This window comes from Labedella phragmitis (assembly GCF_004078635.1).
In the GTDB taxonomy this organism is placed as follows: Bacteria; Actinomycetota; Actinomycetes; order Actinomycetales; family Microbacteriaceae; genus Labedella; species Labedella phragmitis.
In genome coordinates this window covers 165851-219896 of sequence record NZ_RZNB01000001.1, presented here as the reverse complement: position 1 = coordinate 219896, position 54046 = coordinate 165851, and the positions used below count along the sequence as shown (strand labels likewise).

The following is a 54046-nucleotide window of genomic DNA, read 5'->3' as shown; positions in this document are numbered from 1 at the left end:
TTCCCTGCCGCACGCTTTCGCGGCATGCGGATCATTCATCAGGAGAAGAGTCATGAGCAAGAGAACGTTCCAGCCGAACAACCGCCGCCGCGCCAAGGTGCACGGCTTCCGCCTGCGCATGCGCACCCGCGCGGGTCGCTCGATCCTCGCGGCCCGTCGCCGCAAGGGTCGCACCGAACTCTCCGCGTAATCGCGCCTCGGCGCTCCGGACTCGGTGATCGACGGTGCTCGCGAAGGTCAATCGCATCGCGAAGGCCGACGACTACCGTGCGGTCGTGCGTCGTGGACGCCGCGTCGTGTCGGAGAACACGGTGAGCTATGTCTCAATGAACCCGAATGGTGGTCCGCCACGATTCGGGTTCATTGTTGCAAAGACGGTCGGAAACGCCGTCGTGCGCAATACTGTGCGCCGACGGCTCAAAGCCGCGTCGTTTTCAGCTTTGGCCAGGACTAATGAGGGGACTGACATCGTGATCCGTGCGCTGCCGCCGGCTGCAGGTGCCCCCTACGCGGCGCTCGTCGACGACGTCGAGCGTGCGATCACGACGCGGGCGAAGGCACGATGACCACGACGCACATGCTCGGCGCGGGCCGTCACCCTCTCCTCATCGCTATCGATGCGCTCCTTCTCCTCCCCCGCAATGTCGCGGTCGCGATCCTCGTGGTCTACCGTCGGCTCATCTCGCCCCTCTACGGCGATGTCTGCCGCTACTACCCCTCATGTTCGTCGTATACGTTGCAAGCGATACAGCGTCATGGGCTCGCGATCGGCGTGTTCTTCGGTGCCCGTCGGTTGCTGCGCTGCCACCCCTGGGCCGAGGGCGGTTTCGATGAGATCCCCGAGAAGCGCTCCTTCCGACACGTCGTGACGCGATCCGGATTCGTTCTTCCTTCCAGCCAGAGAAAGGGCTGATCACCACATGGACCCGTTGTCCCTCATTCTCTGGCCACTCAAATGGGTGGTCGAGCTCCTCCTCGTCGGTTGGCACGCGCTCTTCTCGGCGATCGGCCTCGAGGCCGCGGCCGGTATCACGTGGGTGTTGTCGATCGTCGGGCTCGTGCTCGTGGTCCGCGCGCTGCTGATTCCCCTCTTCGTCAGGCAGATCAAGAACCAGCGCAAGATGCTGGAGGTCGCTCCACAGCTGAAGAAGATCCAGGACAAGTACCGCGGCAAGCGGGACCAGTTGTCCCGTGAGGCGATGAGTCGCGAGACGATGGCGGTCTACAAGAACGCCGGCACCAATCCGCTCGGGTCGTGCCTGCCGCTCCTCGTGCAGATGCCGATCTTCTTCGCGCTCTTCTCCGTGCTCAACGACGCTCAGCACTCGAAGACCGGTGTCGGCCCCCTCAACGAGCAGCTCGCGCAGCAGTTCGGCAGCGCGAGCCTCTTCGGAGCGCCGCTGCACATGAGCTTCTCCACCGCGATGGGCGAGGGCGAGGTCGGCGTCATGGTGATCGCCGCGGTCATGGTCGTGCTCATGACCGCATCGCAGTTCGTCACGCAGCTGCAGATCGTCTCGAAGAACATCTCTGAGGAGACCAAGGCCTCCCCCATGTTCCGTCAGCAGCGGATTCTCCTCTACCTGCTCCCCTTCGTGTTCCTCTTCTCGGGCTTCGCCTTCCCGCTCGGCGTCATGTTCTACTGGCTCACCAGCAATATCTGGACGATGGTTCAGCAGTTCATCATCATCCGCAACATGCCGATGCCCGGCACGGAAGCGGCGAAGGAGCGCGAGGAGCGCCTCGCTCGCAAGGGCAAGCTGCAGGTCAGCGACTCCTCCGACAACGGCGGAACCGTCGTGGTCCAGGAGAAGAAGCCGACGCAGCGCCAGCAGCCCGTCGGCAAGAATCGTGCCAAGAAGGCCGCCCAGAACAAGCGACCGGGAACGCCGGATTCCGGCCCCGCCACGAGTGGAAAGTAGAAGAATGTCGGACGTCATCGCCCGGGAAACCGCTGAAAAACCTCGTCGTGACGAGCCGACGATCGAGCAGCTCGAAGAAGAGGGCGAGATCGCAGCGGACTACATCGAGGAGTTCCTCGATATCTGCGATCTCGACGGCGACCTGGAGATCGACGTGCGCAACGGGCGCGCGTACATCTCCGTCACCTCGGCGGGCGAGTCGAACCTGCGGGTCCTCGCGAAGCCGGAGGTCGTCGGGGCTCTTCAGGAGCTCGTCCGTCTCGTCGTGCAGAACACGAACGGGTCCTTCTCGCGGTTGATCCTCGACATCGGCGGTTCTCGTGATGCCCGACAGGCCGAGCTCGGTCGCCTCGTGGATGCTGCGATCGCCCGCATCGAGGAGGGTGCGCAGGATGCGGCCCTCCCCCCGATGTCGAGCTACGAGCGCAAGCTCGTTCACGATCTGGTGTCCGAGCGCGGTTTCGTGTCCGAGTCGCAGGGCGAAGGGCACGATCGCCACACGGTGATCACGCGGTCGTGAGCGACGTTTCACGTGAAACGGGCGCGGCGGCCGACGTGCGCGACATCACGATCGAAGCTGAACCGGCGGCGGCCGCAGTTCTCGCCGGCGACCGAGCCGACGTGCTGCGTCGCTTCGCCGACAACCTGGGCCGGTTCGGGGAGGAGCGCGGGCTGATCGGCCCGCTCGAACCGCCGCGGCTGTGGAGTCGCCACATTCTGAACAGCGCCATCATCGCGCCGCTTCTTCGACCTGGGCGCGTCGGGGACATTGGAACGGGCGCCGGTCTTCCCGGGCTCGTGCTCGCGATCATCCGGCCAGACGTGGACTTCGTCCTGATCGAGCCTATGGAGCGTCGAGTGGCGTGGCTCGAGGAGCAATCCGAGGAGCTCGGGCTGGAGAACGTGACCATCGTTCGGTCGCGCGCTGAAGACGTGCGACTCGACCTCCCGCTCGACCAGGTGACCGCACGGGCAGTCAGTGCCCTGCGCACGCTGCTTCCGCTGACCGCTCCGTTGCTCCGGAACGGCGGCGAGCTTGTCCTGATGAAGGGTGCGTCGGTCGACGCTGAGATCGCCGCCGCGGAGAAGCAGCTTCGGAAGTTCAAGGTCTCCGGCGTCCGGGTTGATGTCCTCGGGGAAGGGCTCCTCGATGACGTCACCCGCGTCGTTCGCGGGATCGTCAGGGCCACCGACGGCTGACTTGGTCACGTAGCGCGGTCATCGCCGGTTGTTTCACGTGAAACACGTGCCGCATTGGTAGCGGCATGCGCCTTGAACGGCCTTAAGGACACGGGCGAGGGGTCACGCGCGCTCCGGTCATCTGAGCGTTGACCGCGGTTCTCCAGTTGTCGCTCCGTAACCTTCAGGTTGCGCACAAGGGGGGGCTACGTTCCGTGGCGCATGTTTCACGTGAAACGCCCCATGCTCACTGGAGCTGGAATCCTCGTCGATTCCGAGGACTGAGATGGCGGCGTGCAGTGCTACGGCTAGTCGGTGCCGGTTTACAGGTGCGGCCACCGCATCGGTCGATCATCCACGCGGGGTGCTCCCGCCGCGTCGCGCGTCGGATGGGCGCGGCAATGTGTCGTTCCACGTGAAACGCTCCCCGACGTGGCGCCACCATCCGCCATGTCGGGGTGGCCCCGTCGCGACCTCGATGATTCGGCGGCCGGTGGTCTTCGTGTTCGAGCCGCGAGCACGTATAGGGCTCGGGCGGACTCAGCTCTTACCGGATCATGGGCGGTCAGAGCGTGCTATTCGGCGACGAAGCGAGGGCCGCTACGACTCACGCTAAGCGCTCGTGCATCCCGTCCGCTGTGCGTCCGGCTAGTTTGAGCGCACCAGTGGTCAGCGAGTAGTCAGCCCCGCGTCGTGTGGTGCGGTTGTCCTTGAGGGCGATGCGGATGGACTGTGGCGTTCGCCGCTCGGGATCAGAAGTCCACGTCCCGCGGACGCCATCTCAGGCGGGGCCGTTTCACGTGGAACGTGCCCTGAATCCCGTCAACATCGCCATCTCGGACGGGAAGCGGGGAACGAATGTGAGCGTAGCCGGTGGATAACGAGAGATATCCACAGCGCCATTAACAATGTGGAATGAGCGCAGAATCCGCGGAATCACGCGGATCTGTAAGAGTGGCGGCCCGAAGTGATCGGAATTTGTCCACCGCCCGTGCTCGTGATTGTGGATAACTCCGGGCTCGCCGATCTCGACTTTCCTCGGTGCCATCGAGCCCATAGACTTGCTTCCTCGCCCGTTCCCCCGGCGGCGGCGAACAGCAGAGGCCCGCGATCCCGATCGCGATCCCCGACCGCCGAACAGGGGTGCCGTCTCTCCATTCCGCGAGGAATCGACGTGCGGTTGACAGGCCCGGAACGCGTAGAGTTGACGAATGCCCTCGGCGGGTGTTCCACGTGAAACATTCGTAGTGAGGAGAGCGGTATGGAGACGGAGCGCTTCGATGTATCGACTCCTCTGGCTCGTGAACTCGCGAGTCTGCGATTGCGTCGGAAGGCGCTCGACTCGAATGACGTTCCACTGCCGGACCATACTCGCGTCTTCACCGTCTCGAACCAGAAGGGCGGTGTAGGAAAGACGACCACGACGGTGAACATGGCGGCGGCCTTCGCCAAGGCGGGCGCACGCGTCCTCGTCATCGATCTCGACCCGCAGGGAAACGCGTCGACGGCCCTCGGCGTGCCGCATTCCGCCGACGTGCCGAGCGTCTACGACGTGCTCATCGATGACTTCCCACTGTCGGATGTGATTCAGCAGAGCCCCGAGAACGAGATGCTGTTCTGCGCACCGTCCACGATCCATCTCGCGGGGGCCGAGATCGAACTGGTCTCCCAGGTCGCACGCGAGCACCGGCTGCGTACCGCGCTCGAGGCCTTCCTCGAGTCGGCGGACGAGACGTGGCACTACGTCTTCATCGATTGTCCGCCGTCGCTCGGGCTTCTCACGATCAACGCATTCGTGGCGGCTCGCGAGGTCTTCATCCCGATTCAGTGCGAGTACTACGCCCTCGAGGGCCTCAGCCAACTCCTCGGGAGCATCGAGCTCATCCAGAAGCATCTGAATCCCTCGCTTGCGCTCACGACGATCCTCCTCACGATGTTCGACGGGCGGACCAACCTCGCGAACCAGGTCGCCGACGATGTGCGTGCTCACTTCACTGATCGAGTCCTCCAGACGGTGATCCCTCGCGCCGTCCGGATCTCCGAGGCGCCGAGCTTCGGACAGACCGTGATCACCTACGATCCCGCGGGCGTCGGCGCGGTGTCGTACCTCGAAGCGGCCGCGGAGATCGCGCGGCGTGAATCGACCAGCCACCAGGACAAGGAAGCACGCGCGTAATGGCAACCAAGCGAACAGGCCTCGGTCGGGGCATCGGAGCCCTCATCCCGACACAGAACCCGGATCAGACCGAACGCCCCGTCGACGTCTTCTTTCCGGGCGCCGCCTCGGCTGCCGCGAAGGCGGCGTCCGCGGCAGCGGCGGAGTCCACCGCGGGGGAGAGCGGACCGGTCACCGCTGGGGGCGGCGAGAGCGCCTCGGCCGCTGACCTCGTGGCGGTCCCCGGTGCTCGATTCGCGGCGCTCGACCCCCAGAAGATCGTGCCGAACGCCCTGCAGCCGCGCACGGTCTTCGACGAGGACGCACTCGCGGAGCTCGTTCATTCGGTCCGTGAGTTCGGTGTGCTGCAGCCCATCGTGGTGCGCGCGATCCCCGACTCCGACACCTACGAACTCATCATGGGCGAGCGTCGGCTCCGCGCCTCGAAGGAGGCCGGGCTGGAGACGATCCCGGCGATCGTGCGGGAGACGGCCGATGAGGACATGCTGCGTGATGCCCTCCTCGAGAACCTCCACCGAGCGCAACTCAATCCGCTCGAAGAGGCGTCCGCCTATCAGCAGCTCCTCGCCGACTTCGGCATCACGCAGGAGGAGCTCGCGACCCGCATCGGCCGCTCGCGTCCGCAGATCTCGAACACGCTGAGACTCCTGAAGCTCCCGGCCGCGGTGCAGCTCCGCGTCGCCGCCGGCGTCTTGTCGGCCGGTCACGCCCGCGCGATCCTCTCGACCGGGGACCCGGAGTCGATGCAACGACTCGCGGACAAGATCGTGAACGAGGACCTCTCCGTGCGAGCGGCGGAGGCCGCCGCCGCGCAGTTCTCCGCGCCCCCCAAGCGCGCCAAGCCGTTGCCCGGGAGTCGCCGCGGCCACCTCGACGAGGTGGGGGAGCACCTCGGCGACCGCCTGAATACTCGCGTGCGAATCAATCTCGGAGCGAAGAAGGGCCAGATCAGTATCGAATTCGCTACGATTGCGGACCTCAACCGCATTCTCGCCGAGATCGGCGAGCCGGGCTACGGCGGCTGACCTGGATCCCCATACGGGCGGTCTCCACCACGTCGAACTCTGGGTGCCGGACCTCGACCGAGCGAGCGTCTCGTGGGGATGGCTCCTGAGGCAACTCGGGTGGAGCGAACACGAGCGCTGGTCGGTCGGGCGATCATGGATCCTCGGCGCGACCTATCTGGTCGTCGAGCAATCACCGGCGATGACCGACTCCGCTCACGAGCGGACGCGGCCAGGTCTCAACCACCTGGCATTCCAGGTCGGTTCGCGTACCCGGGTCGACGAGTTGTCGGACGCCGCGCCCGACTTCGGTTGGCATCCGTTGTTCGCCGACCGCTACCCCTGGGCGGGCGGATCCCCGGGCGACGGGGGCTCCGGCCACTACGCGGCCTACCTGGAGGACGCCGACGGCTACGAGGTCGAGCTGGTCGCGGCGGCCACCGCGAGCTCCGAATAGACGCTCGAGAGCTCCAGCCCCGCCGCCTCGATCGCCTGCGGAGCGAGAGAGGTCTCCGTGAGACCGGGCAGCATGTTCGCCTCGAGGAACCACGGAGTGCCATCGGCGGCCACGATGAGGTCGACGCGGGAGATGTGGCGGAGTCCGAGCAGCTGGTGCACCGCGACGGCGGTCCGGGCCGCCGCGTCAGCGATCTCATCACCGACGCGAGCGGGGGCGTAGAAGATCGTCTCGCCCGCGTTGTAGCGCGCCTCGAAGCTGTAGACGCCCGACAGCGGTTCGATCTCGACGGCGGGAAGGGCGCGCGGTCCATCGCCAGCATCGATGACGGTGACGGCGAGCTCCGTGCCGTCCACCTTGCGCTCGATGAGGGCGACGTCGGAGTACGTGTACGCGTCCACCATGGCGCGAGGAAGCTGCGAGGCGTCGTCGACGATCGTCACTCCCTGTGCCGAACCGCCCTGGGACGGCTTCACGACAGCCGGAGTGCCGATCGCTCGCGCCACTTCACCGAGGACGGCTCCGGCGCCGAGCTCCGTGAACGTCTCACGCGGGAGCGCGAGCCACTCCGGCGTCGCGATTCCCTCGCGCGCGACGAGGGCCTTCGCCGTGGGTTTCGACCAGGCGAGCCCGGCGGCTTCGGGGTGAGAGCCGACGTAGGCGATGCCGCGCCCGCGCAAGAGCGCCTGCAGGGCGCCATCCTCCCCGCTCGCTCCGTGCAGGGCTGGCCAGACGACATCGGGAGCGGTCTCGGCGATCCAGTCGAGGATTCCGGCTCCCGGGTCGCGCAGGATGGCTCGGTGGCCGGCTTCCGTCAGTTCGTCGGCGACGCGACGGCCCGACCGCAGCGAGACGTCGCGTTCGTGGGAGATGCCGCCAGCGAGGACCGCGATGGTGAGCTTCCGGGTGTCGGTCATGGATCGTTCTCTCTCGAGGTGGGGACGGTCGCGGTGGGGGTGGATGCTCGGGTCAGCCGAGATCGGGCGGCGGGGCGGAGACGTGCAGGTCGCGCGACGCGATCCGTAGCGGCCCCGTGCCCTCGAAGGTGTCGAGGAGGTCGAGCTCGCCGTTGATGACGGTCGCGAGTCGACGGATCCCCACGCGGATGTTCTCCGGCGTGGGATAGCAGAAGGACAGACGCATCGCGTGCCGCCCCCGACCGTCGGCGAAGAAGGCCGTTCCCGGAGTGTAGGCGACGAGTTCCTTCACGGCGCGCGGCAGCATCTGCTTCGAATCGAGGCGATCGGGAAGGGTCAGCCAGATGTAGAAGCCGCCGTTGGGATCCGTCCAGGACAGATCGGGCAGGTACTCCTCGAGAGCCGCGACCATCGCCTCCTTGCGCGCCTTGTAGACGCCGCGGAAGGTGTCGATCTGCTCCTTCCAGTCGGTCGATCGCAGGTACTCCGAGACCGTGAGCTGGCTGAACGCGCTCGGGGACAGCACCGCGGACTCGGCGGCGAGGATGAGCTTCTCGCGGATCGCGTGCGGAGCGAGCGCCCAGCCCACGCGGAAACCCGGTGCGAGCGTCTTCGAGAACGACCCCAGGTAGATGACACCGTTCTCGTCGATGGAGCGGAGCGCATCCGGCGCCTTCTCCTCGAAGTGGAGCAGCCCGTAGGGGTTGTCCTCGAGGACGAGGATCTCGTTCTGCCGGCAGATCTCGAGGATCTCCGGTCGGCGGGCGGCGGAGAGCGTCACACCGGCCGGGTTGTGGAAGTTGGGGATCGTGTAGAGGAACTTGATCCGTCGCCCCTGCCCCCGCAAGTGCGCGATCGTCTCGCGGAGAGCGTCGGGATTCAAACCGTCGTCGTCCATCGCGACGTGGACGACGCTCGCCTGGTACGAGCGGAAGACGCCGATGGCGCCCACGTAGCTCGGTGCTTCGGCGAGGATGACGTCGCCCGGGTCGATGAAGAGTTTCGTGACGAGGTCGAGCGCCTGCTGGGATCCCGTCGTCGTGACGACGTTGTCGACCGTGCCGCGGATGCCCTCGAGCGCCATGACCTCGAGGATCTGCTCGCGGAGGGCCGGCTGTCCGGCGCCCGAGCCGTACTGCAGGGCCACACCGCCCTGCTCACGCATGACCTTCTCGAGCGATCCCGTGATGAGCTCCGCCGGGAGGGCCGACACGAACGGCATCCCGCCGGCGAGCGAGACGACCTCGGGGCGGCTGGCGACGGCGAACAGCGCTCGGACCTCGCTGGCCGACAGGCCGGCGGTGCGTTCGGCGTAGTTCGAATACCAGGGGTCGAGGTTGTTGCCCGGTGAGCGGGGGATGCTCTGGTCTGACACGTTGCGTTCCGTTCTCGTCTATACGAATGCTATCGGGGAGAGCCGAGGGGGTCAGGGAACGCGGGTACGGAAAAGGCCCGTCCGGCGTAACCGGACGGGCCTCTCGAGGTGTCGGGTTACGCCAGGACGGCGGCCAGGTCGGCCTCGAGGGCGGCCTTCGGCTTCGCACCGATGACCGTCTGCACGACCTCACCGTTCTGGAAGACCTTCATCGCCGGGATGGAGACGATCTGGTACTCCATCGCGAGCTGAGGGTTCTCGTCGACGTTCACCTTGACGATGTCGAGCTTGTCGGGGTTCTCCGCCGCGATCTGGTCGAGGATGGGCGAGACCATGCGACACGGGCCGCACCACTCGGCCCAGAAGTCGACGAGGACGGGCTTGTCGCTGTTGAGGACCTCGGCCTGGAACGAGGCCTGGTCCACTGCACGTGCAGTCATTGTTTTCTCCTATCCGGTCACTGCGCTTCGCGGAGTGACGCTGGTCTTGGTCTTGGTCGGCGGACGATCTGCCGGGTCAGGCGGAGGCGATGAGTGCTTCGGCCTCGGTCGTCTCGCCCTCGGCCTCGAGTTTCTCGGCGTCGTCGAGGGCCGAGAGGTAGTGCTCGGCGTCGAGCGCCGCGACCGTTCCGGAACCGGCGGCCGTGATGGCCTGGCGGTAGTGCGGGTCGATGACGTCGCCGGCGGCGAAGACGCCGGGCAGGTTGGTCCGCGACGAGCGGCCCTCGACCGCGATCGTTCCCTCTTCCGTGAGGTCGAGCTGACCGTGGATGAGGTGCGTGCGCGGGTCGTTGCCGATCGCGACGAAGAGACCACCGATCGCGAGGTGGCGCTCGGAGCCGTCCACCGTGTCACGGAGGGTGACACCGTCGACGGCGCCCTCACCCGTGATGCCGGTGACCTCGGAGTTCCACACGAACTCGATCTTCTCGTTCGCGAACGCGCGGTCCTGCATGATCTTGGACGCCTTGAGGGAGTCGCGGCGGTGGATCACGTAGACCTTCGATGCGAAGCGCGTGAGGAAGGTCGCCTCCTCCATGGCGGAGTCGCCGCCGCCGACGACCGCGATCTCCTTGCCCTTGAAGAAGAAGCCGTCGCACGTGGCGCACCAGGAGACACCGCGACCGGAGAGGCGGTCCTCGTCGCCGAGGCCGAGCTTCCGATACGCGGATCCGGTGGCGAAGATGACCGTGCGGCCCTCGAATTCGCCGGAGTAACCGGTCTTGACGGTTTTGATCTCTCCGCGCAGGTCGAGTTCCGTGACGTCGTCGAGGATGACCTCGGTGCCGAAACGCTCGGCCTGCTCCTGGAACTTGGCCATGAGGTCGGGGCCCATGATGCCGTCGGGGAATCCGGGGAAGTTCTCGATCTCGGTGGTGTTCATGAGTTCACCGCCCGCCTCGACGGAACTGGCCAGGAGCACGGGCTCGAGCCCGGCGCGCGCCGCGTAGATGGCGGCCGTGTAACCGGCGGGGCCGGAACCGATGATGATGACGTTGCGCACTCGAAACTCCTCGTTTGACGTGTCGCCTGGTGGAACCCATTGTAGGTCCGCACTATTCCCCGACGGCGGCCGTGGCGAGGACCCGCGGCGGACCGGTCGAGACCGTCGCGATGCGGCTCCTGACGCTAGGCGCGGAGGTCGAGGTCATCCACGAGGCGTGCGACGAGAGTCCGCGCCTCCCTCGTCAGGCCGTGGACGGGTCGCGGGAGGGAGTCCGGCGCCACGAGCCCGAGGATTTCCCCGATCGCCGCCGTGACGCGATAGCTGCCGTACGCACGGAACACGGCCCAGAGCGGCTCGAGGCGCTCGGACTCGGCCGTCGCGAGGGCGTGATCGCCGGACAGGGCGGCTCGCGAGATCCGGAGCGCCGTCTCGGGCAGCGTCCCTCCGATCACCGAGTACCAGACGTCGCAACCCGCGTTCAGTCCCGTCGCTGCCGCACTGTCGCCGGAGACGCCGACGCCCACCGACGTCGGGATACGGTCGCGGATGGCGCGGACGCGCGCCGCGGCTTCCGCCGGATCGACCGGGACGCCTGGGATCTTGATGGAGGCCACGTTGGGCAGCGCCGCGATGCGCGCGTACAACTCGTCGGAGAAGGTCACGTGCGTCGTGCCCGGGTTGTCGTAGACGACCAGGGGAACCGAGAGGCCGGCGGTGACGTCCTCGAAGAGGCCGAAGACCTCGTCGTCGCCGAGCGCCTGATACGTCACGGGCGCGAGCAGCACGGCGCTCGCACCCGCCTCTTGCGCGTCGTCCGCCAGGCGCAGGACCTGCGACGTGCGCAGCGCGCCGATTCCCACCATGACGGGGATGGAGCCAGCGTGACGCACGGCCGCCGTCGCCACCCGGCGACGCTCGGCGCGATCGAGGTACATGTAGGCGCCCGTGGAGCCGAGCGCCGTGATCGAGTCGACGCCGGCGGCGACGAGCCGCTCGATGAGGACGCCGTAGGCCGACTCGTCGACGACGTCGTCGCGGAGCGGCGAGTGGGGGAAGGCACTCAAGCCCGTGAACATCGGATCTCCCTTCGGTGGGACCGGTGATGAGGATGCCCGTGGAGCCTCCCCGTCGGCGGTCAGCGGCGTCGGAACCGACGCAGGATCGGAGCGAGTGCCGCGCGCAGGTCGGGCGAGCGCATGACGACGAGGAGGGCGAAGTAGATCGCGGCCATGACCGTTCCGATGACGATCATCGAGAGAAGGGCCCCGACGACCGTCGTGGTGGCGAACCCGCCGTCGGAGAAGGCTCCGAGCAGCCAGGCCGTGAGGATGCCGGCGGCGAGGGAGGGGATTGCTGCCACGACGTAGACGACGAGTGCGCGGATGACGGGCGCCGTGTCGAGGCCGCCGAGCTTGCGGCGCAGCAGGACGAAGGCGAGGAGCATCTGGACGGTGCCGGCGATCGAGATCGACGCGGCGACGCCGATGCCGATGAGGCCCTCGGGAAGGAGCACGGCGCACCCGAGAGCGAGTGCCGAGAAGAGCACGACCTGCGCTGCCGTGAAGAAGAAGGGCGTGCGGGTGTCGCCGAGCGCGTAGAAGGTGCGCTGCAGGACGAAGAGGATCGTGAACGGAACGAGCCCCGCGATGTACGCGACGAGCGGACCCGCGAGCGCACCGGCGTCGACGAACGTCCCCGTGAAGAGACTCGCGAACGGCATCGCACACGCACCGATGACGGCGGCGGCGAGCACGATCAGGAGACTGATCTGGCGGGTCGCCGAGGCGACGTCCGCCTTGAGTTCCGTGATGCGCTCGGCGTGCGCGTGCTCCGCCATCCGCGTGAAGTAGACGGTCGCGACGGAGACGGCGATCACCGAGTGCGGGAGCATGAAGATGAGCCACGCATACTGCAGCGCCGCCGTCGCCGCGTTGTCTCCGGACGCGATCATCGTGACGTTCGTCTGCACGATGCCCGCGACGAGGGTCGCCCCGATCATCGCGAGCGTCCAGCCGGCCATCCGGCCGGTCTCCGCGAGACCGATCCCGCGCCACCCGAAGTCGGGCCGGAACCGGAGGCCCGCTCGCTTCCAGAACAGGAACAGGACGAGGGCCTGTGCCGCGATGCCGAGGGTCGCCGAGCCGGCGAGGACCGCGACCATGGCTCCGGTCCACGTCGTGACCACGCGTTCACCCGTCGGGTCCGCGCCGAAGATCGCACCGAACACGAGCAGGCCCGAGATCGCGACGACGTTGTTGAAGACGGGGGCCCACGTGAACGGTCCGAAGAGCTTGTGGGCGTTGAGGACCTCGCCGAGGAGCGCGTAGAGCCCATAGAAGAACACCTGTGGGAGGCACCAGTAGGCGAAGGTGACCGCGAGCTGGAACTGTTGCTCCGGCATCGTGCCGCCGTAGAGCCGGACGAGCAGCGGAGCGAGGAGGACGGCGGCGATCGTGGCGCCGAACAGGATCGCCATACCGAGTGTGAGGAGCTTGTTGACGTAGGCGCGACCGCGGTCCTCGCCGACGATCGCCTTGACGATCGACGGGACCAGGACGGCGCTCACGACGCCGCCCGCGATGAGCGCGTAGAGGTTGTTCGGGAGCCGGTTGGCGAGCGCGAAGGCGTCACCGCTCCGACCGACCGCGCCGACCGTCTGCGCGAGGAGGATCGCCATGACGAATCCGAGGATGCGCGACACCATCGTGCCCGAGGCGAGGAAGGCGCTCGCGCGCCCGATCGACGGTCCATCTCCCGAGGTCACTCGTTCTCCTTCGTCCGGCTGCCCGGGGTGTGGTCCGTCTGCCGGGCCTCCGGCGACGAGGGGGTCTTCGCGCTCGCCGCGGCGTCCGCCGCTGCCGTGGCCCTAGCGGACCGGTGATCGCGGCGACGGAGGACCGTGCGCACGATGCCGGCGACGAGCATCGCGACGACGAACAGGACCGCGATGACGGATCCGATCCCCTCCCAGTCGGCGCGCACGGCCACCGTGGCCGTGACGGGCTGGCCGACGCGCTCGCCCGTGAGCGATGACAACGTCACGGTCAGGCTGACGTCGCCGTTGCCCAGCTGCGCCTTCACGGGAACCCTGACGGTCTGGCGCGACTCGGCGGCAACCTCGATCGTCTGGGGTGCTCCCACGTCCAGGCGGATGTTCGACGGCACGGCCGTCACTTCCACGGCGATGTCGTACGGGGAGTCGTTGCGGACGCCGAAGGGGATGGCGCTCTCGTTCCCCACGAGCAGGACGTCGCTCGGGTTGAGGATCGAGACGGACCCGAGGAGATCGGTCGTCTGCTGGTTGTGCTCGACGAGAGCGGCGGTCCATTCGTCGGGCGTATCGCGCCAGTCGACCGCCAGGAGGGCGAGGATCTGGGCCCGCTCGCGACCGATGAGGAGCTCGGGAACCGCGAGCACCGAGGAGAAGGTGCCGAGTTGCTTCTCCCGCTCGATGAGGAGCTTCGCGGCACCGATCCGCCCGCTGTCGGGCTCGAAACCTGCCATGGTGGTGTCGGTCCGTTCCTCCTCACGAACTTGCGTGAGCGGGACCGCGTTGACCGTCGGAAGTGCGAACGCCGCGTCGAGCGCGTTTCCGAGCCCCGCAGCGGTGGGCGGCCAGCCCCGGTCGAGGGTCGCGAGCATCGTGCGGCCCGTGGCCCCCGCTTCGCGGGCCGTCACGGCCGCTTCCGCCGTGAGCTCGGCGATGGCGTCGGCGAAGTCACTCGAGGTGACGGCTGCGGTGGCCTCGCGAAGAGGCGTCGAGAGCGCGTCGTCTGAGACGAGGACCTGGGAGTCGCCGATCGTCGAGGCTGCGCCGACAGCGGGTCCGTCGAGGTTCCCGGAGGTCAGGATCGTCTCGGCTATACCGCTCGCGCCGAACATCTCGAGGTCATCGGCCGCGACGGCGCCTTCGGCGGGCCACAGGACGTCGTCGGACGTCCACTCCCACGACAGGAGCTCATCGAGGGTCGGCCGTTGCTGCTCGAGGTCCTCGGGCGCTTCGCCCTCCGGCGGCGGCGTCGCCTCGGGATCGGCCGTGTCGGCGGGTGTCGGTGCGACGCCGGCGTAGTCCCCCGGGATGCCGAACTCGAGCGAGGTGGGATCGAGGAGCGCGTCGAGCCCTGCTGCGGCCTGCAGGGCGCCGTCCGCGTCCGCATACTGCAGCGGGAACATGTCGTTGGGGATGGTCGCGAGGCGATCGAGCCAGTCCGTGGCCGTCCCGGGTGCCGCCTGACCCAGAGCACGGATCGACGCGATGATCATCGGATCGACCGCGAGGGTCACGTCGCGTCCGATCACACCGTCGAGCTGACGTGTGAGGATGCCGCCGGGTGCCGTGTAGGTCGCGAGGGATTCGGCTCCGATGAGACCGCTCTGCTCCGTCGGGGTCGTCACCGGCATGACGATCGAGAGCCCGATCGTGCTCGTCGGGCTCGTCGCCGCCGCGACGTACGTGCTGCGCGTCTGAGCGGTGATCTCACCGGCGGAGAAGACGGCCGACAAGGGGACGGCGCCGTAATCGGCCGGCATCGAGAGTCGATCGTGCTCCACGACGATGGGGTCCGAGGTGAAGCTCGTCCCGGCCGCGACGGTCGGGATCGGGATCTCGACGAGTCCCGTGGGAGTCGGGAGGGGATCGCTGCCGTCGAGATGCGCGTGCAGGCTCGCCCGCGATCCGATCGTGACGGTTCCCGCCGAGAGGACGACGGAGCCGCCGGGGAGTTCGGTGAGGGTCGTGTTGTCGATCGTGATGGTGAGTCGGAGCGGATCGTCGCCTCCGACCGATGCCGACTCGCTGTCGATGTCGAGGGAGACCGTCGGTTCCGTCGACTCGTCGACGGCCGAGCGGGTGGTCGTCCCGGCACCGGTGTGGACCGGTTCCGGTGATGAGAGGAGCGCGGAGGCTGGAGCCGAGGGGACCGAGAACACCATCGCGAGAGCCGTCGCGGCGAACGAGCGCAGGAGGCTCTTGTGAAGGCGTCTGGTCATAAGGGGGCTGCAGTGCCGTTTTCTGCGGCCTGACTCGTGCGATTCTACGGGTTCGACTCGGAAGCAACCGTGAGGGACTCGGAGGGATGGGGCGGGGGGAAGTCCCGCGAGGTGCGCGGTGATGCGTGCGAGGACCTTCTCGAGCACGGCGCCCTCTTCGCGAGACCGCGGGGATGCGGGTGACGTCTCCGACGCTCAGACGCCGCCGGCGTCCGCCGCGTCATCGCGCACGTGCTGCATGCGACCGAGCATCGTCCACGCCGTGCGCGTGAGGGCCGGGTGCTCGATGCCGATGGCACGGAAGATCTCCGCGTCGATGCGCTCGAGGGCACGGCGGTGGTCATCGGCGTCGTTGCGGGTCGAGCGGGCGGCGAGGCGCGCCATGAGGTACTCGGCCGTCTGACCGCGCTCGTCGAGCGCGTCGTCGCGCAGGGACAGGACGACGAGTTCGTCGACCGTCGGCATGTCGGGGAGGAACTCCCACGGGTCCTCGCCCTGACGGCTGCGGTGTTCGATGAGGACGTCGAGCTCGTCGCGCGCGAACTCGCGCAAGCGCGCGATATCGACGTCGACCATGCCGCCCCTCCGTCCCTCGGAACGGCCCGATCCGCCGTTCGAGTCATCAACGATACTCCGGGATCGGGGACGGGGTCCCGGATCGTGGAGACGCGTCCGCGACGGGCGAACGGCGGTGGGCGAGGCGCACGGACCACAGGATGACCGCACCCATGAGCGCTCCAGCCACCGCTCCACCCGAGTTGGCGAGGAGGTCGTCGACGTCGCAGCGTCGCCCCAGCTCGGGGAACGCGTACTGGGCGAGCTCGACCGCCGCGGAGCCGACCGGGCCGAGGACCGCGACGAGAGCGGCGCTGCGCGTCGCGACGACGAGGAAGATCGCGGGGAGCAGGAAGAGCGCGACGTTCGGAGTGTCGCCGAACCAGTTGTAGGGCTCCACGTTGCACGCCGGTTGCCGCGGGCCGCCCGATCCCACGGGGCTGAGGGTGAGCACCCCGACGACGCCGATCCCGCCGAGCGAGAGTCCCACGGCGAGGAGGCGACCGCTCCGCCCGCCCGCCGCGAGCGAGGCGGCGACCACGACGGCGACGACGGTCGCGAAAACGAGGAGGGAACGGACGAGCGGAGGGTTCTCCGCCAGCACGGTCGAGATCATGGGGGCGCCTTTCGGGTGGCCGGTCATCCATCATGCGGGCGACGCCTGGGTCCGGTCTTCATCCGTGCGATTGAATGAGGGGGTGAATCCCGAGCTTCTGGCACTCCTCCGAACCGACCTCGTCGCGGGCGCCTACACGAACGACGCCGTCGCCTCTCGGCTGGGTCCCGAAGCGGAAGCGGCGCTCGGTCGTGAGCACATCGTCCCGGCGGCGCGCGTCGTCGACGCCCGACGGCGGCAGGGATCGCGGGACGCTCTCGACGTCCTGCTCGACCTCTTCCTGCTGTCCCGTCCGATCGATGACGCCGACGTCGACCTCGCCTTCCCCGCGCTCGGATCGGCCGAAGCGGTTCGGCTCGGGCTGCTGCGGGTCGACGACCGATCGGGAGAACGGTCGTGGACGGCCGCCCTCGATGTGCATCCGTACGCCTTCACCGACGAGCGTGGTGACGGCCATTGGTGGATCCTCTCCGACCTCGGCGAGCGTGCCGTCGGCGGTGCCCTCCCCGAGGACCACGTGCTCGGAGTCGGCGGCGCGTCCCTCACGCTCGCGGGCATCACGATCCCGACACCGGTCGACTCGGTCCTCGACCTCGGCACGGGGTGCGGTATCCAGGCGATGCACGCCTCCCGTGCGGCGACGCGTGTCGTCGCGACCGACGTCTCGGAGCGCGCCGTCGAGATTGCGCGGGCGAACGCCGTGCTCAACGGGATCACGAACATCGAGGTCCGCCTGGGCAGCCTCTTCGAGCCCGTGAGCGGTGAGACGTTCGACCGCATCGTCACGAACCCGCCGTTCGTCATCACGCCTCGCGTCGAGGGCGTGCCGCTCTACGACTACCGCGACGGCGGCCTCGTCGGCGACGCCCTCGTTGAGGCGGTCGTGCGCGGGACCGCCGAGCATCTCGCTCCCGGCGGCACGGCCCAGATGCTCGGCAATTGGGAGTACACGACGAGGTCCGACGGCTTGTCTCGGGTGGACGGCTGGCTCGCGGGCCTCCGGCTCGACGCGTGGGTCGTGGAGCGGGAGCACCTCGATCCGGCCTTCTACGCCGAGACGTGGATCCGCGACGGCGGCACCCGGGAGGGTTCGGACGACTTCGCACGGCTGTCGACGGCGTGGCTCGACGACTTCGAGCACCGCGGGGTCACGGGCGTGGGATTCGGCTTCGTGACGCTCCATCGTCCGAGCGACGCGGACCGTGAACCCGTCGTGCGGCTCGAGCGGGCGACCGGGTCGCTCGAGACGGCGGGACTCGGCGAGCACATCGGGCGCTGCGTCGCCGCGGTGGACTGGGCGGCCGGACTCGACGACGCCGCGCTCGGGCGCGAGTCGCTCGCCGTCGCCCCCGACGTGACCATCGAGCATCACTTCGAGCCCGGAAACGACGAGCCGACGGCGATCCTCCTCCGCCAGGGCGGAGGATTCCGCCGCGCCATCTCCGCGGGGACGGGACTCGCCGCGCTCGTCGGTGCGAGCGACGGAACGTTGGACGTCGGTTCCATCCTGGGAGCGATCGCCCATCTCCTCGAGGTCGACGAGTCCGCGCTCGTCGCGGAGACGATCCCCGACGTGCGGCGCCTCATCGCCGACGGCATCCTGCTGATGGCCTGAACGGCTGCCCGTACCCTCCCTCGGCCGAGGGCCACCGTGAGAGGGACTGACCGCCGATCCTCCGAGTTGTCAAGATGTTCAGGCGGTGTTACCCCGCCTGCTTACGTTGCGGGGTAACGTAACTCCCCAACGGAGCCCTCGACGAAACGGATTTCTCGTGAATTCCCGCGTGGCCGAATACCCCCGGCCGGATCACTTCATCCTCCACATCAGCGATACTCACCTGCTCGCCGGCTCGCGCGGCCTCTACGACACGGTCGACAGCGCGAAGCACTTGCGGACCCTCTTCGAGGAGTTCGAGGCGTCCGGAGGGCGACCCGAGGCCATCGTCTTCACGGGCGATCTCGCCGACAAGGGCGAGCCCGAGGCGTACGAGGCCCTCCGCGCCATCGTGGAGCCCGTCGCCGAGCGGCTCGGGTGCGAGGTCATCTGGGTGATGGGGAACCACGACGACCGCGCCGCGTTCCGCTCCAAGCTCTTCGGCGAGGTGCCGACCATGCGTCCCGTCGACCGCGTCTACGACGTGGGCGGCCTGCGCATCATCACGCTCGACTCGAGCGTGCCCGGATTCCACCACGGCGAGGTGTCGCCGGAGCAGCTCGACTGGCTCGCCGAGGAGCTCTCCGAGGCCGCCCCCCACGGCACCATCCTCGCGATGCACCACCCGCCCGTGCCGAGCGTGCTCGACCTCGCCGTCAGCGTCGAGCTCCGCGACCAGTCGGCGCTCGCCGAGGTGCTCGAGGGGTCGGACGTGCGATCGATCATCGCCGGTCACCTGCACTACTCGTCGACCGCCACGTTCGCGGGCATCCCCGTCTCCGTCGCGTCGGCGACCTGCTACACGCAGAACCTCAACGTGCCCGTGGGGGGAACGCGCCCGCAGGACGGGGCTCGTGCCTTCAACCTCGTGCACGTGTATGAGAACACGGTGCTGCACTCGGTCGTCCCGCTCGGGTCGTTCGTGGCCCTCGAGGACGTCTCGGCCGAGGAGAGCGCTCGCCGCCTCGCCGCGTCGAACATCGAGATCCGCGAGGCCGCACGCCGCCTCGAGGCCCGTTCGGAGGAGCCGCTGCGCCTCCCCGAGCCCATCGTCGCGTCGGCCGGAGCCGCCTGAGTCGGTGAGTGCCCTGGCCGCCTAGCCTCCTAGTCGCTCAGTCACCTGAGGATCGCGCTGTTTCTCCTCGTTCTCGGGCGTTCGTGACGTTGGTGGTCTGCGCGTCGGTCAAGCCGCGACGCGGGCGTGCGCGTCGGCGAGCAGTTCGACGGAGCGCACTCGGGCCTCGGTCCCGAACGATGCGTGCGCGACGATGAGTTCGTCCGCGTCCGCCGTCCGGGCGAAGTCCTCGACGTAGCGTGCGACCTCCACGCCCGTGCCGACGCCCGTGTACGTCGTCATGCTGGCCACCTGCGTCCCGGCCGGAGCCGTCAGCAGGTAGTCGAGCTCCTCGTCGCTGAACTCGCGTTCGATCGGGATCCGACCGCTTTGACGCAGCATCATGAGGAGACGTGCGCGCCTCATCTCCACGAACTGCCGTTGCGCGTCGTCGGCGTCGTCCGCCGCGATCGCGTTGACGCCCGCGATGACGTACGGCTGTTCGAGCTGCGCAGACGGCTGGAAGTCGCGGCGATACACGGCGACGGCCTCATGCAGAGCGTCGGGGGCGAAGTGCGAGGCGAAGGCGTACGGCAGGCCGAGGGCGGCGGCGAGCCGCGCCCCGAAGAGGGACGATCCCAGGATGTAGAGAGGCACGTTCGTGCCGGCTCCCGGCGTCGCACTGACGCCGCGGACGCGGGACTGACCGGCGAGGAACGCCTGGAGTTCGACGACGTCCTGCGGGAAGTCCTCCGACGCGGCGGGATCGCGACGCAGGGCCGCGAACGTCGCACGGTCGCCGCCCGGAGCGCGGCCGAGCCCGAGATCGATGCGGCCCGGGTGCAGCGCCGCGAGAGTGCCGAACTGCTCGGCGATCGTGAGCGGCGAGTGGTTGGGCAGCATCACTCCGCCGGCACCGAGGCGGATGGACGACGTCTGACTCGCGATGTGAGCGATGAGCACGGCCGTCGCGCTCGACGCGATCGACGGCATGTTGTGGTGCTCGGCGTACCAGACCCGGCGGTAACCACTGCGCTCGGCCTGCTGCGCGAGCGCGACGGAGGCGGCGAAGCTGTCACTCACCGTCTCTCCGGGGGCGATCGGGGCGAGGTCGAGGATCGAGAGGGGAACGGTCATGACAATGGCAACGACGAGAACGCCCGCCATGTTCCCGCCCGCGCTGTGCTCGACAGTCCGCTCGCGCTAACGTCGAGGCGGAGTCCGCCGCGCTCACCCGGAGCCGGCGCACACGAGCAAAGGTGACGTGATGACCGACCGTGAGACCTCGACGCGACCGCTGTCGGGCACCCAGCACACCCTCTCCGCGGCGGGTTACGTCGCCGAGATCGCGAGTGTCGGAGCCACCTTGCGCTCGCTGACCCTCGACGGGCGCGACCTCGTGGTGCCGTTCTCGGCCGACGAGGTGCGGCCGGCGTACCGCGGCGCGACGCTCGCGCCGTGGCCGAATCGGGTGACGGACGGCGAGTACTCGTTCGACGGCGAGGACTACGTCCTATCGCTCACCGAACCGGAGCGCGGACACGCGCTGCACGGCCTTGCGAGTTGGCTCGACTTCGACGTGGTGGAGTCCGACGCCTCGAGCGTCACTCTCTCGGCGGTCATCGAGGCGCAATCCGGCTATCCCTTCCGAATTCGTGTCGATGTCGCCTACTCCGTCGACGACGCCGGCCTCTCGACGACCGTGACCGCGACGAACGTCGGGCCGACGCGTGCTCCCGTCGGTGTCGGGCCGCACCCCTACCTCGTCGCCGGCCCCGGGCTCGTCGACGAGTGGGATCTCGAGCTCCCGGCGGACCGCGTGCTCACGGTGCACGGCGAGCGGATGCTGCCCGGGCCGGTCGTGGCCGTGGGGGAGGAGTCGTTCGACTTCCGCTCCCCCCGCGCGATCGCCGCGACGGAGATCGACCACGCCTTCACCGGACTGGCGCGCGAGGACGGCGACGCCACCGTCCGCGTCACGATCACCGACGGCTCGGGCGTCGGTATCCGCTGGGGCGACGAGTGCCCGTGGGTGCAGGTGCACACGGCGGACAAGCCCGGCCTCCCGGTTCACCGCATCGGTCTCGCGGTCGAGCCGATGACGTGTCCGCCGGACGCCTTCAACTCCGGAGTCGACCTCGACGTCGTGGAGCCCGGCGACTCGCTCGCCGCGTCGTGGGTGATCTTCGGGATCACCGCGGACTGACGCGTCGGCTCGTGCCGTCCGGCGCCCGGTGCCGGGGTCCTCAGCCGCCGGAGCGGAGGGCGGCGGACCCCGGGAGATAGCGCGCGATCGCGGCGAACTGGGTGTCGAGGGCGCGCTCGTGGCGGTCGGTCGGTTGGAACACGCCGTCGACGAGGTGTTCGGCGACCCACGCGATCTCGACGTTCGCCTGCACCGTGAGGAGCGCGAGGTTCGAGAGCACGGGCTCGAGCGCCGTGACCGCGCGCGATCCACCCGACAGCCCGCCGTAGCTCACGAGGCCGACGGGCGCTGTCTTGCGGCACTTCGGGTGGTCGTAGCGACTCTGGCACCGACACCCGACCCCGCGCCAGAAACGATCAATTTCGGGCGATTGAGGATGTCTACAATCCAACGCAGTTGCGTCGAGAGTTGGCTGCGTAACGATCACCTGCAAACTTGGTCGCGCTTCCGGTTCAACGCGCTACGAGATTTGGCATGTCGGAGGGTCGCTCTCGTCTCAAGTCATGAGGGAGAAGGTCGATCCTGGCATCGCCGCGCGGCGGCTCCGATTCGATCGGGTCCGCCTTCTCAACGAGGAACTCGACCGCCTCACCGCAGACGCCGGGCGCCTCAGGGTAACGGACCCACGCGCGCACGGGAATTGGCTCGGGCGCCGTCGTGACGCGCGTGTTCTCTTTGTCGAGCTTGGCGTCGCTGAGGCTCACTGGACGCGGCCGCGAGACCGCCTGCGGGACGCGTGCGGCGATATCGTCCGCGACGCGGCTGGGGTATCGCTTGTTGGTTCCCACCCCCCAAGAGTATTCGAACATGCGTTCGAATATGAGAATGGTCTCGCCGAGGTCGATGGAGTGTGGGTGGCAACAATTCGGGGCAGCTTTGCCACGGGCAATCGCTACTCCGGAGGACTGATCTCGTGACAGCCCGCCTGTCCGATCGTACGAGTGGATCGAATCAGCCCGGGCCACTATCGCTCCGGCATCTGCATCTGCATCTGCATCTGCGACAACCTCGCCAGAAGAGCCGCCGTCGAACGCGTCAAATGACGCCGATGCACGTTACACATTTGGCTACCCACGTACCCAGAGCCAGGGATATCTCTGTAACGCCTGACGTCGGCGGATGTTGACTGTCCCATGGACGGGGGCTCAGCATTACGCGCTGTACGCCAGAGCACAAAGGAGAATCTTCGGCTATCGCGCGACCTCATCGAACGCGTCGACGTTTCACTCCATAGCGCCTTGATTGCGCCCCGCCCGTACCATCGCCGCCGCGTTCGAGGTACAGCGAAGCGTTTCTGGCCCGTCGTGAAACTAAGCCGCACCGCAACCAGGTCCCCGCTAGGCGTGCACCTGGAGATGATGGGCGATGTTGACCGAGTGATAAACGTGACGGTTTGAGAGGTGCAGCGCCTGAGCGTGTACACGAGTAGAGAGCTTCGATCGCTGACCCGATTCCCCAACACCGCCGCACCGCAGCTCGGAATCTCTGCGAGATGGGCTATCGCAAATGCTTGCTGCTAGGACGTGTTGCTAAACGTTGTCCCTGCGTGCGTGTGGCTCGAGGGGTGCGTCACATTGGCGTCCTATCGCATCGCAATACGTGTTTGGGTCTGGGCGGCACCGCAGTCTTCTTTCAGAGAGCGAAGGAGGTGGTCGAGCGCGGACGTGTCGCGAGCGTAAGCGTGGAGGAGATAGTCGGAGGGGCCTGTCATGTGTATCGCTTCGACGATCTCGCCGATCGACGAGACGCGACCGACGAAGAAGTCGTAGTCGGTCTCAGGGCGGAGACGGACGTCGATGAACACCTCCAGCCCGCCGCGACGACTGGGGGTGTCCGTCCCAGTCACGACGGTGTACCCGAGGATGACTCCTTCTTCTTCGAGTCTTCGCACCCGCGCTGCCGTGGCATTCGCGCTCAAGCCGATCTCGTGTCCGAGATCGGTGAAGGAACGCCGCGCATTCGACTGCAACATGCTAAGAATTCTCTCGTCAGTCTTATCCACGCTGAGAATCTATCTCCGTGGCAGAGATTTCCGCGGGAGCCGTGACACCGCCGCTCGACAATGATCCTCATGACCGAATCACTCTGGCCGGCTGTGCTCGCGGGGATGGCCGCGGGGCTGGGGGTGGCGATGCCGCTCGGAGCGATCGGCGCGCTCCTTCTTCGGATGGGCCTCACCAACGGATTCTGGGTTGCGGGGGCCGGAGCTGCAGGGGTCGCTACGACCGACGTGGTGTACTGCGCCGTCGCGACTCTCACTGGTGGACTGTTCGCCGATTTCGTTCAGGCATATCAGGGGGTCTTCCTCGTCGCTTCCGGTGCTCTGGTTCTCGTCATCGGAGTCTGGCAACTCGCTCGCACGCTACGCCGTAGTCAGGCGACGGTGATCGGAGTTAGGCGCGCCTCGGCTATCGTCACGTTTGCGCGGTTCGTCGCTCTCACGGCGATCAACCCCCTCACGTTGATGTACTTCATCGCCCTTGGGGCCGCCGTCTCGACCGCCACATCGTCGCCGGCAGGACCGATCGCCTTCGTCCTCGCCGTTGGGTTGTCCTCGTTCGCATGGCAACTTCTTCTCGCCGGTATCGGCGCATTCTGCGGACGCTTGATGAGCGCGACCGCGACTCGGGTAATCGGCATCGCGGCGTCGGTGGTTATCGCGACCCTGGGGATCATGGTGATCGTGAGCGGGCTCGCGCGCCCCGCTGGGAAATGACGTCACTCGGCGGTGACGAGCGAGTGGAGGGTTGCGGCGAGGCAGAGGCCGGCGTGGTAGTTACGGGCGGTCTTGTCTGAGCGCATCGCGATGCCGCGCCACTGTTTGAGCTTGTTGAAGCACCGCTCGACGACATTGCGGCCGCGGTAGCGGAGCCGCTGCTGGTCGCCGAAGTCGATCGGGCGGCCGCGGCGCTTGCGGCGGTGAGCGATCTGATCGTCACGTTCAGGGATCGTCGCGGCGATCCCACGTTCACGCAGCCAGGCCCGGTTCGCCTTCGACGGGTAGCCCTTGTCCGCGAGCACTCGGTCCGGCCGTGACCGTGGCCTGCCGCTCGCGCCCGGGACGCGGATCTCGCTCAGCGTCGCGGTCAGCATGCTGGTGTCCGCCGCCTGTCCGGGGGTGAGGATGAACGCGAGGGCACGTCCCTTCCCGTCGCAGATCAGGTGGTTCTTCGTCGTCAGCCCGCCGCGGGAGCGGCCGATCGCATGATCGGGCGGCTCCTCAGCGAACTTCTTGTAGTTCGACAGGGCCCCCTGTGGCGCGGGGAAGGGTCGCGCCGTGCTGGTGAACGCGCACGATGGTGGAGTCGAGAGATGCGACCCAGTCCAGGTCGCCGGACTGCTGCGCAAGGGACTGCGTCTTCTCCAGCACTCGCGCCCACACGCCTTGCTCGGACCACCGGTTGAAGTTCTTGTAGATCGTGTTCCAGTTCCCGAATCGCTCTGGCACGTCCCTCCACGGAGCCCCAGTCCGGAACCGCCACGCCGTTGCCTCGACCACCGTGCGCCGATCCACTGGAGGCCGCCCGGTCGCCTTGGCAGTCGGGAACAGCGGACCGATGACAGCCCACGCTTCATCCGAAATCACGTCACGAGACACGCATCTAAGACTCGCCCACGACACATCGGAACGTGTTTAGCAACACGGCCTAGATGAAGGAATCGAACTTCGAACCAGGCAAATCGTTTGGGACCCTCGTCTATTTGGCGTGATCGCGCGTTCCGGCTTTCTTTTTCAGCACAATCGCCTGCCACAAAGTTGAAAAAATCAGAAGGCCCGACAGCGCTGCGTAGCGGCTCTGCGCGTGGCCGGCCTCCGTGCCGGTCGCGCCGCGCTCCCCACATGAAGTGTCGCTCTGCAACTCGCGCTTAGGATCCCGGCGGCCGTCCGCGCCGGAATGCTCCGTCGTGCTCGGGGAAGGGTTCATCGTCGTTGAAGATCGACTCGAGGCGCTTTAGTTCAGCTTCGATCGCGCCTTCGATGAAGGCGGCGAAGGAGCTGTAGCCGTCGTTGTAGGAGCCCGTGCGAAGGACAGCCGTTTGAGCTCGTGCCTTGAGGGACCGGTTACCGGCGACCGTCCGCCCCGGGGCCCTCCCTCCCGCAAGCCCGTACGCCGATGCGACGAGTGGAGCAGTCACGGCCCGGGGCGGACGTGTCGGGGCGGATGGTGTCTAGGCGGCGCGGTGGGTAGCGTCGGAGCATGACCGCTGCTCCCCCCGCTCCCGTCCGCGTCGCCGCCTACGATTGCGGCACCAACTCCCTGCGCCTCCTCATCGCCGACGTCGCGGGCGGCCGCCTCGTCGACGTCGTGCGTGAACTCGATGTCGTGCGGCTCGGTCAGGGCGTCGACGAGACCGGACGCTTCGCGGACGACGCACTCGAGCGCACCTTCGCCTCGGCGGAGCGGTTCGCCGCGCTGTGCCGGGAGCACGGCGTGGAACGGGTCCGCTTCGCCGCGACGTCCGCCACCCGCGACGCGACGAATCGGGAGGAGTTCATCCGCCGCATCACGGAGATCGTGGGAGTCGCGCCCGAGGTGATCTCCGGCGACGAGGAAGCGGCCCTGTCGTTCCGCGGCGCCGCGAGCACGGCACCGACGCGCGACGGACTCACGCTCGTCGTCGACCTCGGGGGCGGATCGACGGAACTCGTCCTCGGAGCGGACGAGCCGGTCGCCGCCTTCTCCATGGACATCGGCTCGGTCCGGATGACGGAGCGGCACGTGCGCACGGATCCGCCGACGTTCGACGAGATCGAGGCCGTCCGCACCGACGTGCGGTCCGCGCTCGACGAGGCGCTCCGCACGATGGACGTCGCGCAAGCGGCCACGGTCGTCGGCGTCGCCGGCACGATCACGACGGTCACGGCGCACGCCCTCGGCCTCGACCGCTACGACTCGACGGTGATCGACGGTGCCGAGCTCCCGCTCGAGGCGGTGCTCACGGCGTGCGACGAGCTCTCGATCATGCCGCGGGACGAGCGCACGTCGCGCGCCTACATCCATCCGGGGCGTGTGGACGTCATCCCCGCCGGTGCGATGGTGTGGGCCGAGGTGCTCCGCCGCGTGCGCACCGAGGGCGCCCGACTCGACGGCGGCATCTCGACGGTCGTCACGAGCGAGCACGACATCCTCGACGGCATCGCGCTCTCCCTCGGCTGACAGCGGGGCCGCTCGCCGGCGGCTGGTCTCATCCCGGTCCTCGGGGGATCGTGCTGCTCGTCTTCCTCGTGCAGGCACCCGTGCCGGAGGGCGACGGTACGACGCTGTCGCGCGCTGAGGGGTCGAACGCCGCTCGACGCTGGCCTGAGGCCTGATCAGTCGGCCGGCTCCTGCCGCCAGTCCGAGCGGAGGACGTCGACGCCGTCGAGGATGAGATCGAGACCCACGACGAACTCCTCGTCGTAGTCGTAACCGGAGCGCGCGAGCTCCGAGACGACCTCGAGCAGGTGCGGGTAGAGCATCGCCGCTTCCGGCGGGATGTCGCGTTGCGTGGCTGCGGCGGCTTCTGCAGATTCCTCCGGCGTCTCGAACGACAACGTCTTCTGCTGCAGGGCGAAACCGTAGACGTACGCGTCGAGCGTCGAGGTGACGTGCACGGTCGTGCGGAAGGAGAAGCCGCTCTTCCTCAGACAGCCCATCATCGCGTTGTGCTGGCGGAGGTTCTCCGGCCCGGGACGCCCGTGGGCCTCCATGAGCCCGACGGCCCAACGGTGCCGCTCGAGCGCATCACGCAGAGAGACGGAGCGTTCCCGCATCGCGCGCCTCCAGCCGCGCTCCGCACGGGGTTCGATCACCTCGCTCCACACGAGATCCACCATGCCGTCGAGGAGTTCCTGCTTGTTCGCGACGTGCTTGTAGAGCGCCATCGGGACGACACCGAGTTCGGTCGCGAGGGTGCGCATCGTGAACCCGTCGATACCGACGTCGTCGGCCAGAGCGACCCCGGCTCGCAACACGGCGTCACGATTGAGGCGCGCGCGCCGCGGTTCGTCGACGCCTCGCTCGTCCTCGACCATCGGTCCTCCTCGGCCGCTCCTTGACAAAGTGTACGCCATACACCTAACGTCGCCATCAGCAGTGTACGACGTACACCTCGAAGACAGGAGTGTCATGCAAACCCCGGCCCGACCCGACGACCGTTCCGCCCGCATCACGGGGGCGCTCTTCCTCGTCACGTTCATCTCCGCGATCACCGGAGTGATCCTCTACGGACCCGTCCTGTCCGACCCCGGCTACGTGGCCGGCGCGGGCGACGACGTCCGTGTGCTCCTCGGCGTCGTGTGCGAGATCGTCCTCGTGATCTCCAACCTGGGGACGGCGATCGTGCTCTACCCCGTGCTCCGTCGCTACCACGAGGCCGCCGCGATCGGTTTCGTCGTCGCTCGAGTCATCGAGTGCGTGTTCATCGTCGTCGGGATGCTCAGCGTCCTCACCGTCGTGGGCCTCCGGCGCGACGGCGGCGCCGGCGGCAGCGCCGAGTACGGTGAGATCGCTCGCGCGCTCGTCGTGCTCCACGAGTGGACGTTCCTGCTCGGCCCCGGCTTCGTCGTGGGGATCGGGAACGGCCTGCTCCTCGGCTTCCTGATGTACCGATCCCGACTGGTGCCGCGCCCTCTCGCCACGATCGCCCTCGTGGGCGGTCCGCTCATGTCCCTCTCGGGCATCGCGGTGCTCTTCGGTGCCTACGGTCAGACCTCGGTGATATCCGGAGTGCTCACGCTCCCCGAGATCGTGTGGGAAGCGTCACTCGGTCTCTACCTGTTGGTCAGGGGCTTCCGGAGCGCGGAGCGGCCGATCCGCGCTGGGGAGAACGCCCGGCGGGGGACGGTCCGCCGGCCGTGACGGCGGAGTCCTCCTGAGTCCGATCGCCCCTTCGGTCGTCACGAATCAGCGGTGTTCGGGCCGTCCGACCGCTGATTCGTGACAACCCAGGGGCTGCGCGAGCGGTCCCGTGAAGTGTTCCGCGTCTAGGCGGAGGTCGTCGTCGAGTCGCTGACCGTGGCCGCGTACTCCTTCTCCCACGGCGCGACGACCGGGAAGTAGCGCTCGAGGAACTCGGTGACGGCCTTCGTGCGCTTCTCGACGGAGATCTCCGGCTTGCTGCCGTCGTTGAGGCAGAACATGTCCTGGTTGCGACGCTTGAGCAGCTTCTTCATCTGGCGCAGCGCACTCTTGAGCGTCGTCTCGACGTACAGCACCTTCGCGTTCGTCTGTACGACCGCGTGACCCCGCAGAAGACCGTAGTAGTGGTAGAGCGAGTTGGTGACCGAGATGTCGGTGGCCGAGCGGAACTGGCTGTGCGACGTGCGGCGGAAGTCGTCGGGGAACTCCGCCTCGAGCTCCTGCATCACGCTGCGACGCAAGGGCGCGGCGCAGTGCTCGAGGTGGCGCGTCGTCACCTTGCCGAAGCGCTCGCGCAGCAGTCGGCGGTTGACTCGTGCCGCGTTCTCGAAGCCGCTGCGGGCGGGATTCGAGTCGCCGAGACCGATACGGGTCTTCGCCTCGACGAACTTCGTGATGCCGCCCGGCGAGAAGAAGAGGTTCGGCTGCACGGGACGACCGAAGAACATGTCGTCGTTCGAGTAGAGGAAGTGCTCGGCCAGACCGGGGATCTTGTGGAGCTGGCTCTCGACGGCATGCGAGTTGTGCGTCGGCAGGGCATCGGCGTCCTCGAAGAACGCCTCGCTCGGCATGATCGTCACGCGAGGGTGATCGTCGAGCCACTCGGGCTTCGGCGAATCTGTCGCGATGTAGATGTTCCGGATCCACGGCGCGAACATGTAGACGCTCCGGAGGGCGTACTTGAGCTCGTCGATCTGGCGGAACCGCGCCTCGGAGTCGTCGCCGTCGCCGACGACGTAACTCTTCATCCGCTTCGCGCGCTGGCGCTGGAACTCGACGGACGAGCCGTCGACCCACGAGAACACGAGGTCGATGTCGAACGTGACGTCGCTCGCGAGGTCGGCGAACATGCTCTCGAGAGTCGGCCACGAGCGTCCGTAGACGACGACCTCCTCCTCGACGGCCTCCGCGCGCGGCAGGGTGCGGCGCATGAGCGCGTTCTCCGTCGGCGCCGTGATGACGTCGTCGCCGAACCGCCACAGCTCCAGTTGGAAGGCCGTCTCCGGCCCGTAGCGCAAGCGGCCGATGGGCTCGATGCGCGGGCGGTACAGACGGAAGATCGCGTGCTTCGATTCGGGAGTGAGCGAGCCGTCCGCGACGAGCACGGGGCGACCGGCGGCCTCGAGAGCGTCGTCGGGGTCGCCGGCGGGCACGAAGGGGGCCGAGTAGAAGGGCTCCTCTGCGAACGCCTCGGCGAGCGCTTTCTCGAGGGCCTTCCGGCGCTTCGCGTCGACCGCGATGACCGGGCGGTCGTTGTCGCCGCGGACGAGGAGGAAATCGATGTCGGCGCGGTCCAGGACCTCGCGCACAGCGATGAGGTCCTCGACCATCGACTCGTGAGGGGTGAGGTGCCCGGCGACGAGGGCGTACTCGCCCTTGCGCCGGACGATGCCGTCCCGCTCGAAGCGGGGACGCCGACTGCCGGTGGACACGAGGACGAGTTCGGGGGCCTCGGCGATCTGCAGTCCAGGGGCATCGTCGCCCTGGCTCGCATGGAAGCTCGTCGCCGCGGTGCCGTTCTCGTCCGTCGTGTCTCTCGTCATACGTGTCGCCTTCTGTCGGGGTGTCGCGCTGGTATCCGGACGTCCTCTCGCGGCCGTGTGGCACCGGCCGAGGGGCTGCGGTGCGGCGCCTCCGTCGTCCGGGCGAGTGCGCCGCCGGGGGACGTGGAACGAACATCCATTGTCAGTATGCGCCCACAGGGCGGTTTCGACGTAGTCAGTCGGGGTCGGGGGCCATCCAGAGCACTTCCCACAAGTGACCGTCGAGGTCGTGGAAACCGCGTGCGTACATGAAGCCGTGGTCCTCGGCGAGGCGAGCGGAGGACGCTCCGGCGGAGAGGGCGCGCTCGACCACGAGATCGACCTCCTCGCGCGAGGGCACCGTGACGGCGAGGATCGTCTCGATCGTGGTGCTCGCGTCCGCCAGCGTCTTGTGCGAGTAACCCGCGAAGCGCTCGCGCGCATGGAGCATGGCGTACACAGTATCGCTGATGACGAGGCAGACCGACTGCTCGTCCGTGAACTGCTCGTTAACGCGCCATCCGATGGCCTCGAAGAAGGAGCGCGAGCGGGCGACGTCGCCGACGGCCATGTTGACGAAGATGTTCGGTGACATGGCGGTTCTCCCGGTCGGTGCGCGGCGGCGGGTTCCCCCCCAACCTCCCGTGCCGATGGTGCCCTGTCAAGAGCGGACACGACCCTGCGGAGCGATCACCAGAACGGGGGACGGTGATCCTCCCGTACTGGGGGCAGGCCGGGACTGCCGGGTCGCGCGGCCCGTCCGTAGGCTCGGGGAAGCTTCACAGTGGAGGATCCGGAGGACGCATGGCGGAGATGAGCCTCGCGCGGCACGGCGTCGCGGCGCCGGTGTCGCTCGCGGAGCCGACCGTCTCCGTCGAGCCCGCGGTTTCCGGCGCCTCGTCCGTGCCCGCCGAATCGGTCCCGGTCGTCGCGTCTGTGGCGGGCGTCGCACCAAAGGTCGCCGCGAACCTGGCCCTGCCGTTTCGCGCCGACCTCGAATCCCTCCACCGGGTGGGTCGTCGCCGTGCCGGCCAGATGTGGACGGAACGCGCGACGGCGATGGCACGAGCGGCGGCGCGTCCGACGCTCCTCCGGCGTGTCTTCGGCGCCGTCCCCGTGAAGGCCGCGGAGAAGGAGGCCTTCGACGCGGCCGTGGGCGAACGGATCGTCGGCGCCGAACTCGAGCGGCTGCCCGGGTCCTGGATCGTGCTGCACTCGCTGCCGGCGCCCGGTGCGAGCGGTGACGTCGACCACGTCGTCGTCGGTCCCGGCGGTCTCTTCGCGATCACGACCCGCTACGTCGACGGCGATCGGGTCTTCGTCGCGGACGACTACCTTCTCGCGCGCGGCGACAGGATCCCGTTCGCGAGGGCCGCCATGGCGGCGGCCCGGCGGACCGCCCAGCTCGCCGGCCGCACGTTGCCGCCGAGCCTCACCCCCCGGCCCGTGCTCGTGATCGCCGGAGCTCGCTCCGTGCGTGTCGGTGCCCGCGCCCGCGCCGTCGAGGTGCGGGACCACACCATCGTCCGGTCGTGGCTGCAGACTCAGCCGATGGTGCTCGATCCCGCGACGGTGCAGCGTGTCGCGGCGCGTGTCGCCGGAGCGTTCGAGGAGTCGGGCTCGTCGGTAGACGAGGCCCATCACTGCGTCGAGTCGGAGACGGAAGGCCGATTTCAGCGACTCGAGCGCGCGGTCACCGCGGCTCGACGGATCCGGTCGCTGTGGCGAATCGTGGCCGGCCTCGCGGTGGCGACCGGCGTCTGGATCGCCTTCGCTCAGCTGCCGTCGTGGCTCGCGCTCCAGCTCGGCTGATCGCGTCGGGCGGACTCGGACCGCTGTCAGCCGCTCTCGGCTATCGTCTGTAGGTGACCGCGCCACGGTGCGCCGAGTGAAGGGAAGCAGCGGATGACCGATTCGCCGGCGTCCGCGTCTCCCTACGAGGTGCTCGGAGTGAGCCCCTCCGCCTCGGCCGACGAGTTGCGGAAGGCGTACCGCCGCCGCCTTCGCGAGACACACCCGGACACGGGCGGCGACGCCGTCGAGTTCACGGCCGTCCAGCGCGCGTGGGAGCGAGTGGGCGAAGCCCGCTCGCGAGCCGCGTACGACCGGGGCGAGAGCAACGACACGGAGTCGACGGCCGAGGGCGCAGGCTGGTCGGCGCCGACGCATCGCACTCGCGCCGACAACTCGCGCCCCCGCGCACGGTCGTACGGGCACCCGGGCGGAGCCGCTCGGGAGGCGTACCTCCGACTCATCCGCGAATGGGCGGGACGCGGTGCCGAGCCCGAGGACCCCTACGATCCCGCCCTCGTGCGACGAGCTCCCGTCGAGATCCGACGAGCGCTCGCCGAAGCCCTCGCCGAGGAGGCCACGGCCCGCCAGGTCTCCGCTCTCGGCATGGCGTTCACGGTGTGGCACGACGTCGCCGTCCCGGGCGAGCGGAAGATCGACCACGTCGTGCTCGGGCCGACCGGCCTGTACGCGATCTGCTCCGAGGACTTCGGCGTGCCCGTCCGCGTGGCTCGCGGTGAGGTCGTGCCCGTCGGTGGCTCTGCGGTCGAGCAGCCCGTGCGGTCGCTCGTGCGCGCGTCGCGCGAGCTCGGTCGATCCGCTCGCGTGAAGGTGACCGGTGTCGTGGTCGTGGTTCCGGACGAGGCCTTCGAGGACGGAGCGGCGGAACTCGACCGGATGCGCAAGCCCGCCGCCTTCGTGGTGACGCGATCGAGGCTGCCCCACCTCTTGCGCTCCGGTCCGTCCGGAGTGGAACCGATCGGCGGAAACGAGCTCTTCGACGTGCGGACGCGATTGCAGGCGGCCGTGCGCCACGTGGTCTGAGCCACGGGCTCGGCTTCGCCCCTCCGCGATGGTTCGCCGCGACGAGACGGGCGGCTTCACGTCGACCACTCGAGGCGCCGGAGTCGCGGGTCGGGGATGCGCCCGGCCAGGATCTCGCGCTGGTATACCTGCACGACGGCGAGAGGCACGTCGAGGTGTCGTGCGATGCCGAGCGCGGAGAGCCCGTTGCGTTCCGCCTCGGCGTAACGATGCTCGTCGACGAGCATGACGGCGCTCTCCCGTTCCGCACGGCGTTCCGCTCGGGGCGTCGACGCGCGATCGCGGTAGAGCGCGTGCACGTACTCGTGGTGGAGGGTCTCACGCTCGAGGGGCGTGGTGAGGCCTGTGCGGATGATGATGCGGCGCTCGTCGTCGAGGTAGGCGCCGAGGCGGCCAGGGGGGAGGTCGGGGCTGTACTCGATGCTGACCCCGAGATCGGCGATGAGCTCGTGGATCGAGCGCTCGTGGCCGTCGTTCCTCTGCCGCATGCGTCCTCCGTCCGGTTGCCGGACGCGCTGGGCCCGGGTCAGTCGTGCTGTTCGGACTCCTGCTGCGACTCGAACCCCGGACGGTCGAGAGCGGCGAGTGGGAGCCCGTCGGCATCAGTATCGGCCGTACCCCTGACATCCGAGAGCCCGCGACCCGAGGCCTTCACGGCGCGTTCCGCCCGCGTGAGCACGGCGGACGGGGTGGTGCCGAGCGCCGTGGCGATCTCGGCGACGTCGTTGAGGTTGAGGGGCAGTTCGCCGCGGAGCCGCTTGTAGTAGTAGTTGCGCGAGATGCTCAAGTGCTCGAGGAGGGCGGCGTGCGTCATTCCGCGTCTGCTGCGCACCGTGTCGAGTTCGCGCACGACCTGGTACGCGAAGGCCGCAGCGACGCCGATCTCAGCTCTCCCCATCGACCCAGAGTACCCGTGTCACGGGGGCGTCCACAGGCTCTGGAGGACCGGTTCGGGAAGAAGTACTCGTTTGGGTACTCTGGACGGATGACGCAGGGCGGACAGACGTGGTCGGAGGCAGTGGCGGCCACGGTGCGCGCCGAATTGGCGCGCCGGAAGATGCGCGCGGGTAGCCTCGCGGCCGTCCTCGGACTCGGTAGGACGGCCACCTACGACCGCGTCAACGGCACCGTGCCGTTCGACACCCGCGAACTCCTCCTGGTCGCCTCCCACCTCGGCGTGAGCGTCGAGGAGCTCGTGCGCGCCGCCGACTCCCGACGCGACTGAGCGCCGCTAGCCCGCGCGGTCGCGGCGCGCAACCATGCCCGGTCCGCAGGGCGGCGACGTAGCGTCGCACCATGGATAACCCCGATACACGCGGACTCGTGCTCGTCACCGGAGCGACCGGTTACATCGGCGGCCGCCTCGCACCGCGTCTCCTCGAGGCGGGTTTCCGTGTGCGCGTCCTCGCCCGCAACCCCGAACGTCTCCGCGATGTGCCGTGGGCCGGCGACGTCGAGATCGTGCAGGGGGACCTCCTCGAGGCCGAGACGCTCGCCGAGGCGTTCGCGGGAGTCGACGTCGCCTACTACCTCGTGCACTCCATGACGGGATCGCACGGCAAGACCTCCTTCGAGGACTCGGAACGCCGCTCCGCCGAGAACGTCGCGAAAGCGGCTCGGGGCGCGGGCGTCGGACGCATCGTCTACCTCGGCGGTCTCCACCCGGAGGGGGTCGAACTGTCCCGCCACCTCCGGTCGCGAACCGAGGTCGGCGAGATCCTCATGGCCTCCGGCGTACCGACCGCGGTACTGCAGGCCGGTGTCGTCATCGGTTCCGGATCGGCGTCGTTCGAGATGGTGCGTCACCTCACCGAGGTGCTCCCCTACATGCCGGCCCCGCGCTGGGTCCGCAACTTCATCCAGCCCATCGCCGTCCGCGACGTCCTGCATTATCTGATCGGCGCGGCGGATCTCCCGAACGACGTGAACCGGACGTTCGACATCGGCGGACCCGACGTCCTGCGCTACGGCCAGATGATGAACGGCTACGCCGTGGAGGCCGGTCTGCCGCAGCGTCCCATCACTCCGCTGCCCGTGCTGACGCCACGACTCGCGGCCCACTGGGTCAATCTCGTGACCCCGATCCCGCGGAGCCTCGCGATGCCGCTCGTGGAGTCGCTCCAGCACGAGTGCGTCGTGCGTGAGCACGACATCGACGACTACATCGCCGCCCCCGACGGCGGCCTCACAGGCTATCGTCGGGCGGTGCGGCTCGCACTCGCGAAGATGAACGACGGCGAGGTCGAGACGAGCTGGCAGGACGCGTCCGTCGCGGACGCCGCGAGCGACCCGTTGCCGAGCGACCCCGACTGGGCGGGCCACACGGTCTTCACCGACGACCGCACGCGCGAGACGGCGGCGCCGCCCGAGAAGGTGTGGGCCGTCGTCGAGGCGATCGGCGGAGAGAACGGCTGGTACTCGTTTCCGCTCGCGTGGTCCGTGCGGGGGTGGATGGACAAGGTCGTCGGCGGCGTCGGCCTGCGGCGCGGGCGGCGGCACCCCACTCGCCTCAACACCGGAGAGGCTCTCGACTGGTGGCGCGTGGAGAAGCTCGATCGCGGGCGCTTCCTCCGGCTGCGAGCCGAGATGAAGGTGCCGGGTCTCGCGTGGCTCGAGATGTCCGTGGATCCCACGGACACCGGAAGCCGCTACCGGCAGCGCGCCGTCTTCTTCCCGCACGGCCTCGCCGGTCGGCTGTACTGGATCGCGATCCTGCCGTTTCACGGCGTCATCTTCTCGGGAATGGCGCGGCGCATCACCGCGCAAGCGGCGCGCGGGATGACGAGCTGAGGCGTCCGAAGGGCGGACAGGAACCGCCTCTTCACAGATCCTCTCTCCACCCATGCGTTTGACCCCCGAATAGGGTACAGATAGAGCTTCGCGGGTCGGCGCCCACCGTGCGTCCGTCGAGCCGCACGGCAGCCGCCGACGCCTCAGCGCACGGACGAAGGAGGACGCATGATCGCGCTCATCGACGATGAGGCCACCTGGCTGTGCACGCTCAAAGCCGACCGCCTCTTGGGTCTGCTGCCGACCGAGCAGATCGCGCACCTGGGCGACGCGTTCCCGTGGACGGTGACCGACGCGGACGTGGCCGTGGCGCGCACCCACCTCATCGGCGTCCGGTTGCGTGCCATCGAACTCGGTCGACGGATCGCCGACCTCACCGACGATGAGTGGGGCGGGCCCCGCCGCGTGTGGCCCGATCGGCCAATACCATGAACGTCGGTCGAGGGGTGCGGCCCGAAAGGGGGGTACACGCAGAGTTCGGATTCCCGTTGGATGGTATTCACCCGAATAGAAACGACGGAGTTGATTACCCGAATCGATGACGTTTTCTGACCGGTGTGCTCCTGAACGATCGCGATCGTCCGCGCCCTTTACCCGAATGGCACTCACGATCTGACGCGCTCGCCGCAGGTGTGCTCCGACCAGAGAGAACTGTACGGAAGATCGAACCCGAAACTCGATCCCACCGTGAGAAACCGCCCTACCTGAACCCCCCGTCAGGCCGTCCCAGCCTGGAATCTTCCCGATAACGCGGGGGTTCGACGGTGCTAGCCCCGCCGTCCCGACCGTGTTCCGATTTTTCTTGACGTACCCGCGTCATGAATCTCGTCGAGCGCGCTCTTCTGTAGTGAACCCGAAAGAAAGCCCTAGCCATGATCACCCGAATCGACGAAGACACCATCTGGGAAACGATCCAGAAGGCCGACCGCTTGCTCAACCGACTCCCTGCGGAGCAGATCGCCTACCTGGGCGACGGCTTCCCCTGGGCGGTGACCGAAGACGACGTGGCCATCGCGCGCCGCAGCCTCAAGGGTGCGCGCGCCGGAGCCATCATGCTCGGCTTCGAGATCGCCCAGCTCTCAGCCCGGGAGGAGATCGCGCGCGGCGCGTGACCCTCCCCGAGTGCCGACCTGCTGGGGGGTCGGTCGGCACTCCGCGTCTCCGGCGGGTGCGTCCGCTCGAGACGCCGCCGCCGAGCGGGGTACCTGTGCCGTCCCTGCTCGCGGCCGACGATCGCCATGCGCCGCTTTCCCGGCGGCGCGTGGCGGTCGTCTCCGTTTTCGTGCTCCACCCCCTGGAGGGGCCGTTCCACGTGTGGCACGCTGGCAGCATGACGGCCGAGAACGCGAACCCCCGCCCGGACGACCCTGCTGCGGGAGGCCACGAAAGCAGGCCCGAGGGCGTCGCGACGAGTGTCGGAGCAGAGAGCCCGCGCGCTCCGATCGCCGATATCGGTGATCCCGCCTTCTCGGGGGCCGATGTCTACACCGGTGCCGACGTCTTCGAGGCCCCGACTCCCTACGAGGGGGCGGCCGTCTTCGAGGGGGAGCCCGCGCTCGGCGTCGCGGACGCCTACGAGGGGCAGAGCGCCCCGGATGTGCTCGGGGCCTACGAGCCGGCGGGCGTCTACACGCCCGCCGTCACTCCCGTGGCGGCCGAGCAGATCGTGCCGACTGGAGCGACGCCCTCGAGCGACTCCTCCCAGCCGGCCCGTGTCGGCCCGATCGGCGTCTACGTGCCCGAGGACGTGCCGGCCGCGGCACTCCCGCAGGACGACATCGCCCGGTCCGAGTCGGCGCAGGCGGATGCGGCGGCGCCGACGGCCGACCCTCTGCCGCCGGCGGCCGTCGACCCCGAGACCGGGGAGCCCTCCCTGCCGGGGGATACCGACGCCGGACCGAGCGCCGTCCGCTTCGACGACTGATCTCGTCCGGCCCGCATCCGGTCTTAGGCTGGGCGCCATGGTGAGCTTCGCGGACAAGCCCATCCTCGACGTCACGGTGGAGGAGTGGGAGCAGTATCTCGCGGGAACCCCCGACGACGGTGGCGTGCGCCTCAAGCTGCGTAAGAAGACGTCGAGCGCTCCGGGCATGACCTGGTCGGAGGCCCTCGACGTCGCCCTCTGCTACGGCTGGATCGACGGTCAGGCCGGCCGCTTCGACGACGACTACACGCTGCAGGCGTTCACGCCGCGTCGGAAGAACAGCCCGTGGTCGCAGATCAACCGCGAGCACGTCGCGCGCCTCATCGACGAGGGTCGCATGCGTGAGGGTGGCTACGCCGAAATCGCTCGCGCGAAGGCCGACGGACGCTGGGACGCGGCGTACCGTCAGAAGGACGCCGTCGCGTCACCCGAATTCCAAGCGGCTCTCGACGCCAACCCGGAGGCCGCCGCCTTCATCGCGGGGCTGTCCGCCGTCGAACGCTTCCGCATCTACTTCCGGCTCGGCTCCATCAAGACGCCCTCTGTCCGGGCGGCGCGCATCGCGGACGTCGTCGAGAAGGCGGCGCGCGGAGAGCTGCACTACCGCTGAGAGCGCGGCGGTCCTCCCCCGCCGGCTACAGGGCCGTCGAGCGGAAGGTGAAGCGACCGGCCAGGAGAGTTGCCGCCACGGGCATGTGACGGAAGACCTCGTCCGCTGCCGTCAGTGGATCGGCGTCGACGAGCACGAGGTCGGCGACGTCGCCGACCTCCACTCGCGTGCGACCGCGCGTCGAGGCGGCCAGGGCCTCGAGTCGGGTCACGGCCTGTTCGGCGTGCCAGGGCTCACGACCGTCGTCACGGGCCCTCGCCGTGGCCGCCGACATCGTGACCCACGGGTCGAGCGGTGCGACGGGCGCATCGGAGCCGAAGGCCAGCCGTGCGCCGGCGTCGAGCAGCGACCGCAGGGGGAAGGTGCGATCGGTCCTGCCGGGCCAGTTGGCCTCGGCCGTGTCGCGATCGTCGAGAGCATGCTCGGGCTGGACGCTCGCGGTGACGCCGAGGGCGGCGAACCGCGCGAGCTCCTCCGGTCGGAGGAACTGGGCGTGCTCGACGCGGCCCGTGATCCCGACCTGCTCGAAGGCGTCGAGGGCGACTCGATTGGCCGCGTCGCCGATCGCGTGTACGGCCGGCGTGAAGCCCGCCGCCTTGGCCCGGGTGAGGAGATCGACGAGTTCGGTCTCGGACACGGAGAGCACGCCGTGGCCGCCGTGCGGATACGGATCGACGCAGTACGCCGTCCTGGTGTTGAGAGAACCGTCGATGATGACCTTGAGGGGCCCGACGCGCAGCAGGTCGGCCGACGCCTCGGAGAGCGGGGCGCCCGTGTGCATGCGCTCCGCGACGGCGGCGTCGAGGTCTTCCCCATACACGCCCACGTCCACGCGCAGCGACCGGAAGCCGGCGGAGAACCGGCGCAGCCAGTCCTCGCGATTCCATCTCATCTCGAAGTCGACGATGCCGACGACGCCTCGGGCGGCGGCGGCGTCCGCCGCGTCGATCATCCACGCCGTGACGAGTGTCTCCGGGAGTGCAGCGAGGGCCTGGGTGAGATCGAAGGCCGCCTCCTCGCGCAGGAGACCGTCCGCTCCGACGGTCACCTCGAACCGCGACGCGGCGGCCGAGTTGATCCAGACGCAATGGAGGTCGTGGCTCACGAGGACGACGGGGCGTCCGCCCCCCGCGGCGTCGAGAGCCTCGAGCGACGGCTCGTCGCCCCAGACGGCATCGCGGAAGCCGACCCCGACGAGGGTGTCGTTCGGCCCGGCCGTGTCGGTGAGGAAGGCGCCGACGATCTCGGCCGCTTCCCGTGCGGAGTCGGCACGCGAGAGATCGACGCGTTTCGACGTGAGGGCCCACGTCGTCGCGTGGACGTGCTCGTCCCACAGGCCGGGGATGAGGTAGCGGCCGTCCGCGGCGATCTCCTCGGCGTCGCCGCCGACGGGAAGGGCCGTTCCGGCGCTCTGGATGCTGTGGACGAGGCCGTCGCGCACGAGGACATCGACGGGTTCCGTGTCGCCGGGCAGGCGGACGGAGCGCAAGACGAGGGGGGTCATCGAGCATCACTTTATCCAGGAATCCGACGAGCGTGCCGCAGTCCCCGTGACGGCTCGCCGACGCTTCACCGGACCACACCCGGAGGACCCTCGGCGTGACCCGTTCGGGGCGGCCTCGAACGGGGAGACGCGGAAACCTCCGGAAGCTCGTAGCGTGGGAGGGTCATCCTTTCACCCGAGAGAGGTAACACCATGGACTCACCCGCGTCCGCCCCCTTCCGCGTCGTACCCGGAGCCCGTCTGTCGCGCCCCTCGACGGGGCGGTGACCGCCGTGCCTCTCACCGTCGACACCCTCGACGTCCTCACCGCGCTCGTGATCCTCGGCGCCGCGTCGGTCGTCGTCGTGGCCGCGATCCTCGTCGGTCAGTACCTCGAGCGACGCCAGGCGCGCTCGGCCCCGCAGATGACGACGATCGGCGACACGGCCGCCGGTCCCCTCGCGAGTGGTTTCGCACCATCCGCGCTCGTCACCGGCGAGGCGTCCTCCGCCGACGGGACGAAGCCGGAGTGCGACCGATCGATCCTCGTGATGGACGACGCGGTCCCGAGCGCGACCGTGCTTCCGTGGCGCCCGATCCCCGCTCGCGACCTCCGCGCCATGGCGACCCACAACTACCGGCTGTCCCACGAGTGGATCGAGCCCGAGAGCGACGGGCTCGTCTCGTTGTACCGCGTCGGCTTCTTCCTCGACGAGCTCGCCGTCGAGCTCGCCATCGAGCCCTGCTCGATCATCGAGGAACTCGCGCGCCGGGTGTTCGGAGCGACGGAGCCCGTCGCGGATCCTCTCGCACGCCGTTTCGGTCAGCCCTGGACGGGCGCAGAGCTTCGGACCCTGCACTCGTCCGTGCGCGCCGGTCTCGCGGTGCCCGAGATCGCCCGCCAGCTGGGCCGTGACCAGTTGTCGGTCGTTTTCCGCATGCTCGAGGCCGCCGCGGAATCCCGAGACCACACGATCGACCACGGGGCCCCCTCTCGCCTGGAAGCCCTGCACGGCTGACACTCATCCGTCGATGAGCGGTCGGTGGCGTGAGGAGAGCGCTCGGCGGCGTGATGACCGGCGCCGCCTCCCGCCGGATCGCGTACCCTGGAGTCACGTGCCCCGAGCACGCTCGACGCCCCGCGGGCGCGCGTCGACGCGGCCCGCACGCCCCCCACCTCCACTTCCCCCCGAAGGATGATCATGCCCAGTTCCAGCACCGGGGTCTGCCCCATCTGTCGACAGACGGTCGACGTCGCCGACGGTCGCGTCGTCGACCATCGCCGTCAGGGCACGATGTGCCGCGGGTCGGGTCTCGCTCCTCGCGTGGCGCCCGCCGCCAAGCGCTCCCCGGGCAAGCGGGCCTCCTCGTCGCAGACCACGCCGCGCGAACCCGCAGCCCCCCGCGTCCGGAAGCCCGTCGCCGCCCCGCTCAACCTCGCGGACGCCTCGACCATGCGCTGCCCGGTCTGCCGCGAGCTCGTCGGCACGACGTCGGTCGGCGGGGCCACCTTGCTCGCTTCGCACACCGCTCACGCGATGACGTGCATCGGAAGTGGACGACAGGTCGGGCGCCGCACCGTCGCGGCGACCTGCCCGGGGTGCGGCGAGACGCACGACGCACAGATCAACGAGTCGGGTGGCCGTATGACGCGTCACATGGTGGGCGGGTCGCTCTGCGATGGCACGGGCGCGTCTCTCGGCGCCGAGGAGCTCGAACGCGTCTACGCCGCGGAGGCCGCCGCGCGCTGATCGGCGTGCGACGGAGAGGTCATGGTCGACGCGGCACCGCCCATCCCTGCTCGGGGTGACCGGCGCGACCTCCTGAAGGCGGATTGCGCCTCGTGCGTCGGGCTCTGCTGCGTGGCGCTCGCTTTCGCACGGTCGGCGGACTTCGCGGTCGACAAGCCTGCCGGCGATCCGTGCGTGAATCTCGCTGACGACGACGGCTGCCGCATCCACGATCGCCTCCGGCAGAGCGGTTTCCGCGGCTGCACCGTCTTCGATTGCTTCGGGGCGGGTCAGCACGTGGCGCGGTCGACGTTCGGCGGCGTGAGCTGGCGCGACGACCCGGCGGTCCGCCGCTCGATGTTCGCGGTCTTCCCGCTCATGCGCGAGGTGCACGAACTGCTCTGGTATCTGGGTGAGGCGGTGTCGCTCTCCCCGCTCCTCGACTCCGAGCTGCGGTCCGAGGTGACCGCGGTGCTCGACGAGACCGAGCGGATCGCGGAGGGGACGCCCGAGGAGGTGCTCGCCGCGGACCTGAACACCCACCGCGACGTCGTCGTCGAACTGCTCGGGCGGGTGAGTGCGGCCGTGCGAGCGCGAGCACCGCGGCCGAGCGGCAAGCGACCCAAGAAGGTCGGGCCGCGCAGTGACCTCATGGGCGCTCGACTCGCGGGCGCCGACCTGCGGGCGCTCACCCTGCGCGGCAGCTACCTCATCGCGGCGGACCTCAGCGGCGCGGACCTCGGTTTCACCGACCTCATCGGCGCCGACCTGCGTGACACGGATCTGCGCGGCGCCGATCTCTCGGCTGCCCTCTTCGTGACTCAGCCGCAGCTCGACTCGGCTCGCGGCGACGCCCTCACACGGCTGCCACGCGCGGTCCACCGTCCGTCGCACTGGGTCTGAGTCGCGCGGCCCCCGCGTCGATCGTCGCGAGCGCGGCGTCGGCGACGACCTGCCCGATGTCGCCGGAGCGTCGCCAGACGGTCATCTGCCGGTCGGCACCCGTGCCGCGAGCGAGGATCCGCGCGACGCCGTCGACGGCGACCGCCGCGTCTCCCGACAAGGCGAGTGCGACGCCGACGTGGTCGAGCAGGGACTCGAGCACGTGCGCCGCCGGCACGCGTGAGCTCGAGTGGGGGTCGATGAGAGAGCCCGTGACTCCGTCCTTGCTCGCGATCCAGGAGGCCGCGACGAGTACGGGCGTCGGCACGGTCGGGGGCGGCGTACCCGTGCGCCACTCGATGGCGGCCGTCTCGACGAGAGCGCGAGCGAGGATCCCGAGCAGCGACGCATCCTCGGCGTAGAGGGGGACGTCGGCGATGCGGATCTCGACGGTCGGGTGGTTCCGCGACAGCCGCGCGTCGAAGTAGATCATGCCCTCGTCGAGGAGGGCCTCCGACGCGACCAGGGCCGCCACGATGTTGCGATAGCGCTCGACTCCGCCGAAGACCTCGGTCGGACCCGAGGTGGGCCATCGCCCCCACGTCTGATAACGGTAACTGCGATAGCCGGTTTCCGCGCCGTGGCAGAGAGGCGAGTTCGTGCTCAGGGCGAGAAGCGACGGGAGCCAGCACCGGATCCGGTCGAGGACACCGACGCCCTCCTCGGGCGAGTCGATCGCGACGTGCACGTGCAGCCCGCACGTGAACTGGTCCCGAGCGACGATGCCGTACCGCTCCGCCATCCTCGAGTAGCGGTCGCCGTGCGCGAGGCTCGCGGACAGCGCCCCGGGACTCGTGGCCGTCGCGACCACGCGCGCGCCGTGGCGCAGCGCCTCGGCGTCGGCTCGTCGCCGTCCGCGCCGGACCCAGTCGAGCAGTTCGGCGTGCGTCGCACTCGGAGGAGAAATGACCTCGATCTGCTCCTGCTTCATCTCCGCCTCGAGACTGCTTCCGGACGGTCCCGCCGCGGCCGCCACGATCGCCGGGCCGACGGCTCGGGGCCGCATGGTCTCGGCGTCGACGAGGACGAGTTCCTCCTCGACCCCGATCGTGCGGAGGGCCGCTCGCTCTGTGGTCATGACGGGTCGTCCGGTTGGGGGCCGGCGGCGATCTCGAGCCAGAGCTGCGCGAGCGTCGCGGCACCGGCGAGCGCTTCGCGCAGATCGGCGCTCTCGTCGGAGTCGTGCCAGTAGTCCTCGGGGAGCCCGGTCCCGAAGAAGAGGACGGGAGCGCCGATCAGGGTCGCGAGCAGGTCGGCGGGTCCACCGCCGGCGTTGCCCATGCGACCGACGGAGGTGACTCGGTAGCCGATGCGCATGGCGCGATCGAGCGCGTCGACGTGCCACGTCTCGGGCGTTCGGTACGGCTCCTGGCCCGTCTCCTCGGCCACCGAGAGGCCGTAGCCGTATCCGTCCGGGACGTGCTCTTCGACGAAGGAGCGCAGCTGATCGGCCACGGTGGCGACGCGTTGTCCTTCGACCGTCCGGATGCTGAGCGACACGGTCGCCGCGGACGGGATGACTGCTCGCGGCATGCCCAGCGGATCGCCCGCGAGCAGTGACACGACTTCGAGGGATGGCCGCTCCCACAAGCGCTCGAGGACCGAGTACCCGGCCTCGCCCTCGGTCGTCTCGGTGTGGGTGCGGTCCAACCAGTCGTCGTCCGAGTACTCGAGTGCCGCGAGCTCGGCCCGCCGCTGCGGTGAGATCTCGATGACGTCGTCGTAGAACCCGGGGAAGGCGATACGGCCGGACTCGTCCTGCAGAGCGGCGATGAGTGTTGCGAGAGTGATCGCCGGATTCGGCGCCGGTCCTGAGGACGCCCCGCTGTGGATGTCCTTGAGGGGCCCGCGGATCTCGAGCTCGGCACCGATCATGCCGCGCACGCTCGTGCAGAGCGCCGGTTCCCCGGCACGCCACTGCAGGGTGTCCGAGAACACGATCACGTCCGCCGACAGGCGATCGCGATGCTCCTCGAGCAGTTCGCGAAAGTGGGGAGAGCCGAGCTCCTCCTCCCCCTCGACGATGAGGCGGAGGTTCACGGCCGGGGTGTCGTCACCGCTCGCGTCGAGGTGCGCCCGGATGGCCCAGAGGTGAGCGAGCAGCTGACCCTTGGCGTCGGAGGATCCCCGGCCGTAGAGCCGGTCGCCCCGAAGCGCCGGTTGGAACGGCGACGTGACCGTCCATTCCTCCGCTTTCGCCGCCCGGACGTCGTGGTGGCCGTAGACGAGGGCTGTCGGCAGGTCCGGATCGACGATCCACTCGGCGAAGACGCCGACGCTGTCGCCGGATTCCCACACCTCCGCCGTGGGGAAGCCGAGCTGCTCGCAGCGCGCGACGAGCCAGTCGGCGGATCGGCGCACATCGTCGGTATGCTCCGGCATGCCGGCGACGGAGGGGATGGCGACCCACTCCGCGAGTTCGGCTCGGAACTCGGCGCGGTGCTCCTCGAGGTAGCACCGGACTTCATCCGGGTCCGCACCGACCGGAGTGAACGCGGATGGCATCGTGGTCACGTGGGCTCCTTTGCTCTCGTTCTCGCTTCATTGCACACCGCCGAGCTGACCCGCCACGTCGGGATTGACTTGGCCGGGCGTCCCGTGTGAGCGAGGTTCCATCCACTTGACGCATTCCCATATGGGTATAGGATCGAACCATGGCACGAGCAGCAACGACGTCCGACGTCTTCAACGCGATCGCGGAACCCAAGCGTCGCGAGATCCTCATGCTGCTCCGCGACGGCGACCTCCCGGTGATGGACCTCTCGCTGCGCCTCGGCATCCCGCAGCCCGGAACGTCGAAGCACCTCCGGGTCCTGCGGGAGGTCGGGCTCGTGCGCGACCACCGCGAGGGGAAGCAGCGCGTCTACGGGCTCGATGCCCGTGGACTGCGTTCCGTGCACGAGTGGTCCGGTGGCTTCGAGCGCTTCTGGAACGAGAGCTTTGACCGCCTCGACGCGTACGTGCAGGACCTCAAACAGCAACAGCAACAGACAGAGCGACGACACGACGAGGAGCAGGACGGATGAGTACGACGGATCAGGGCGCGACGCCCACGGGGACAGCGGACCGCGAGATCGTCATCTCGCGTGTCATCGATGCGCCGGCGGAACTGGTGTTCGAGGCCTTCACGGCCGTGCACCACTTGTCCCGGTGGTGGGGGCCGGAAGGGTTCACGACGACGACGCGGTCCTTCGAGTTCCGTGCCGACGGCGAGTGGGACTTCGTCATGCACGGTCCGGACGGCACCGACTACAGCGAGTGGATCACGTGGACGGAGATCACTCCGCCCGCGCGGATCGCCTTCCGCCACGGGGAGTCGCGTGACGACCCGAACACCTTCGAGACGGTCATCGCCTTCGACTCCGACGGCGACGCGACCCGCGTCGAGATGCGGACCGTCTTCCCCACGAGGGAGCAGCGGGACGAGGCGGTCGAGAAGTACCACGCTGTCGACGGCGGCACGCAGACCCTCGCGAATCTCGCGTCCTACGTCGGTGGCCTGAGCCCGCGCGAGTAGGGTCGGCCGACACCGCACTGGCGTCCCGTTGTCAGGAGGCTCGACGTGTGTCGTCACGAAACCCACCTCGGGGCGGAGTAGTCGCCCGAGATCGTCGTCCGCGCGCTGCGGGACCTGCTCCCGAGAGGACCCGACCCGCGCCGTCGTGCCTCAGCGAGAGCAGACATCCCGGGCGGATGCAACGCCCCCGGCCATCCAGGCGGTCGCGGAGAGTGCAGGCATAGGCTGCCGTCATTCCCGCTCGGAAGAGGCACGACGACCGCGTTGCGCCGGGGCGGCCCGACCGAAAGGATCCACCGTGACCGACACCACCGACGGCACCGCGAAGGTCGCCGAACTGCTCAAGGACTTCCGCTTCGCCATGCTCACGACGGTCGACGAGATGGGGAAGCTCGTCGCCCACCCCCTCACCGTCCAGGAGCGCGAGTTCGACGGCGACCTGTGGTTCATCATCGGCCGCAACGCGTCGGCCGTGACGCACATCGCCCTCAACCCGAGCGTCGGCGTCTCGCTCAGCTCGAACGACTCGTGGGTGTCGCTCTCCGGCACCGCCGACCTCGTCGACGACCACGCGAAGCTCGAGGAGCTGTGGAACGGCGCCGTCGAGGCGTGGTTCCCCGAGGGCCCCTCCGACCCGAACGTCACGCTGCTGAAGTTCTCCGCCGACAGCGCCGAGTACTGGGACAGCCCCGGCGGCAAGGTCGCCTCGCTCATGAGCTTCGTGAAGTCGAAGGTGACGGGCGAGACTCTCGACGCCGACAACGAGAAGGTCGACCTGTAGGGCTCCCTCCTATCTCCTGAGTCCTGAAAGGGCCGTCACCTTGCGTGGCGGCCCTTTTCGGTCTCTGAGCTTGTCGAAGGGTGTCCTGTTCCTCGAAGGGTGTCGCGCTTCGACAGGCTCAGTGACCGTCAAAGAGGGCGGCCGGCTTCGCAAGTTCGTCGCACCTCATTGAACTCCCCGGTTCACTGTCGTGCGGTCGCGAGCGATGAAGGCGCGTCGACGCGTGCTCTTGCCTGCCGCAACCCGTATGCAATATATTGCGTACAGCCAGCGTTACACCTCCCTGACAACCCGCCCGGCTCATCGGAGCCGAATATGGAAGGAAGAGTAATGACCACCACCGGAGACATCACCAACGTCGTCCTCGTACACGGGGCTTTCGCCGACGGATCCGGCTGGCGCCGGGTCTACGACCTGCTGACCGCTCGCGGCTACCGCGTCTCGATCGTGCAGAACCCGCTCACCTCGTTCGCCGACGACGTCGCGGCGACGAAACGCGTCCTGGATGCTCAGGACGGTCCGGCCATCCTCGTCGGCCACTCGTGGGGCGGCACCGTCATCACGGAGGCTGGTGTGCACCCGAAGGTCGCCGGCCTCGTCTATGTCTCGGCTCTCATCCCGGATGCCGGTGAGACCAGCGGGCAGCAGTACGAGGGCTTCGCCGCGACGCCCGAGTTCGTCATCGATGTGACCGACGACGGCTTCGGCCACCTCAACCGCGACGCCTTCCGTCCGGGATTCGCCGCCGATCTGAGCGAGGCCGACGCTGCGTTCCTGGCCGACAGCCAGGTGCCCGTCAACATGGCCGTGTTCGGAGAGGCGGTCACGGTGGCCGCATGGCGCGACAAGCCGAGCTGGGCCGTCATCGCCACCGAGGACAAGGCGTTCGACCAGGCGATGCTGCAGCACATGGCGACGCGCATCGGCGCCGACATCACCAACGTCCCGGGCAGCCACGCCCTGTTCATCTCGCAGGCCGAGACCGTCGCCGACGTCATCGTCACCGCCTCGAGCTCCGCGGCGCGGTGACAGCCGGGGCTCGTCCTCACTGACAATCACCCGCCGGGGTCGGCTCGCCCGAGATTGCGAGCCGACCCCGGGTCCGACCAGAGGAGCATCATGCCCGTCGCGACGTTCCAGGTGCCGCTCTGGGTCGAGCTGCTCGCTGCAGGATTGGGAGGACTCCAGGGGGCGCTCTTCGCGGCCGACACCCGCCACCGTCGCATCGATGTGCTGGGCGTCCTCGTCATCGGATTGATCGTCGCGCTCGGCGGAAGCCTGCTCCGGGACGTGGTCCTGAACCAACCCCCGGTGGTGATCTGGATGAACTGGTATCTCGTCGTCGCCGGCGCTGCCGCCCTCGTCGGCATGATCCTCCAACCGCTCATCACTCACGCCGCCTGGCTGATCACCGTGCTCGACGCGGCCGTCATGGGCCTCTTCGGCGCGATCGGCGCCACCAAGGCGCTCTCCCTCGGGGTCGGCGAGGTCGGCGCACTGGTCGTCGGCGTCATCGGCGCGATCGGCGGCGGGATGCTCCGTGACACCGCCCTCGGTCTGCCGGTCTCGTTCCTGCAGGTCGGAACGCTGTACGCCGTCGCGGCCGGCTCCGGGGTCGGGGTCCTCGTTCTGCTGATCGAGCTCGGGGTCTCCGTGCCCATCGCCGCCGTCGGCTGCATCATCGTGACCGCGACCGTCCGCCTCCTCGCCATCGTCTTCGCCTGGACCTTCCCCGAGCAGCGACCGGCCACCCGAACCCATCCCCGGACACCGAAGCGATCGTGAACCACCACGACCCCGCCTTCCGTGCGCGGGGCCATCGACCACGGCGGCCAAACGACCGCTCGAGGAGAGGAACTGACATGACGACGACTGACACGGCCCCGATCATCACGGCCGCACTGAATTCCATGAACGACGGCGACTACGAGGGCCTGTGCTCGCTGTTCACCCCCGACGGGACGGTGACGCACGAGGATCGACCCCATCACGGGCGGAGCGAGATCGCCGCCTGGTTCTCGCGGATCCCCCCGGTGCTGATCCACCCGATCACGGCCTTCCGTCGCGGCACGGAGCACGTCGTCGATGCGGAGGTCGACGGCGTCTCACCCGACGGCCCTCAGTCGCACCGCTTCACGTTCGTCCTCGCGGAACACGAGATCCGATCGATGTCGGTCAATGTCCTCCGCTGAGGTGCTCCCGTCGGGTCGATGCCATGAACCTGTCAGCGCTTCGCGGAGCATCGCTCGCGTCAGACGGTGAGGCCCGCGAGAGCACGGTGCACCGAGGCGACCGCGCTCGAACCCTCGCCGACAGCCGCAGCGACACGCTTCATGGAGCCGCGGCGGACGTCCCCCGCGGCGAAGACGCGGGGGAGCGACGTCTCGAAGGGGAGCGGCTCCCGGCCGAGACGCGCCCACGTGGATCCGAGCGAGGCCGCGGGGATGTCGGTGCCGGTGCGGAGGAAGCCGGCGGTGTCGCGCTCGAGGCTTCCGAGCCACGTCGTCGCGGGCTCCGCCCCGATGAAGCAGAACAGCCCGCGGGCGTCGACCTCGCCGAGCCGGTCGATGCACACACGCTCGAGCGACGAGCCGCCGTCGAGCGCGGTCACGCTCGCCTCCGTCACGACCTCGATCCGGGAGTCCTCGACGAGGCGGTCGGCGAGGTAGGTCGACATCCGGGCTCGGAGGTCGCCGCCGCGCACCACGAGCCGCACGGGGCAGCCGCCGGCGGCGAGGAACAGCGCGGCCTGACCGGCAGAGTTCGCTCCACCCACGACGACGACGGGCGACTCCATCACGTGCCGGAGCTCGAGCTGGGTCGCGGCGTAGTAGATCCCGGCGCCCTCGAAGTCGGACCAGCGGTCGAGCGGGAGGCGGCGGTACGAGGCTCCGGAGGTGACGATCGCCGACCGGGCATGGATGATGCGCCCGTCGGTGAGGGTGATCTCGAGAGTGTCGTTCACGGTTTGGAGGTCGACAGCCTCGCACGGCGCATAGACGCGCACACCGAACTTGAGCGCTTGCAGTGACGCCTGTCCGATCAGTTCACTGCCGCTCACCCCGAACGGGAAGCCGAGGAAGTTCTCGATGCGTGAGGTCGCGGCGGCCTGACCTCCCGGCGCGACAGCATCGAGGAGCACCGTCTCGAGGCCCTCGGACGCCCCGTAGATCGCGGCGGCCAGACCGGCGGGGCCGCCGCCGATCACGACGAGATCGACGACCTCGTCGGCGTCACCGTTGTAGCTGAGCCCGAGCCGGTCGGCGACGAGGCCAGGGGTGGCGTTCGTGAGCGCCTCGCCCTGGATGTAGGCGATCGGCAAGGTCTGCGGGTCGATCTCGTGCAGGGCGAGGTGCGCCGGGGTGGACGAGGTGGCGGTGTGCACGAGATCGAGCCGCTCCGCGTACCGCCGGAGCGCGTGGAACTCACGCGACGACTCCTCGCCGACGAACTTGAGCGTGAGCGCGGCCGGTCCCTTCCGCAGCGACTCGCGGCGGTGCCAGAGCGTCCGCAGCACGAGGTCGCAGAGCTCGTCGTCCTCGCTCATGAGGCGACGGAGCGACGCGCGCGAGACGCGGAAGATGCGTCCGTCCCGGGTGACGCGCGACGAGAGGAACGCGCCCTGCCCGTTGAGCAGGCTCAGTTCGCCGACGAAGGTACGCGGGCCGAGCGTCCCGAGAATGGTCTCGCCGATCCACCACAACGAGTCGCGTACGACCTCGACCTCGGCCGTGTCGACGAGGACGAGGTCGTACTCGCGGTCGCCCGAGCGGGCGAGGTAGTCCCCGGCTGTGACGTCCTCGGCGACGCCGAAGGTGATCAGTCGCTCCCATTGCGCGTCGGTGAGTGCCGGCAACTGGTCGGGACCCAGATAGGTGGTCTGCATGAGGACAAACTACCGAGCCGCAGTGGCCGATAGCGACGACGAAAAGCCGGCGGTCACTCGCCGCGGGGGTGCACCGGGTGCCCGCTGAGGATCGAGATCCGGTTGAACGCGTTGATGGTGACGGCGATCCACTCGGCAGCGGCGAAAGTCTCGTCCCCGAGTACGGTGCGGGCACCGAACAGATCGGCCTTTGACTCCTCGGAGAGCGGGAGCACGGTCGCCGCTTCCGCGATGGCGAGTACCGCCTGCTCGCGGTCGTCGAACAGGTCCGTCTCGCGCCAGGCCGGCAGGATGTCGAGCTTCTGCTGGCTGAGACCGGCGGCCCGCGCCTTGCGGGAGTGCAGATCCAGGCAGTAGACGCACCCGTTCATCTGCGATGCGCGGAGTTTGATCAGCTCCATCTCCTGGGGCGAGAGCCCCTGACGCAGCGCCTCTTCTCCGACAGCGATCGCGAACGTTCCAGCGGCCTTCCAGGCACCGGGCATGACCTTGTCCATGTACGGACGCATCGCGACTCCTCTCGCAGGCGGTGCTCACCAGCACGCGCTGAGTCAACGATCTCACCATTGAGGCGATCCATGCGCCAGGGGTCGCAGTGTCACGTGCACGGCGCTCATTGCCCCCTTCTCGGCCGCCCCCTAGAGTGCGGAACAGGGTCGCACGGGCGACCGGCTGGGAGCAACGATGACGACCTCCATCCCTTCACGCGCCGCCGGCGCCGGAGCCGGGTTCACCGACGCGTTGCTGCGGTTCCTCGCGTCCTTGCTGCCATGGGCGCACCAGGCCGACGCCGCCGAGCGGTGGACCGCCGCTGCTCGTTCCGCCTCGCCCCGCGACACACGCGCTCTCGTACGTGCAGCCATGCAGGCCGTCGTGACCGCCGACCGCCGCTCGCCCGCCGACCCGCGACTGGCGCACGTCGTGGCGCTCGGCCGCCTCCGTCTCGGGGCGGCGTTCTCCGCGACCTCGGTGCTCTCGGTCCTGTCCTTCGGCATGGGCTGGGTGTTCGGTGACCCGACCGTCTTCAACGCCATCGGCGGCCTGTTCGGTATCGCCGCGGCCGTTGCCGCCGTCGCCCTCTTCGCGCTCGTCGTCCCGGTGCTCGGGTCACGAGCGCGGCACCTCCGCACGGCCGCGTCGGTCTCGCTCGGGGCGATGGTCGCCGCAGCCGCTGTGAGCGCACTCGCGCCCGCCGAGGCGAGCCTGCTCCTCGCGCTCGTCGCATTCACCTCGATGGGCTGCGCGCTCGCCGCACTCTCCTGGTCCGCACACCTGGGCTCGGCAGGTCGCGGTCCCCGGAACTCCTTCCGCATCGCACCCCTCGCTGTCCCCCTCGTGCTGCTCACCGTCGCGTGCGGTGTCGTGGCGTTCGTGGTGCGGCCGCTCCTCGCCGCTCCCGGGATGTCGCTCGCCGAGATCGACGCAGCGCTCGCGGCATCCGGGGAAGGCGGGGCCGTCGTGCTGGTGAACGTCATCGGGATCGCGGTGATGGTGGTCGGTGTGAGCGCCACCGTCGTCCTCCTCGCACTCGGCTCGCGCGACGGCTGGCTCCGCCCGTCGTCCGCGCGAGCCCTCGCTGCAGCGGCCGGAGTCGCTCTGATCCTCTTCGAGTTCCTCTTCTCCTTCGGCACCGTGATGAACATCCTCGACCTGCCGATCATGACGGGAACCGACGAGGCCCCCACCCTGGTGCTCGGCGTCGTCGGCTTCGCCCTGGCCGCGATCGCTCTCCTCGAGGGCGCGCGGCATCCGTACCCGAGCCCGCGGACGCTCACCATCTAGTCGAGTACCGGCTACCGAGCTCGTCGAAGAGAGGGCCGGCGGGTGCGTAGTCGTCGTAGATCGTGCGCGCTGCCTTGTGGGGAGCCACGACGAACCAGTCCTGCGTGCCGGTCGTGTTCGTGTAGGGCCGCGAATCGAATCCCACCATCGATGGTCCCCACATCACGCCGAGTGTCCCGGTGTCCTCTTTCCACGAGGGCAGGCACGGCGTGGGCCTCCGCGCGGCGCCGCTCATCGAGAACGGAGTCGAGGAACGCGGCGACGTCTCCGTCATGCGGCTCGGTGAGGTTCGCCATGACGTCACGGTAGCGGTTCGCTCGTGCTGCGCGCAGGGGAACCTTCCCCGCCTGAGACACCTCAGTCGACGGGATCGCGAAGGATCGTCCGGAGGGTGTCCTGCGGGGTCGTGCGCGTGAAGGCGTCGAGGTGGATCTCGTGATGCGGGCCGGCCCTGTGCAGGCTCCGACCCTGTGCATAATCGCCGAGGCGTGCCAGGGTTGCGAACTCCTCCGAGAACGGTCCGTGATGCATGACCTGGACCACATCCTGTCCGGGGATCGTGAATGACGTCACCTCGTCCGAGGCGGTGTCCGCGACACTCTCGGCTCGGGTCCGCGCGTCGGTGATCTCCGCATCGGTGGTTCCGTTCGGGATCTGGGCGAGCACCCGGTAGAGCAGCGATGGGATCGGGTTCACGCTGTAGAAGTCGGCGATCTCCACTCGTGCGGAGTTCTCCGGATACCAGAACTGGATCTCTACAACCGGTGTCTCGTCGCTCTTGTTGAGAATGCGCGCGATGTCGGAGACGAGGATCTTCTTGCGGTAGAACTCATCGCTTCCCGGGGCGCCGTCACCGAGGACGGCGACGTAATCCACGGAGGGTGTGTGCACGTATTCGGGCTCGTCGGATGCGTGGAGGTGCTCGGTGAGCGTGGTGGTGGTCATCATTACTCCGTCAATCGGTGGTGGTCAGGGTGGCCTCGAGGTTCTAGGCGGCGGGGTCGGTGCGGTCGATCGTGGAATCGAGCCCCGCGCTGATGCTCGCCATCGTCTTGGCGTACGCCTCGTCGAGGTCGATGTCGAGCTTGTCCGCGAGGACGAATGCCCACCAGATCGACTCGGCGAGCTTGTGCTCGAGCTCGGCGCGCGGGTCGCCGTCGATGCCCCAGGTTCCGTCGTGGGCCAGGAGAAGACGACCGATGTAGCCGACGTCATTGGAGAAGCCGATCATGAGCTCGTGGAGCGACCAGGTCTTCCCGTTGAAGCGCTCCTCCAACACCTCGTACTGGGAGCGAACGGCGAGGGCTTGTTCTCGAGCAGTGGACAGAGACGGGGTGAATTCAGGCATGGGTCGGCTCCTTCGGGTCGGTGGGGCGGTGATCAGTGGGACTGAGGGCGCTGTGCTCTCCGGGGAAGTTGACCATCGCGCGGCGCGCCATGGCCAAGAGGACTTCTCGGGGCGCTCCATCGGCTGCCCGGATGGCGAAGCCGCTCGTGACGGTGATCAGAAACGCTGCGAGCTCATCTGGGTCCTCATCCGCTGGCAAATCGCCCCGCTCGACGGAACGGCGG

At 68.8% G+C, this 54046-nt stretch carries 60 protein-coding genes and 1 pseudogene (1 of these 61 only partly in view); 33 read left to right on the top strand and 28 right to left on the bottom strand.

The annotated features are described in order from the left end of the window. The first annotated feature begins 52 nt into the window (after positions 1–52). The 9 genes from rpmH (at position 53) to ELQ90_RS01100 (ending at position 6738) form a co-directional block, all read left to right on the top strand. Positions 53–190 (top strand): 50S ribosomal protein L34, encoded by a 138-nt coding sequence (gene rpmH / locus ELQ90_RS01140; RefSeq protein ID WP_055823896.1) that lies wholly within the window; start codon positions 53–55, stop codon positions 188–190. A 34-nt stretch (positions 191–224) separates the two neighbouring features. After that, positions 225–566 carry a ribonuclease P protein component gene (gene rnpA / locus ELQ90_RS01135; RefSeq protein ID WP_128493432.1) on the top strand — a complete coding sequence of 114 codons (342 nt, stop codon included), beginning with the start codon at positions 225–227 and terminating at the stop codon, positions 564–566. After that, positions 563–913 carry a membrane protein insertion efficiency factor YidD gene (yidD, locus tag ELQ90_RS01130; protein ID WP_243695949.1) on the top strand — a complete coding sequence of 117 codons (351 nt, stop codon included), beginning with the start codon at positions 563–565 and terminating at the stop codon, positions 911–913. Before rnpA ends, yidD begins: the two co-directional genes overlap by 4 nt. A gap of 7 nt (positions 914–920) precedes the next feature. Then, a complete protein-coding gene (gene yidC / locus ELQ90_RS01125; protein ID WP_128493431.1) occupies positions 921–1922 on the top strand; it encodes a membrane protein insertase YidC in 1002 nt (333 codons plus the stop codon). A gap of 4 nt (positions 1923–1926) precedes the next feature. Next, positions 1927–2442, top strand: coding sequence for a Jag family protein (locus ELQ90_RS01120; protein WP_128493430.1), 516 nt, complete (start codon positions 1927–1929; stop codon positions 2440–2442). Positions 2443–2477: 35 nt separating this feature from the next. Then, complete coding sequence (gene rsmG / locus ELQ90_RS01115; protein WP_128493429.1) at positions 2478–3122, top strand: 16S rRNA (guanine(527)-N(7))-methyltransferase RsmG; 645 nt, start codon at positions 2478–2480, stop codon at positions 3120–3122. 1240 nt (positions 3123–4362) lie between these two features. After that, entirely contained in the window at positions 4363–5277 is a 915-nt protein-coding gene (locus ELQ90_RS01110) for a ParA family protein (RefSeq protein WP_128493428.1), read from the top strand. Beyond that, the gene (locus ELQ90_RS01105; RefSeq protein ID WP_128493427.1) at positions 5277–6302 is read left to right on the top strand and encodes a ParB/RepB/Spo0J family partition protein; all 1026 of its coding nucleotides are present in this window, start codon (positions 5277–5279) and stop codon (positions 6300–6302) included. The genes ELQ90_RS01110 and ELQ90_RS01105 overlap by 1 nt, the downstream gene beginning before the upstream one ends. Continuing rightward, entirely contained in the window at positions 6247–6738 is a 492-nt protein-coding gene (locus tag ELQ90_RS01100) for a VOC family protein (RefSeq protein WP_424980754.1), read from the top strand. The genes ELQ90_RS01105 and ELQ90_RS01100 overlap by 56 nt, the downstream gene beginning before the upstream one ends. Here the strand turns inward: ELQ90_RS01100 and ELQ90_RS01095 are convergent. The 9 genes from ELQ90_RS01095 to ELQ90_RS01055 form a co-directional block, all read right to left on the bottom strand. Next, positions 6693–7655, bottom strand: coding sequence for a D-alanine--D-alanine ligase family protein (locus tag ELQ90_RS01095; protein WP_128493426.1), 963 nt, complete (start codon positions 7653–7655; stop codon positions 6693–6695). The genes ELQ90_RS01100 and ELQ90_RS01095 overlap by 46 nt on opposite strands. Before the next feature lie 52 nt (positions 7656–7707). Beyond that, the gene (locus ELQ90_RS01090) at positions 7708–9030 is read right to left on the bottom strand and encodes an aminotransferase-like domain-containing protein (RefSeq protein ID WP_128493425.1); all 1323 of its coding nucleotides are present in this window, start codon (positions 9028–9030) and stop codon (positions 7708–7710) included. Between the two features lie 116 nt (positions 9031–9146). Further along, positions 9147–9470 carry a thioredoxin gene (gene trxA / locus ELQ90_RS01085; protein ID WP_128493424.1) on the bottom strand — a complete coding sequence of 108 codons (324 nt, stop codon included), beginning with the start codon at positions 9468–9470 and terminating at the stop codon, positions 9147–9149. Positions 9471–9546: 76 nt separating this feature from the next. After that, complete coding sequence (gene trxB, locus ELQ90_RS01080) at positions 9547–10533, bottom strand: thioredoxin-disulfide reductase (protein WP_128493423.1); 987 nt, start codon at positions 10531–10533, stop codon at positions 9547–9549. Positions 10534–10658: 125 nt separating this feature from the next. Beyond that, entirely contained in the window at positions 10659–11552 is an 894-nt protein-coding gene (locus ELQ90_RS01075; RefSeq protein ID WP_128493422.1) for a dihydrodipicolinate synthase family protein, read from the bottom strand. Positions 11553–11611: 59 nt separating this feature from the next. After that, a complete protein-coding gene (gene murJ, locus ELQ90_RS01070) occupies positions 11612–13240 on the bottom strand; it encodes a murein biosynthesis integral membrane protein MurJ (RefSeq protein ID WP_279432118.1) in 1629 nt (542 codons plus the stop codon). Next, the gene (locus ELQ90_RS01065; RefSeq protein WP_128493421.1) at positions 13237–15465 is read right to left on the bottom strand and encodes a DUF6049 family protein; all 2229 of its coding nucleotides are present in this window, start codon (positions 15463–15465) and stop codon (positions 13237–13239) included. The genes murJ and ELQ90_RS01065 overlap by 4 nt, the downstream gene beginning before the upstream one ends. Positions 15466–15660: 195 nt before the next feature. Further along, positions 15661–16041 carry a hypothetical protein gene (locus tag ELQ90_RS01060; protein ID WP_128493420.1) on the bottom strand — a complete coding sequence of 127 codons (381 nt, stop codon included), beginning with the start codon at positions 16039–16041 and terminating at the stop codon, positions 15661–15663. A gap of 46 nt (positions 16042–16087) precedes the next feature. Next, positions 16088–16636, bottom strand: coding sequence for a VanZ family protein (locus ELQ90_RS01055; protein WP_208020537.1), 549 nt, complete (start codon positions 16634–16636; stop codon positions 16088–16090). An 82-nt stretch (positions 16637–16718) separates the two neighbouring features. Here ELQ90_RS01055 and ELQ90_RS01050 point away from each other — a divergent pair, with 82 nt between their 5' ends. Both ELQ90_RS01050 and ELQ90_RS01045 read left to right on the top strand, forming a co-directional pair. After that, positions 16719–18251 carry a DUF7059 domain-containing protein gene (locus tag ELQ90_RS01050; RefSeq protein ID WP_243695947.1) on the top strand — a complete coding sequence of 511 codons (1533 nt, stop codon included), beginning with the start codon at positions 16719–16721 and terminating at the stop codon, positions 18249–18251. Between the two features lie 157 nt (positions 18252–18408). Continuing rightward, positions 18409–19365, top strand: coding sequence for a phosphodiesterase (locus ELQ90_RS01045; RefSeq protein ID WP_128493418.1), 957 nt, complete (start codon positions 18409–18411; stop codon positions 19363–19365). 108 nt (positions 19366–19473) lie between these two features. Here ELQ90_RS01045 and ELQ90_RS01040 read toward each other — a convergent pair whose 3' ends face one another. Beyond that, complete coding sequence (locus ELQ90_RS01040) at positions 19474–20481, bottom strand: LLM class flavin-dependent oxidoreductase (RefSeq protein WP_128493417.1); 1008 nt, start codon at positions 20479–20481, stop codon at positions 19474–19476. A 130-nt stretch (positions 20482–20611) separates the two neighbouring features. Here ELQ90_RS01040 and ELQ90_RS01035 point away from each other — a divergent pair, with 130 nt between their 5' ends. Next, complete coding sequence (locus tag ELQ90_RS01035; protein ID WP_128493416.1) at positions 20612–21550, top strand: aldose 1-epimerase family protein; 939 nt, start codon at positions 20612–20614, stop codon at positions 21548–21550. A gap of 40 nt (positions 21551–21590) precedes the next feature. Here the strand turns inward: ELQ90_RS01035 and ELQ90_RS01030 are convergent, their stop codons facing one another. The 3 genes from ELQ90_RS01030 to ELQ90_RS01020 form a co-directional block, all read right to left on the bottom strand. Then, on the bottom strand, positions 21591–21824 hold the full coding sequence (locus tag ELQ90_RS01030) for a hypothetical protein (protein WP_128493415.1): 234 nt from the start codon (positions 21822–21824) through the stop codon (positions 21591–21593). Between the two features lie 178 nt (positions 21825–22002). Beyond that, on the bottom strand, positions 22003–22338 hold the full coding sequence (locus ELQ90_RS16765; RefSeq protein WP_128493414.1) for a hypothetical protein: 336 nt from the start codon (positions 22336–22338) through the stop codon (positions 22003–22005). A gap of 794 nt (positions 22339–23132) precedes the next feature. Next, positions 23133–23552: an Lrp/AsnC family transcriptional regulator gene (locus ELQ90_RS01020; protein WP_128493413.1), complete on the bottom strand. Its 420-nt coding sequence runs from the start codon at positions 23550–23552 to the stop codon at positions 23133–23135. A 69-nt stretch (positions 23553–23621) separates the two neighbouring features. On the opposite strand from ELQ90_RS01020, the gene ELQ90_RS01015 reads away from it, so the two are divergent. Beyond that, the gene (locus ELQ90_RS01015) at positions 23622–24266 is read left to right on the top strand and encodes a LysE family transporter (protein WP_166408754.1); all 645 of its coding nucleotides are present in this window, start codon (positions 23622–23624) and stop codon (positions 24264–24266) included. A gap of 2 nt (positions 24267–24268) precedes the next feature. Here ELQ90_RS01015 and ELQ90_RS01010 read toward each other — a convergent pair. After that, positions 24269–25148, bottom strand: a pseudogene (locus tag ELQ90_RS01010) (IS5 family transposase). A gap of 601 nt (positions 25149–25749) precedes the next feature. Here ELQ90_RS01010 and ELQ90_RS01005 point away from each other — a divergent pair. Continuing rightward, the gene (locus ELQ90_RS01005) at positions 25750–26709 is read left to right on the top strand and encodes a Ppx/GppA phosphatase family protein (RefSeq protein ID WP_128493411.1); all 960 of its coding nucleotides are present in this window, start codon (positions 25750–25752) and stop codon (positions 26707–26709) included. 155 nt (positions 26710–26864) lie between these two features. Here ELQ90_RS01005 and ELQ90_RS01000 read toward each other — a convergent pair whose 3' ends face one another. Next, positions 26865–27566, bottom strand: coding sequence for a TetR/AcrR family transcriptional regulator C-terminal domain-containing protein (locus tag ELQ90_RS01000; protein ID WP_243695946.1), 702 nt, complete (start codon positions 27564–27566; stop codon positions 26865–26867). A gap of 94 nt (positions 27567–27660) precedes the next feature. Between ELQ90_RS01000 and ELQ90_RS00995 the strand changes: the two genes are divergently transcribed. Next, positions 27661–28392, top strand: a complete 732-nt coding sequence (locus ELQ90_RS00995; protein ID WP_128493410.1) for a DUF4386 domain-containing protein — start codon at positions 27661–27663, stop codon at positions 28390–28392. Positions 28393–28517: 125 nt separating this feature from the next. Here the strand turns inward: ELQ90_RS00995 and ELQ90_RS00990 are convergent, their stop codons facing one another. After that, the gene (locus ELQ90_RS00990) at positions 28518–30215 is read right to left on the bottom strand and encodes a stealth family protein (RefSeq protein WP_128493409.1); all 1698 of its coding nucleotides are present in this window, start codon (positions 30213–30215) and stop codon (positions 28518–28520) included. A gap of 175 nt (positions 30216–30390) precedes the next feature. Beyond that, positions 30391–30789 (bottom strand): VOC family protein, encoded by a 399-nt coding sequence (locus tag ELQ90_RS00985; protein WP_128493408.1) that lies wholly within the window; start codon positions 30787–30789, stop codon positions 30391–30393. A gap of 209 nt (positions 30790–30998) precedes the next feature. On the opposite strand from ELQ90_RS00985, the gene ELQ90_RS00980 reads away from it, so the two are divergent. Together ELQ90_RS00980 and ELQ90_RS00975 are read left to right on the top strand one after the other, a co-directional pair. Then, positions 30999–32006, top strand: a complete 1008-nt coding sequence (locus ELQ90_RS00980; RefSeq protein ID WP_128493407.1) for a nuclease-related domain-containing protein — start codon at positions 30999–31001, stop codon at positions 32004–32006. A 93-nt stretch (positions 32007–32099) separates the two neighbouring features. Beyond that, positions 32100–33029 (top strand): J domain-containing protein, encoded by a 930-nt coding sequence (locus ELQ90_RS00975; RefSeq protein WP_128493406.1) that lies wholly within the window; start codon positions 32100–32102, stop codon positions 33027–33029. 56 nt (positions 33030–33085) lie between these two features. Here the strand turns inward: ELQ90_RS00975 and ELQ90_RS00970 are convergent, their stop codons facing one another. Both ELQ90_RS00970 and ELQ90_RS00965 read right to left on the bottom strand, forming a co-directional pair. Next, complete coding sequence (locus tag ELQ90_RS00970; RefSeq protein ID WP_128493405.1) at positions 33086–33517, bottom strand: hypothetical protein; 432 nt, start codon at positions 33515–33517, stop codon at positions 33086–33088. A 38-nt stretch (positions 33518–33555) separates the two neighbouring features. Then, complete coding sequence (locus tag ELQ90_RS00965; RefSeq protein WP_128493404.1) at positions 33556–33927, bottom strand: helix-turn-helix domain-containing protein; 372 nt, start codon at positions 33925–33927, stop codon at positions 33556–33558. 87 nt (positions 33928–34014) lie between these two features. Here ELQ90_RS00965 and ELQ90_RS00960 point away from each other — a divergent pair, with 87 nt between their 5' ends. From ELQ90_RS00960 to ELQ90_RS00935, 6 genes are all read left to right on the top strand, one after another. Then, a complete protein-coding gene (locus ELQ90_RS00960) occupies positions 34015–34254 on the top strand; it encodes a hypothetical protein (RefSeq protein WP_128493403.1) in 240 nt (79 codons plus the stop codon). Positions 34255–34325: 71 nt separating this feature from the next. After that, on the top strand, positions 34326–35819 hold the full coding sequence (locus tag ELQ90_RS00955) for an SDR family oxidoreductase (protein ID WP_128493402.1): 1494 nt from the start codon (positions 34326–34328) through the stop codon (positions 35817–35819). A 168-nt stretch (positions 35820–35987) separates the two neighbouring features. Further along, the gene (locus tag ELQ90_RS00950; RefSeq protein ID WP_128493401.1) at positions 35988–36251 is read left to right on the top strand and encodes a hypothetical protein; all 264 of its coding nucleotides are present in this window, start codon (positions 35988–35990) and stop codon (positions 36249–36251) included. A 440-nt stretch (positions 36252–36691) separates the two neighbouring features. Then, positions 36692–36931 (top strand): hypothetical protein, encoded by a 240-nt coding sequence (locus ELQ90_RS00945; RefSeq protein ID WP_128493400.1) that lies wholly within the window; start codon positions 36692–36694, stop codon positions 36929–36931. A 218-nt stretch (positions 36932–37149) separates the two neighbouring features. Next, the gene (locus ELQ90_RS00940) at positions 37150–37743 is read left to right on the top strand and encodes a hypothetical protein (protein ID WP_128493399.1); all 594 of its coding nucleotides are present in this window, start codon (positions 37150–37152) and stop codon (positions 37741–37743) included. Positions 37744–37780: 37 nt separating this feature from the next. Then, positions 37781–38353 (top strand): YdeI/OmpD-associated family protein, encoded by a 573-nt coding sequence (locus tag ELQ90_RS00935; RefSeq protein ID WP_128493398.1) that lies wholly within the window; start codon positions 37781–37783, stop codon positions 38351–38353. Between the two features lie 25 nt (positions 38354–38378). On the opposite strand, the gene ELQ90_RS00930 is transcribed toward ELQ90_RS00935, so the two are convergent. Continuing rightward, positions 38379–39857 carry an amidohydrolase gene (locus tag ELQ90_RS00930; RefSeq protein ID WP_128493397.1) on the bottom strand — a complete coding sequence of 493 codons (1479 nt, stop codon included), beginning with the start codon at positions 39855–39857 and terminating at the stop codon, positions 38379–38381. Between the two features lie 272 nt (positions 39858–40129). On the opposite strand from ELQ90_RS00930, the gene ELQ90_RS00925 reads away from it, so the two are divergent. The 3 genes from ELQ90_RS00925 to ELQ90_RS00915 all read left to right on the top strand — a co-directional run bounded on the left by ELQ90_RS00925 (position 40130) and on the right by ELQ90_RS00915 (position 42469). Then, positions 40130–40855 carry a hypothetical protein gene (locus tag ELQ90_RS00925; RefSeq protein ID WP_128493396.1) on the top strand — a complete coding sequence of 242 codons (726 nt, stop codon included), beginning with the start codon at positions 40130–40132 and terminating at the stop codon, positions 40853–40855. A 183-nt stretch (positions 40856–41038) separates the two neighbouring features. Then, positions 41039–41587 (top strand): hypothetical protein, encoded by a 549-nt coding sequence (locus ELQ90_RS00920; protein ID WP_128493395.1) that lies wholly within the window; start codon positions 41039–41041, stop codon positions 41585–41587. A 21-nt stretch (positions 41588–41608) separates the two neighbouring features. After that, the gene (locus ELQ90_RS00915) at positions 41609–42469 is read left to right on the top strand and encodes a pentapeptide repeat-containing protein (protein WP_128493394.1); all 861 of its coding nucleotides are present in this window, start codon (positions 41609–41611) and stop codon (positions 42467–42469) included. On the opposite strand, the gene ELQ90_RS00910 is transcribed toward ELQ90_RS00915, so the two are convergent. Continuing rightward, positions 42423–43586, bottom strand: coding sequence for a carboxylate-amine ligase (locus tag ELQ90_RS00910; protein WP_128493393.1), 1164 nt, complete (start codon positions 43584–43586; stop codon positions 42423–42425). The two genes, ELQ90_RS00915 and ELQ90_RS00910, sit on opposite strands and share 47 nt — an antisense overlap. Then, positions 43583–45013, bottom strand: coding sequence for a M20/M25/M40 family metallo-hydrolase (locus tag ELQ90_RS00905; protein ID WP_128494077.1), 1431 nt, complete (start codon positions 45011–45013; stop codon positions 43583–43585). The genes ELQ90_RS00910 and ELQ90_RS00905 overlap by 4 nt, the downstream gene beginning before the upstream one ends. A gap of 149 nt (positions 45014–45162) precedes the next feature. Between ELQ90_RS00905 and ELQ90_RS00900 the strand changes: the two genes are divergently transcribed. From ELQ90_RS00900 to ELQ90_RS00875, 6 genes are all read left to right on the top strand, one after another. After that, positions 45163–45534 (top strand): ArsR/SmtB family transcription factor, encoded by a 372-nt coding sequence (locus ELQ90_RS00900; RefSeq protein WP_128493392.1) that lies wholly within the window; start codon positions 45163–45165, stop codon positions 45532–45534. Further along, complete coding sequence (locus tag ELQ90_RS00895) at positions 45531–46025, top strand: SRPBCC family protein (protein WP_128493391.1); 495 nt, start codon at positions 45531–45533, stop codon at positions 46023–46025. Before ELQ90_RS00900 ends, ELQ90_RS00895 begins: the two co-directional genes overlap by 4 nt. Positions 46026–46323: 298 nt before the next feature. Then, positions 46324–46806: a pyridoxamine 5'-phosphate oxidase family protein gene (locus tag ELQ90_RS00890; protein WP_128493390.1), complete on the top strand. Its 483-nt coding sequence runs from the start codon at positions 46324–46326 to the stop codon at positions 46804–46806. A 330-nt stretch (positions 46807–47136) separates the two neighbouring features. Next, positions 47137–47835, top strand: coding sequence for an alpha/beta fold hydrolase (locus ELQ90_RS00885; protein WP_208020535.1), 699 nt, complete (start codon positions 47137–47139; stop codon positions 47833–47835). A gap of 90 nt (positions 47836–47925) precedes the next feature. After that, entirely contained in the window at positions 47926–48591 is a 666-nt protein-coding gene (locus ELQ90_RS00880) for a trimeric intracellular cation channel family protein (RefSeq protein ID WP_128493388.1), read from the top strand. A 77-nt stretch (positions 48592–48668) separates the two neighbouring features. Next, entirely contained in the window at positions 48669–48998 is a 330-nt protein-coding gene (locus ELQ90_RS00875) for a nuclear transport factor 2 family protein (protein ID WP_128493387.1), read from the top strand. Between the two features lie 59 nt (positions 48999–49057). On the opposite strand, the gene ELQ90_RS00870 is transcribed toward ELQ90_RS00875, so the two are convergent. Together ELQ90_RS00870 and ELQ90_RS00865 are read right to left on the bottom strand one after the other, a co-directional pair. Further along, positions 49058–50692 (bottom strand): FAD-dependent oxidoreductase, encoded by a 1635-nt coding sequence (locus ELQ90_RS00870; RefSeq protein WP_128493386.1) that lies wholly within the window; start codon positions 50690–50692, stop codon positions 49058–49060. A 53-nt stretch (positions 50693–50745) separates the two neighbouring features. Further along, positions 50746–51201, bottom strand: a complete 456-nt coding sequence (locus ELQ90_RS00865; RefSeq protein ID WP_128493385.1) for a carboxymuconolactone decarboxylase family protein — start codon at positions 51199–51201, stop codon at positions 50746–50748. A gap of 175 nt (positions 51202–51376) precedes the next feature. Here ELQ90_RS00865 and ELQ90_RS00860 point away from each other — a divergent pair, with 175 nt between their 5' ends. Continuing rightward, positions 51377–52474: a hypothetical protein gene (locus ELQ90_RS00860; RefSeq protein WP_128493384.1), complete on the top strand. Its 1098-nt coding sequence runs from the start codon at positions 51377–51379 to the stop codon at positions 52472–52474. On the opposite strand, the gene ELQ90_RS16485 is transcribed toward ELQ90_RS00860, so the two are convergent. The 4 genes from ELQ90_RS16485 to ELQ90_RS00845 form a co-directional block, all read right to left on the bottom strand. Further along, the gene (locus tag ELQ90_RS16485) at positions 52464–52622 is read right to left on the bottom strand and encodes a hypothetical protein (protein ID WP_166408752.1); all 159 of its coding nucleotides are present in this window, start codon (positions 52620–52622) and stop codon (positions 52464–52466) included. The genes ELQ90_RS00860 and ELQ90_RS16485 overlap by 11 nt on opposite strands. A 209-nt stretch (positions 52623–52831) precedes the next feature. Beyond that, the gene (locus ELQ90_RS00855; RefSeq protein WP_166408750.1) at positions 52832–53419 is read right to left on the bottom strand and encodes a GyrI-like domain-containing protein; all 588 of its coding nucleotides are present in this window, start codon (positions 53417–53419) and stop codon (positions 52832–52834) included. Between the two features lie 43 nt (positions 53420–53462). Continuing rightward, entirely contained in the window at positions 53463–53822 is a 360-nt protein-coding gene (locus tag ELQ90_RS00850; RefSeq protein WP_128493382.1) for a nucleoside triphosphate pyrophosphohydrolase family protein, read from the bottom strand. Further along, on the bottom strand, positions 53815–54046 hold the end of the coding sequence (locus ELQ90_RS00845; RefSeq protein ID WP_128493381.1) for a TetR/AcrR family transcriptional regulator. It continues 416 nt past the right edge of the window; the window shows 232 of its 648 coding nt (coding positions 417–648); its start codon lies beyond the right edge, outside the window — the gene reads right to left on this strand; its stop codon occupies positions 53815–53817. Before ELQ90_RS00845 ends, ELQ90_RS00850 begins: the two co-directional genes overlap by 8 nt.

Excerpts from the sequence above, each read along its gene's own strand:
- ELQ90_RS00995 (WP_128493410.1), top strand. The coding sequence starts at position 27,661 with ATGCAAACCCCGGCCCGACCCGACGACCGTTCCGCCCGCATCACGGGG.
- yidD (WP_243695949.1), top strand. The coding sequence starts at position 563 with ATGACCACGACGCACATGCTCGGCGCGGGCCGTCACCCTCTCCTCATC.
- ELQ90_RS01110 (WP_128493428.1), top strand. The coding sequence starts at position 4,363 with ATGGAGACGGAGCGCTTCGATGTATCGACTCCTCTGGCTCGTGAACTC.
- ELQ90_RS01065 (WP_128493421.1), bottom strand. The coding sequence starts at position 15,465 with ATGACCAGACGCCTTCACAAGAGCCTCCTGCGCTCGTTCGCCGCGACG.
- ELQ90_RS00880 (WP_128493388.1), top strand. The coding sequence starts at position 47,926 with ATGCCCGTCGCGACGTTCCAGGTGCCGCTCTGGGTCGAGCTGCTCGCT.
- ELQ90_RS00910 (WP_128493393.1), bottom strand. The coding sequence starts at position 43,586 with ATGACCACAGAGCGAGCGGCCCTCCGCACGATCGGGGTCGAGGAGGAA.
- ELQ90_RS00850 (WP_128493382.1), bottom strand. The coding sequence starts at position 53,822 with ATGCCTGAATTCACCCCGTCTCTGTCCACTGCTCGAGAACAAGCCCTC.
- ELQ90_RS01035 (WP_128493416.1), top strand. The coding sequence starts at position 20,612 with ATGACCGACCGTGAGACCTCGACGCGACCGCTGTCGGGCACCCAGCAC.
- ELQ90_RS00930 (WP_128493397.1), bottom strand. The coding sequence starts at position 39,857 with ATGACCCCCCTCGTCTTGCGCTCCGTCCGCCTGCCCGGCGACACGGAA.
- ELQ90_RS00965 (WP_128493404.1), bottom strand. The coding sequence starts at position 33,927 with ATGGGGAGAGCTGAGATCGGCGTCGCTGCGGCCTTCGCGTACCAGGTC.
- ELQ90_RS00860 (WP_128493384.1), top strand. The coding sequence starts at position 51,377 with ATGACGACCTCCATCCCTTCACGCGCCGCCGGCGCCGGAGCCGGGTTC.
- ELQ90_RS00980 (WP_128493407.1), top strand. The coding sequence starts at position 30,999 with ATGGCGGAGATGAGCCTCGCGCGGCACGGCGTCGCGGCGCCGGTGTCG.
- ELQ90_RS00955 (WP_128493402.1), top strand. The coding sequence starts at position 34,326 with ATGGATAACCCCGATACACGCGGACTCGTGCTCGTCACCGGAGCGACC.
- ELQ90_RS00855 (WP_166408750.1), bottom strand. The coding sequence starts at position 53,419 with ATGACCACCACCACGCTCACCGAGCACCTCCACGCATCCGACGAGCCC.
- ELQ90_RS00935 (WP_128493398.1), top strand. The coding sequence starts at position 37,781 with ATGGTGAGCTTCGCGGACAAGCCCATCCTCGACGTCACGGTGGAGGAG.
- ELQ90_RS01120 (WP_128493430.1), top strand. The coding sequence starts at position 1,927 with ATGTCGGACGTCATCGCCCGGGAAACCGCTGAAAAACCTCGTCGTGAC.
- ELQ90_RS01095 (WP_128493426.1), bottom strand. The coding sequence starts at position 7,655 with ATGACCGACACCCGGAAGCTCACCATCGCGGTCCTCGCTGGCGGCATC.
- trxA (WP_128493424.1), bottom strand. The coding sequence starts at position 9,470 with ATGACTGCACGTGCAGTGGACCAGGCCTCGTTCCAGGCCGAGGTCCTC.
- ELQ90_RS01005 (WP_128493411.1), top strand. The coding sequence starts at position 25,750 with ATGACCGCTGCTCCCCCCGCTCCCGTCCGCGTCGCCGCCTACGATTGC.
- ELQ90_RS01040 (WP_128493417.1), bottom strand. The coding sequence starts at position 20,481 with ATGACCGTTCCCCTCTCGATCCTCGACCTCGCCCCGATCGCCCCCGGA.
- rpmH (WP_055823896.1), top strand. The coding sequence starts at position 53 with ATGAGCAAGAGAACGTTCCAGCCGAACAACCGCCGCCGCGCCAAGGTG.
- ELQ90_RS00950 (WP_128493401.1), top strand. The coding sequence starts at position 35,988 with ATGATCGCGCTCATCGACGATGAGGCCACCTGGCTGTGCACGCTCAAA.
- ELQ90_RS00975 (WP_128493406.1), top strand. The coding sequence starts at position 32,100 with ATGACCGATTCGCCGGCGTCCGCGTCTCCCTACGAGGTGCTCGGAGTG.
- ELQ90_RS00920 (WP_128493395.1), top strand. The coding sequence starts at position 41,039 with ATGCCCAGTTCCAGCACCGGGGTCTGCCCCATCTGTCGACAGACGGTC.
- ELQ90_RS01060 (WP_128493420.1), bottom strand. The coding sequence starts at position 16,041 with ATGGTCGACGTCGATATCGCGCGCTTGCGCGAGTTCGCGCGCGACGAG.
- ELQ90_RS00970 (WP_128493405.1), bottom strand. The coding sequence starts at position 33,517 with ATGCGGCAGAGGAACGACGGCCACGAGCGCTCGATCCACGAGCTCATC.
- ELQ90_RS00870 (WP_128493386.1), bottom strand. The coding sequence starts at position 50,692 with ATGCAGACCACCTATCTGGGTCCCGACCAGTTGCCGGCACTCACCGAC.
- ELQ90_RS00895 (WP_128493391.1), top strand. The coding sequence starts at position 45,531 with ATGAGTACGACGGATCAGGGCGCGACGCCCACGGGGACAGCGGACCGC.
- ELQ90_RS16485 (WP_166408752.1), bottom strand. The coding sequence starts at position 52,622 with ATGGTGGGATTCGATTCGCGGCCCTACACGAACACGACCGGCACGCAG.
- ELQ90_RS01105 (WP_128493427.1), top strand. The coding sequence starts at position 5,277 with ATGGCAACCAAGCGAACAGGCCTCGGTCGGGGCATCGGAGCCCTCATC.
- ELQ90_RS01055 (WP_208020537.1), bottom strand. The coding sequence starts at position 16,636 with ATGATCTCGACCGTGCTGGCGGAGAACCCTCCGCTCGTCCGTTCCCTC.
- ELQ90_RS00915 (WP_128493394.1), top strand. The coding sequence starts at position 41,609 with ATGGTCGACGCGGCACCGCCCATCCCTGCTCGGGGTGACCGGCGCGAC.
- ELQ90_RS01015 (WP_166408754.1), top strand. The coding sequence starts at position 23,622 with ATGACCGAATCACTCTGGCCGGCTGTGCTCGCGGGGATGGCCGCGGGG.
- ELQ90_RS00865 (WP_128493385.1), bottom strand. The coding sequence starts at position 51,201 with ATGCGTCCGTACATGGACAAGGTCATGCCCGGTGCCTGGAAGGCCGCT.
- ELQ90_RS00960 (WP_128493403.1), top strand. The coding sequence starts at position 34,015 with ATGACGCAGGGCGGACAGACGTGGTCGGAGGCAGTGGCGGCCACGGTG.
- yidC (WP_128493431.1), top strand. The coding sequence starts at position 921 with ATGGACCCGTTGTCCCTCATTCTCTGGCCACTCAAATGGGTGGTCGAG.
- ELQ90_RS01075 (WP_128493422.1), bottom strand. The coding sequence starts at position 11,552 with ATGTTCACGGGCTTGAGTGCCTTCCCCCACTCGCCGCTCCGCGACGAC.
- ELQ90_RS00900 (WP_128493392.1), top strand. The coding sequence starts at position 45,163 with ATGGCACGAGCAGCAACGACGTCCGACGTCTTCAACGCGATCGCGGAA.
- ELQ90_RS00905 (WP_128494077.1), bottom strand. The coding sequence starts at position 45,013 with ATGCCATCCGCGTTCACTCCGGTCGGTGCGGACCCGGATGAAGTCCGG.
- ELQ90_RS00875 (WP_128493387.1), top strand. The coding sequence starts at position 48,669 with ATGACGACGACTGACACGGCCCCGATCATCACGGCCGCACTGAATTCC.
- ELQ90_RS00885 (WP_208020535.1), top strand. The coding sequence starts at position 47,137 with ATGACCACCACCGGAGACATCACCAACGTCGTCCTCGTACACGGGGCT.
- ELQ90_RS01000 (WP_243695946.1), bottom strand. The coding sequence starts at position 27,566 with ATGGTCGAGGACGAGCGAGGCGTCGACGAACCGCGGCGCGCGCGCCTC.
- ELQ90_RS00985 (WP_128493408.1), bottom strand. The coding sequence starts at position 30,789 with ATGTCACCGAACATCTTCGTCAACATGGCCGTCGGCGACGTCGCCCGC.
- ELQ90_RS00940 (WP_128493399.1), top strand. The coding sequence starts at position 37,150 with ATGACGGCCGAGAACGCGAACCCCCGCCCGGACGACCCTGCTGCGGGA.
- ELQ90_RS00945 (WP_128493400.1), top strand. The coding sequence starts at position 36,692 with ATGATCACCCGAATCGACGAAGACACCATCTGGGAAACGATCCAGAAG.
- ELQ90_RS00990 (WP_128493409.1), bottom strand. The coding sequence starts at position 30,215 with ATGACGAGAGACACGACGGACGAGAACGGCACCGCGGCGACGAGCTTC.